Origin of the sequence: Vibrio sp. A8-1 (assembly GCF_013048685.1) — a bacterium.
GTDB lineage: Bacteria > Pseudomonadota > Gammaproteobacteria > Enterobacterales > Vibrionaceae > Vibrio > Vibrio metschnikovii.
Genome location: NZ_VHTC01000006.1, coordinates 115,343 through 170,232, shown reverse-complemented (window position 1 = coordinate 170,232; position 54,890 = coordinate 115,343). Strand labels below are relative to the sequence as shown.

The following is a 54,890-nucleotide window of genomic DNA, read 5'->3' as shown; positions in this document are numbered from 1 at the left end:
AATGTCAGTTCTGAGTGAAATCATCACGTCAGTCGTTGAGAAGAAACCGTACCCGAACGTTTTTGATCTATAAACTGCACATGCTTCTTCAGGCATGGTAAGTCAAGATACCTCGGTGAACGCTTACGATATATACCCAAACCACTTGGAGTTGCAGGTAGCCAACACCGCTGCAGCTTCAAGTCGAAAGGGTATAAACAGAGGTGATGGGAAATCCCTTCTCATCACCTCTAGTGTTGCCGGTATTGTTATTTGATTTGGAGTATCAAAAGGCACAGTAGTGAGAGGAGAGGAATGTGAGTAGTGATAACGGTGGGATCCCGCGCCCAAGTGGTAAGGTTAACCCAATTGATACGGACTATACCGTTGGCCAAGATAATGTGGTGTTATCGGTTGGGCCTTTTGGCTTAGACATTCATAACCGAGTGTTCGCCGTATCTGGGCTAGCAATCATTATTTTTGTATTTACGACTTTGATTTTCCGCGAGCAAGTAGAACCTGTCTTTTTACATATGCGTGGTTGGCTGACCTCGCATTTAGATTGGTTTTTCATGCTATCGGCCAATATCTTTGTCTTGGTGTGTTTAGGTTTGGTGGTATCGCCATTAGGCCGAGTGCGTATTGGTGGCACTGACGCGGTACCCGACTATTCTTACGCTGGTTGGCTAGCTATGCTATTTGCTGCAGGAATGGGGATTGGTTTGGTGTTCTTTGGTGTGTCAGAACCCATGTCACACTTTAGCAGTTCCTTATCAGGCGCAGCCATAGAAGATGGCTTACGTACCGATTGGGCGCCACTGGGCGGTGCAATGGGAGATACCGAAGCGGCTCGTCGATTAGGTATGGCAGCAACGATTTACCACTGGGCGCTGCACCCATGGGCAATCTATGCATTACTGGCACTAGGGTTAGCCATTTTCTCATTTAATAAGGGATTACCACTGACAATGCGTTCAATTTTTTATCCTCTCTTTGGTGAGCGGGTATGGGGTTGGACAGGGCATGTGATCGATATTTTGGCGGTGGTAGCGACCGTGTTCGGTTTAGCCACTTCCTTAGGCTACGGAGCGTCTCAAGCAGCGACTGGACTTAACTTTTTATTCGATGTCCCCTTAACTGATACTACACAAGTGGTATTGATCATTGTGATCACCGCGTTAGCATTGATCTCAGTCGTTGCAGGGCTAGATAGTGGTGTTAAACGTTTATCAGAAATCAATATGGGCCTAGCCGCCTTATTGCTGCTGTTTATCGTTGTTGTTGGTCCGACGTTAGCGATTTTAACGGGATTTTTCGATAATATTGTTGCTTATGTTACATACCTACCTGAATTAGCCATGCCATTTGGTCGCGAAGATGTGAATTATTCACAAGGTTGGACGGCGTTTTACTGGGCGTGGTGGATTTCTTGGTCACCATTTGTCGGTATGTTTATTGCGCGAGTATCGCGTGGTCGTACGGTACGCGAATTTATTGTTTGTGTGTTGTTGATCCCATCGACGGTCTGTGCATTTTGGATGACAGCCTTTGGTGGCACAGCGATTAGCCAATACGCTAATGATGGTTATCAAGCAGTGATGGGCGCTGATTTACCCGTTAAGTTATTTGCGATGCTGGATGCCATGCCGTTGGCGAGTATTACGTCGGTGATTGGCATCATTTTGGTCGTGGTCTTCTTTATCACCTCTTCAGATTCAGGGTCATTGGTGATTGATACTATCGCAGCAGGCGGAAAAGTGAATGCGCCGACGCCACAGCGTATCTTCTGGTGTACCTTTGAAGGTTTAGTCGCTATTGCATTAATGCTAGGTGGTGGGTTAGCCGCAGCGCAGGCGATGGCGGTCACAACTGGTTTCCCGTTTACCATTGTCTTACTGGTCGCGACGGTGTCACTGATTAAGGGATTAATGAGCGAACCCAGAAAAGCAAAAGCCAAATAAAGAGCCAATAACGGCATATACCGAAAGTCGAAAGAATACCGTTGCTTCTCGATAAAAAAAGCCCTAACAGAGAGTTAGGGCTTTTTGTTGTACGACTGAAAGTTAACGAATCAAAAGCAGCGGGACGTTGGATTCAATGATGATTTTTGTGGTGTTGCTACCTACAAAAAACTGACGCAGTTTTGAGTGACCATAAGCGCCCATCACAATCATTCCCAACTGATGATGCTGTTGGTAATCGAGAATCGCGCGGTGCACGTCACCGGTTAAGCTGGCTTCCACCACATTGACGCCATGAGTACGCAACTTTTCCGCTGCGTTAGCAAACGCGGTCGCTTTTTCATCTGAGTCTTCGACCATCACTAAGTGACAAGTCAGCCCTTTGAGTAGCGGAGTATTGATCGCTTTTTCAACCAGCTTTTGGCTCACTTCACTGCCATCAAACGCTAACAAATAATTTTGCGGCGCTGCAAAGTCCCCGGTCGCGACTAAAATATGACTTTTAATGGTGCGAACCACACTTTCCAATTGTGAACCAACGGCTTTAGTATTGCTTTGGTTCACCTCACCAGATTTGCCGACCACGAGGACGCGGATATCTTTTTCCATGTCCAACAAAGTTTCAAGTAAGTCACCGTGTTTTTGCAGTTTTTGTAGATCAGTAAAACCAGACTCAAGGGCTTTGGCTTCTAACTCATTGAGTAAGGCCTTTCCGTGTCTTAATGCTACTTTGGCGCGTTTTTCATCCAGCTCGACCAGCTCTTGTAGTAAGTGCTCACAACTGCCTAGTCCAATGTTTCCGGATAATTCAATGGCAATTTCTCGATCGGATTTATCGAGCACATGCAGTAGAGTGAGTGGCGCAGACAAGGTTTTCGCTGTCCAAACGCTCAGATCCGCCACGGACTGTGAATAGCTCGCTCCATCGATACAGGCAATAATATTTGTCATGCTTTGCTCCTTAGTGACCGCCCATCAGTTTTGCCACTTCTTCGGGTTTATTATGAACACCGAACTTGTCGACAATGGTGGCTGTTGCTTCATTCATGCCGATTAATGTTACTTCAGCCCCTTCACGGCGGAATTTAATCACCACTTTATCAAGGGAAGAGACGGCAGTAATATCCCAGAAATGTGCTGCAGAGAGATCGATGGTGACATGATCCAATGCTTCTTTGAAGTCGAATGAGTTGATAAATTGATCTGACGAGGCAAAAAAGACTTGCCCAACAACACGATAAGTACGCTGGCTGCCATTTTCTACTAAGTCGCTCTTGATAACCATAAAGCGGCCAATTTTATTGGCAAAGAATAGTGCAGCTAATAGCACGCCAACTCCAACACCAATCGCAAGATTGTGGGTCATGACCACCACAATCACAGTCGAAATCATGACAATATTGGTCGAAAGTGGATGCGATTTAAGATCTCTAATTGAGCTCCAAGAGAAGGTGCCGATGGAGACCATGATCATTACGGCGACTAGAGCTGCCATAGGGATCAAGCTTAACCAATCACTAAGAAAAACCACCATGATAAGTAGTAGTATACCCGCGACAAAAGTCGATAGACGGCCTCGACCACCGGATTTAACATTAATAATTGATTGACCAATCATCGCACAGCCAGCCATACCACCTAAAAAGCCAGTGGCAATGTTGGCCACACCTTGGCCTTTACATTCGCGGTTTTTATCGCTGTCGGTATCGGTAAGATCATCAACAATCGTGGCGGTCATCATCGATTCAAGCAAACCGACGACAGCAAGGCCAGCAGAGTAAGGTAAGATGATCAGTAAGGTTTCTAGGTTAAGCGGTACATCAGGCCACAAGAAAATTGGCAGTGTATCGGGTAAATCCCCCATGTCACCGACGGTACGAATATCGATGCCAAAACTAATAGCGATAATGGTTAAGGTGATAATACATACCAGCGGAGAAGGCAGCATTTTGCCAATGACGGGTACATAAGGGAAAAGATAAATAATGCCTAAGCCAGCTAAAGTCATCACATAGACATGCCAGGTGACATTGGTTAGCTCTGGAAGCTGAGCCATAAAAATTAAAATTGCTAAGGCGTTAACAAAACCGGTGACCACTGAACGCGATACAAAGCGCATTAAATTCCCCAGTTTTAGATAACCGGCGGCAATTTGTAATACTCCAGTGAGCAGTGTCGCCGCTAATAAATATTCTAGGCCGTGTTCTTTAACCAGCGTGACCATTAATAGAGCCATAGCGCCCGTTGCAGCAGAAATCATTCCCGGGCGTCCGCCAGTAAAGGCAATAACCACCGCCATACTAAAAGAGGCATATAGACCCACTTTGGGGTCAACACCAGCAATAATTGAAAAAGCAATTGCTTCTGGGATCAGTGCTAGCGCAACCACTAAACCAGCTAAAACATCCCCTCGCACGTTGGATAACCAATCGCGCTTAATATTCTGTAACATCTGTTTTCTCTATAAATAGGTAAATAAAAGGTGTGAATTGAGAGGTGGTCATTGTTCTAGGGCGGCGTAAGTGACATGCACGGAATCTCCTATTGGCCATTTAGAAATGTGATCTTAATCATTGCTGTTCTGAAGGTCAACCAAGGAAACCGTTAAGACGGTGTTTTGCTTTTTACTTTTTGCCAATGAGTAAGGAAAAAAACAGCATTGATCTTTGACTTTTTGCTTCGAAAGCCTTAACTTCAAACGCATCTGATTTTTCATATGTGTTTGTTATGTGCGATACGTTAACCTTCTATAAATCATTAGCTGAAGAGACTCGGCTTAAATCATTATTACTAATAAGTCGGCATCGAGAACTGTGCGTGTGTGATTTAATGACCGCACTCTCTCTCAGTCAACCCAAAGTCTCTCGTCATTTAGCCGAGCTACGTAAAAACGGTTTGGTGATTGATGAGCGGCGGGGTAAATGGGTCTATTACCAAATTAATCCACAATTACCGAATTGGATGCGTGAGGTATTAATGATGTCGATGGAAAACAATCGATCACTGATAGCAAAAGAGAGTCAAACCATTACTCATCAACCGTGCATCAGTTGACGAGCTTATTTCACGATATCGAAAAGACTGAGCGTTATAGATAAGCGGTAAGCTCGTCAAACACCTGAATCTGAGATAGATAAATTCTATGATTGAGTCGAGTTAATGTCGCGTCTGCGTTAAGTCGTTAAAGTAGAAACGAATCAATAATACAATGAGATTAAAATAATGAGCGAAGTATTTACTTGTGCAGAGACGCCTGCTGCTAAAAAAATGAGTTTTTTAGACCGTTATTTAACGCTGTGGATTTTCCTCGCTATGGGGTTTGGTGTCGCGGTGGGATTTTTATTTCCACAAGTTGCCCAGTGGAATGAAAGCATGTCCGTCGGTTCAACCAATATCCCTCTAGCGATAGGTTTAATTTTAATGATGTATCCGCCATTGGCGAAAGTAAATTATCGATTATTAGGTGAAGTGACGCGTGATAAGCGTGCGATTACTTTATCTTTGGTGATGAACTGGATTGTTGGGCCGGTTTTAATGTTTGCTTTAGCTCTCTTCTTTTTACGTGACTATCCCGGTTACATGGTCGGATTAATTTTAATTGGTTTAGCGCGTTGTATTGCCATGGTATTAGTGTGGAACGATATTAGTGGTGGTAATAAAGAGTATGGTGCTGCTTTGGTAGCGTTAAATAGCCTTTTCCAAATCGTTACTTATAGTTTTATGGCGTGGCTTTTCATTACTGTATTACCGCCTTATTTTGGTCTTGATAGTTTTGCTGTTGATATTACGATGTTGGATATCGCAGAAAGTGTCTTGATTTATTTAGGTATTCCATTTTTAGCGGGTTTTCTGAGCCGCAAGTGGTTGGTCGCGGCTAAAGGCGAGCGTTGGTATAATGAAGTCTTTATTCCACGTATCTCACCGATAACCTTAATTGCGCTATTAGCAACCATTGTTTTAATGTTCAGTTTAAAAGGTGAAATGATCATCCAGTTACCGATGGATGTGATTCGTATTGCTATTCCATTAGTTATCTATTTTTTGGTGATGTTTTTTGTTAGTTTTTTCGTGGGTAAAAAATTAGGTATCCCGTACGATCAAAATACTTCAATTGCTTTCACTTCATCGGGTAATAACTTTGAACTCGCTATCGCCGTTTCTATTGCTGTTTTTGGTTTAAACTCAGATCAAGCATTCGCGGGCGTGATAGGGCCATTAGTCGAAGTGCCTGTGCTGATTGCTTTAGTCAACGTCGCGCTACGGATGAAGAAAAAATATTACCCTCAAACACGCTAATCGAATAGCCCAAGGTCAATCATCAGACGTTGGGCTAATCGTCTAACGGCTAGTCCAGACCTGCTTTAATTCAGGCCACCCCCAGGTGGTTAAAGCAACATTTTTAATTAAATCGTGGAAACGTAGCACTTGTTGCTCGTGATAGAGTGGTTGCAAAACACCATGATGGATCAAAGTTGCTACCAAAGGCTCTAATACCACAAGGTACTGCTCTATACAGACGTTTGCACGTATATCCGCTAACGATTGACGTAGCCATTTACTGGCCACATCATCCAGCGCATGGTGAAGCAGCGGGTTACTGTAAAGAAACTGATAGGCACTGGTATGACGATTATCATCTAAGTTAATACTGCTCAAGATTAGGGTTTCATTGAGAGTTCCCTGTGCTGCTTTTTGTTGCAAGGTTTGATAGTCGTAACTGTGGATGATGACTTGAATACCGTGATCAGCCAACCGCTTAGCTATCGCTTCAGCACACTCAATCAATGTCACGTAGTTGTATACGGCCATCGTCATTGATGTCGGTAATGGGCACTGAGTGGCGGGGAATCGAGATAACTTGGTCCAACAAGGCAATAAATGATCCGCGGGAGTGAGGTTTGAGTGCGCTATATCGCTCAATAACCAGTTTGACTCAAGCAAGCTAAGTAACCATTGGCGTTGTTGGTCGTCGAGCGGTAGGTTAGCGTGGTGATTATTTAATAAAAAAATCGCCCCCTCTTCTTGGCGAGAGAATTGATTAATTTGTTGGTTTTCAATGTTCGGGGATTCTGCCGATACGTAATATTGGCAGCTTCGGCCAGCGTGAGGAATGGCGTCGGTTGCAGTTGTTACATCTTGGTCGAATAGCCAGATAGTAATCTGATCGCATAATGAACGGCAACCATAGTATCGATTGAAAGCATGCAGTACTAATTGCTTATCGGTATGAGTATAAACTTTGAATGCACCACTGCCGATCACGTTGGAGTTGGACTGCTGAAGCTGTTTAACCGGTTGAATAGAATAACTGACACCGCTAATCAGACCTGCAAAGCTTTGATCAGGGACGGTGAATTCAAACAGTATTTCCCGCGGATGCGGGGCACTAATGCGTTTTAAATGAGCAAGTTCATGCTGATAATTCGGTAAGGATTTTAAGTGTGAAAAGAGCTCGACAATACTTTGCGCATCGATCATTTGTCCGTCATGAAACGTTAGATCTGGGCGTAAATAAAAGCGCCACTGATAATTCTCAGCATCATAATGCCAATGGTGAGCCAGTTCCGGATGTACTTGTCCGTCAGCATCACAACGGACCAAGCAAGCGTAAATCTGTCGCACTAAAAAGCGTTCACTGTTACGTTGTGGATGATGGGGCAGCAGAGCTTGAAAGGGGCGGCGATAGGTCAATTGGATATGTAAGCGCCCTTCATGCATTGAAGCCCCGGATGTTTGCTGTAATAGCCGAGCAAAAACCTGTTCATCTTGCTCTAACAGATCCAAGGCTTTGTCATACTGTCCACGCAAAAGACAGTCACTGGCTAGATGTTCTTTGAGCCGCTCAGGATCTTGCAATAAACACAGCGTTGAGCGCTTATTTCGGCCAACCTTAGGCTGCCACGAGAGCCAGCCTTGTTGCTGCATTTGTTGTAGCAAGACACGCGTATAGCGCGGGCTACTGCATAATCGATTGGCAACCTCCTCTAACGTAGCACTGATGGGTTGTTCTATCCTATAACCATCGAAGCGTAAGTAATAACGATATAAATTAAGGATAGACAAAATAGGTTTCCTTTTTAAATTTTTGCTCCCTATTTAAGGGGGTAATGATAGATCGTTTTCCATTAAGAGCCATCTTATGGTCTATTTAAAACTTTCATGGGCTTTTTCAGTCCATTGTGTATTGACGGTGTCAATGAGTCATTCGATTTATTTTTAAATAAGGATGTAAAATAAATTATCCTGTCAGTTTTTCTTTTCCTTAAATCTAGCATACTAAAGATATCCCAAGCCAGAAGAGGATACCATAATGCCAACCACATCAGCTGTTGCTCGCTCAAGCAAACCTATTGAAACGGGGTCTGTTGTTCACCCGCAGCCATTAACAGAATACTACTTACAACGCTTAGCGGTATGCCAATCTCGTTCAGAAAAGCAAGCGCTATTCGCTTTGATCCAACTATGCCAATGGCAACAAGAGATAAACAGTAAATCTAACTGAATAACTGCATGGCACCTTATTTACGCCCGCTCCTGACCCCCATCAAGAGGCAAGTAAGGTGCCATTTTTACGTTTTCCATTCATCGATGTTTCTGCAACACTTCACTTTGCTAGCTTGATTACGACTTCAACATGTTGTGCTTGACGAGCGCAAAATAAGATATATGATTTACCATATATCTGAAAAATCGAATGTGATAGCGCTCAATTCTTAGCCTAGCAGCGCCACTCATGATTCGGATCGTTTGTTGCTAATAAGGTTAATCTACCGATGAAAATTAATCGCTTAACGGCCAAAAAGAACAGCTTACATATTTATGATCCCGCTCTGTGTTGCAGTAGCGGAGTGTGTGGCGTCGATGCTGATCAAGTGTTAATCCAGTTTTCAGCTGATCTGGATTGGTTAAAACAACAAGATGTAACGATAAAACGTTTTAATTTGGCCCATGATCCGATGGCATTTGCTACCCAGCCACAAATCAAAACCTTACTTGAGCAACAAGGGGTTGAGCATTTACCCGCGTTTATCCTTGATGAGCAATTAGTGCTATCAGGACGTTATCCGACCCGAGACGAGCTAGCACAATGGTTTGACTTAGTGATGCTCACTAGTCAAAGCGACTCAAGTAAAGGTTGTCAATCACCCGGCTGTTGTTAGGAGAAGGCGATGAAATTTCTAAATGATTTACCCCCTTATCTGTTTTTTACCGGTAAAGGTGGGGTCGGCAAAACATCAATTTCTTGTGCCACTGCGCTGCATTTAGTTGAGCAAGGTAAGCGGGTGTTGTTAGTGAGTACCGATCCCGCTTCTAATGTGGCTCAAGTCTTTAATCAAGTGATTGGTAATCAAATCACCGCGATCACACAAATTGAACACTTATCCGCCATTGAAATAGATCCACAGCAAGCGGCTGAGCAATATCGTCAGCGCATTGTCGGACCATTGCAAGGCCTATTGCCTAGTGATGCATTACGCAGTATTGAAGAGCAGCTATCTGGGGCTTGTACAACAGAAATCGCTGCTTTTGATGAATTTACCGACTTGCTGACCAATCCAGAGCTTGCGCAACGTTTTGATCACATTGTGTTTGATACCGCGCCGACAGGCCATACGATCCGTTTGCTGCAATTGCCCGGCGCGTGGAGCAGTTTTATTGAAGCTAATCCCGAGGGTGCCTCCTGTTTGGGACCGATGGCGGGGTTAGAAAAACAGCGTGAGCAATATGCTCATGCGGTGAGTATGCTTGCTGATGCCAAGCAAACGCGCTTAATTTTAGTCGCCAGAGCGCAGCGCAGTGCATTAGAAGAGGTTGCGCGTACCTACCAAGAGCTGTATTCGCTGGGTATTAAGCAGCAGTGTTTAGTGGTCAATGGGCGAATGCCGGAGTCCGCCGCGCGTCAGGATCCTCTGGCGGCATCCATCAGACAACGAGAGCAAGCGGCACTACAAGCATTGCCTGAGATTTTACAAGGTTTGAGCACAGATACCATTGATCTTAAAGCGGATAATATGGTCGGTATTAAGGCATTAGCTTCCCTGTTACAAACGGAGTCTATTCTGGAGACGATGCCCACTCAAATCAGCCAAATCAAGCTTGAGTCGCCAACTTTGGCCAATATGATTGATGATATTGCCGAGGATAAACATGGTTTAATTATGCTGATGGGGAAAGGCGGAGTGGGTAAAACTACCTTAGCCGCGTCGATTGCGGTTGGGCTAGCCAATAAAGGTTTCGATGTTCATCTCACTACCTCCGATCCGGCCGCTCACTTACAAGCGACCTTACAAGGTGAGCGACCTAATCTACAAGTCAGTCGCATTGACCCACGAGAAGAGACCGAACGTTATCGTCAGCATGTCTTAGCGACGAAAGGCAAAAACCTATCAGCCGCAGAAAAAGCCTTGTTAGAAGAAGATCTCCGTTCTCCTTGCACGGAAGAAATTGCCACGTTTCAGGCTTTTTCTCGAGCGATTCGCGATTCCGCGCAGCGCTTTGTGGTGATGGATACGGCCCCGACGGGACATACGTTATTGCTCCTCGATGCGACAGGCGCTTATCATAAAGAAATTGCCAAAAAAATGGGTGATAATCAGCGTTTCACTACTCCGTTAATGCAGTTGCAAGATCCGAAAAGAACCAAGGTATTGATTGCGACATTGGCTGAAACCACTCCCGTCTTAGAAGCCAAACATTTACAAGACGATTTAGTCAGAGCCGGCATTCATCCTTGGGGATGGATAGTCAATAATGCCTTGTCGGTCGCGACTATTCAGTCTCCACTGCTCCAGCAACGGGCGCAACAAGAATGCCAGCAAATAAAACAGGTTAAGGATTACGCCCAACGTATTGCCTTAGTACCGATGTTGGTCAATGAACCAGTCGGTATTGAAGCGCTGAGTCAAATGGCGCACTCTGCTCACCAGTGAGAATCAATACGTATTCGCGCATCATCTCAATAATGGCTAAGCCAATCACCGATGATGCGTTATTTTTAGCTATTGAAATTTTATCAATCGAAAATGTCTAGGAGAGAAAACATGGGATTATTTGAGCGCTACTTATCCGTTTGGGTGGGGCTAGCGATCATTGCTGGTATTACGCTTGGCTCAATAGCGCCGGATGTCTTTGCGATATTTGCTCGCTTTGAATATGCGCAGGTGAATATTGTTATCGCGGTGCTGATTTGGTTAATGATTTACCCAATGATGGTGCAAATTGATTTTTCTTCGATTAAAGATGTCGGCAAAAAGCCCAAAGGTCTGGTACTGACTTTGGTGATCAACTGGCTGATTAAACCGTTCACCATGGCATTTTTAGGTTGGTTGTTCTTTAAGGTATTTTTTGCGAACTGGGTCGATCCACAAACCGCCAATGAATACATTGCTGGCATGATTTTACTGGGTGTTGCACCTTGTACGGCGATGGTGTTTGTGTGGAGTCAATTAACCAAAGGTGATGCAAACTATACCTTAGTTCAGGTGTCGGTAAACAATGTGATCATGATTTTCGCTTTTGCGCCTATTGCAGGGCTTTTGCTGGGGATGACCGACATCACCGTCCCTTGGGACACGTTATTACTCTCGGTGGCACTTTATGTATTGATCCCATTATTGGCTGGGATTTATACGCGGAAAAAACTCGATAAAGGCAATGATCATTCCCGATTAAACGCTTTTACCGCAAAGATGAAACCTTGGTCGATAATTGGTTTGTTGGCAACCGTGGTGTTGTTGTTTGGTTTTCAAGCCGAGACCATTCTCTCTAAACCGTTAGCGATTGTATTAATTGCGATTCCTCTACTGATTCAAACCTATGGTATTTTTGCGTTGGCTTACTTCGCCGCTAAGAAAATCGATTTACCACATAATATTGCCGCGCCAGCATGCATGATCGGCACTTCTAATTTCTTTGAATTAGCGGTGGCGGTGGCGATTGCTCTGTTTGGGTTACATTCTGGCGCAGCGCTGGCAACGGTGGTTGGCGTGCTGGTGGAAGTACCCGTGATGCTAAGTTTAGTCTGGTTTGCTAATCGAACTCGTCATTGGTTTAATTAATCACCCGATCGATTGGTCGCTGCCGAATAGAGCAGCGTTATGGATTATTCCCTCAATAAAAAACAGCCATCTCGGTATAGAAATGGCTGTTTTTCTCAGAGCTCTCAGATTGAGTGCGTTCGTCGAGTCAGAGAGAACTAATACTTTTTAGCCAGTAGTTCAGCCATCTCTTGGTCGGTCTTATGGCGGACATCTAAACCTTTGACAAAGTAGATAGTATATTCACAAACGTTGCGTGCATGATCGCCAATTCGCTCCACGGCACGGCCTATCCAAGTGATCTCTAAGATAGTTTGGAAATGAGTACAATTAAGCAGCATGTTTTGGTTGTTTTGGCGTAAAATCTCGCTATAACTGTTATCAATATGCTTATCCAACATTGCGGCTTCTAAGGCCGCTTCGGCATTCATATCATGAAACGCATCCATGGATTTTTGTAGCATATTAATCACGTGAGCGTTGATTTGTTCGAACTCATCTTCTTGCAGTTCGATACCCTCAAAGTAATTTTTCTTTCCTGGATGCTGATCTTTTAAACGCAATACGGCGTTGGCAATGCGTTTTGATTGATCACCAATCCGCTCTAAATCCATGATTGCCTTCATGATGGAAAAAATTGCTCGTAAATCTCGCGCTGCAGGTTGACGTTTGACGAGAATATCCACACATTTTTGGTCGATATTTAGCTCGAGCAGGTTGATCTGATGATCATTTTCTATTACCTGTTTAGCGAGTCGAGTATCACCAGTCATGAAGGCATTGAGTGCGTGGCGAACCTGTTCTATCACTAAGTCGCCCATATTAACCACAGAATCGACAATCGAGCGTAATTCGCTGTTGTAACTGTGTGAGGTGTGCCCATCAATACGATGAGTTGGCATAAATCTCTCCTGAAAAGTTGTTAATTAACCAAAGCGACCCGTGATGTAATCTTCCGTGCGGCTATCACGCGGGTTGGTGAATATTTCTCGTGTATCATTAAGCTCGACGAGATTACCCATGTGGAAAAATGCGGTTTTATCGGAGACGCGCGCTGCTTGTTGCATATTGTGCGTGACCATCGCGATGGTGTAGCTGCCTTTCAGTTCATCAATCAAATCTTCAATGATTGAGGTCGCAATAGGGTCGAGTGCCGAACAAGGCTCATCCATTAAGATAACTTCAGGATTGACGGCAATCGCGCGCGCAATACAAAGGCGCTGTTGTTGACCACCAGACAGCCCTGTCCCTGGAGCAGAAAGGCGATCTTTGACTTCATTCCACAGTCCTGCACGGCGTAAACTGTTTTCAACAATTTCTTCTAAGTCGGCTTTATTATCGACTAAACCGTGCAAACGAGGCCCATAAGCAATATTTTCGTAGATTGATTTTGGGAATGGATTCGGTTTTTGAAATACCATCCCCACTTGCGCACGGAGTTGTACGACATCAAGGCTAGGGTGATAGATATCTTGCCCATCCAAGGTGACAGAGCCTTCAACGCGTGCGCTATCAATGGTGTCATTCATGCGATTTAAACAACGTAGAAAGGTCGATTTGCCACAGCCGGAAGGGCCGATAAAAGCGACGACTTCATTTTCTACAATATCCATATTGATGCCATGCAAGGCTTGTGATTCACCATAGAACACTTTGACATCACGGGCGGCCATTTTGGTACTTTTTACCGCAGTGGATGACGATGCTTTACGCACAATATCAGGGTTAATCATCGGCTGTTTATTCATTACTGCTTCACTTATCATGTTGGGTTACCACCGTGTTTCAAAGCGTCGACGTAACCAGATGGCCAACGCATTCAGACTGATCATTAATGCTAGCAATACGATGATTGCAGCAGAGGTTCTTGCTTCAAAGAAGTTACGGAGTTCATTACCTTGCCATAAGAAAATTTGTACTGGCAAAGCGGTTGACTGATCCATCGGCGTACTTGGAATACTGGCAACAAACGAGTTCATACCGATTAATAACAGCGGTGCGGTCTCGCCCAATGCTTGTGCGATACCTAAAATCGCGCCGGTTAAAATTCCTGGAAGAGCCAGCGGCAGCACGTGGTGAAATACCGCTTGAGTTTTTGATGCGCCAATACCTAGCGCTGCTTGACGGATCGATGGCGGAATCGCTTTTAAGGTTGAACGAGTTGCAATAATCACCGTTGGCAGTGTCATCAGAGTTAACACTAAACCGCCGACAAACGGTGCGGATAACGGTAGTTTAAACCATAAAATAAACACCGATGCACCGAGTAGACCAAACACAATTGAAGGAACGGCGGCGAGGTTATTAATGTTCACTTCAATAAAATCCGTCAGTTTGTTTTTCGGCGCAAACTCTTCCAAATAAATCGCGGAAGCTACCCCAATCGGTACCGCGAGCACCATGACGATCAGCATCATAAATACCGATCCCATAAATGCCCCCGCTAAGCCAGCCGACGCTAACGAGCTGCGTGAGTCGACATTCATAAATAAAGCGGTGCTAAATTTATTTTGAATCACGCCACGGTCTGCCAGTTCATCAGCCCAAGCACGCGTGCGAGCACTTAATTGCTGGCGCGAGTCGGGTAAATCGCGATCAATATTGCCTTTTAACCACACATCGACATTCGCATCGGCCAATAAATCTAAGCGTAGTGTTTTACCGACCAATGACGGGTCATTGACTAACATGTCGCGCAGTGCGAAACGTTCACCACTGGTGATTAAGCGTAATGCATCACGTTGATAGCGGGGCGCTTCCGGTATTTCTGTGGCTAAACTATTGACGATAATGCGGTTGAAATTGACCATGCCTACTTGACCTTGCCAAGCGAGTAGTCGTTGTTGAAATTCACCTGCGGATTCGCCACTGAGCTGAACGGGTTTCGGCTCAATATTGATTACCTCAGGATCGAAATAAACGTTCAAACTTACCGTCGCCTGCCAAAAAGCAGGAATGCCTTTGGAAAAAACGGAAACAAACAGGATCAATACAAAACTGAGGGCTAAGCCAACAGCTCCCATACCAAACGCTTTAAAACGACGTTCACTGGCATGGCGTTTTTTGAGTGATTTTGCAATACGCAGTTGTGTTTTCTCACGTAGCTTATTCGTATCGCTCATTGATTGAGTTGAAGTTGGCATAATACTGTCCATGAAATTACTCATATTGTTCGCGGTATTTACGTACGATGACTAACGCAATGACGTTAAGAAACAGGGTAATCACAAACAGCGTTAACCCTAAGGCAAAAGCCACCAGTGATTGCGGGCTAGAGAAATCTAAATCGCCGGTTAATTGATTGACGATTGTCACGGTCATCGTCGATACAGCTTCAAAAGGATTAGCGGTTAAGACCGGGCTATTGCCCGCAGCCAACACGACAATCATGGTTTCGCCAATCGCACGGCTGGCGGCGAGTAGTACGGCTCCGGTAATGCCCGGCAGCGCTGCGGGCAGGACGACTTTACGTATCGTTTCTGATTTTGTCGCTCCGAGACCCAGCGAGCCATCTCTTAAGGCTTTAGGAACTTGGGTGAGGATGTCATCGGAAAGAGAAGAGATGAACGGGATGATCATTAACCCCATCACGACCCCTGCAGTTAGGGCTGACGTGGCACGAATATCAATATTTAATATTTCGCCTATTCCACTCAGAAAAGGGCCGACGGTGATCAAGGCAAAGAAGCCATAGACAATGGTTGGGATCCCTGCCAGCACTTCGATAATCGGTTTTGCCACAGAGCGAACTCGACTTGGGGCATATTCGGCTAAGTAGATCGCGGCCATCAAACCGACTGGAATGGCGACGGCAAGAGCGATAAGCGCAATCATGAACGTTCCCGCTAGCAGCGGCAGCATACCAAAACCACTTTGGCCGCTGGTGCCTACGGTTGAGAAGCGTGGATTCCATGTCGTACCAAAAAAGAAATCGAGTGGGTCAACAAAGCTAAAAAAGCGAAAGGCTTCTCCCAGCATCGACAGCACAATACCAATCGTCGTCAGAATGGCTACACCAGAACAGAGAATAAGTACGATGTGCAACGCACGTTCAACTTGGTTACGAGCACGTAAATCAGGGCGAATGCGACGGGTGCTAAAGACGACGCCTGTCGCAGCTAAAGTCGCCATTAAGCTACTTAAGATAACGTGACTGGTAAATTGTACCTGCTGTAGGTACTCAGCTGCTGCGATTTGATAATCACTGAATTCACTGACTACGGCAAAGCCGCTGGCTAAGTTATTCAATTGGTTCATCAATACACGAGCGTGATCGGCGGTAGCGGGTTGAAACTCGCTGGGGATACTGCTGAGCACTAAGTTTTGAATGAAATTAGGGGAAAATGTCGTCCATAAAACAAACACTAAAAAAGCGGGTACGACAGCCCAAAGTAGGGTCAATACACCGTGATAAACTGGACGAGAATGCAAGCGTTGAGTCTGCCCGCTGCTGGTTGATGCCACTCTTTTACTGCGCACTAGCCCGAGCTGATAAGCCAGAGCCATGACTGCCAGTAGTACCACCATTAGCATCATATTATTCATAATTGTGATTACCTTTTAAAAGCAATAGTAAGAGAGACGTTAATGCCTCTCTTACTGAATTATTACTTTATTTATAAAGTCTTACGGTTGCGAATGTCGTTTGAAACTTGCGCGCGCTCAGCGTCATCCATTGGGATTAGGCCAGCTTCTTCTAATGGGCTACCCATGCCACCAATCTGCTCGTTGACGAAGAATTGAGCGTATTCAAGTAGGCCAGGGACAACACCAACGTGGGCATTTTTGATATAGAAGAATAAAGGACGAGAAACCGGATATTCACCCGTTGAAATGGTCTCTAAACTAGGAGTGACACCATCGACCGTTGCCACTTTTAGGCGGTCACGGTTTTGGTCATAGAAGCTGAGGCCAAAAACACCTAATGCGTTACGCTGTGCATCGAGACGAGCCAGTGTTTCTGTATAGTCACCAGCGACTTCCACCACGCGTCCATCGGTACGAATCGCGTTACAGAAGTTTTCTTTGGCTTTGCTATCCATGGCTTTGACTTCAGCAAACGTTGCACAACCCGGGTGGACAACTTTTTCTTCATACACTTCACGGGTGCCGTGGTTAGATCCAGGGATCACTAATAAGATATCTTGATCCGGTAGTGAAGGATCAATCTGTTTCCAGTTGGTGTAAGGGTTATTAACCATTTTACCGTTTTGAGGAATTTGCGCTGCGCCTGCTTTAAATACATGTTCAGGTTTTAGTGCAAAACTGCCACTGTCGGTGCGTGAAGCAAAGACAATACCGTCGTAACCGATTTTCACTTCGATGACTTCATTCACGCCGTTGGCTTTACAGTTTGCAAGCTCATTAGGACGGATAGCACGAGAAGAGTTAGCAATATCAATGGTGTTGACACCAACGCCTTGACAAAACTGGCGAAGGCCGCCGCCCGAACCACCTGATCCAACAATCGGTGTATTAAATTGAGCAAAAGTTTGCCCAAACTCTTCAGCAACGATTGATGAAAATGGCAGCACAGTTGATGAGCCAGCAATTTGGATAGTTTCACGAGCCATTGCAGGTGCTGAGATAGCCGTGGCGATGGTTGAGGCAAGCAATAGCGCGTTGCGTCCAAACTTCATAGTATTTCCCTCGTTCATTCACATTGTTAACCGCTATGGCATCATGCCTTCAAATTGCGGTTGTGTTTGGTTTAACTAAAACGGATTTTGGGTGGTTTGTATGACAGTAAAATGGAAGTTATATGACAATCATGTGACAGAGGGGAGCGGTGGGGGTGTGGCATAACCCGGTTTCTCGGTCAGTCAGCGCAGATTAGCACTGGGGGATGACGCTCTGATGACATCAACAAGATGATCTTTTTGAATATGAAAATTTCATGACAACGGCTGGATTACCATTGACAGCGATTAGAACGCAGTTAAGATATGCGAATATCCATATAAGGTAATAGACTTATGCTACCTCATCAATTTTTTAAACTGTTGGCTGATGAAACCCGAGTGCGTTGTTTATTAATGATCGCTCGTGAACAGAACCTCTGCGTTGCGGAGTTAACCGCGGCATTAGAAGAGAGCCAACCCAAAATATCGCGCCATCTTGCTTTATTAAGGGCGAGTGGCGTTGTCGTCGATGCCCGTCAAGGTCAGTGGGTATTTTATCACTTATCTGATCAGCTACCTGGCTGGATGAGAAAACAGATCCAAGGCTTAGTCGACTCTCAGTGTTTACGAACTGAATATCAGCTTGATATTGCGCGATTGGCGGCGATGAAATCTCGGCCAACATGTTGTGCTTAATTATTCCGTGTGACTTGAAGGGCTTTCAAGTCACACGGATGAACGGATCATTATTAAGGAAATAAATCATGACGATTAAAGTAGGAATTAACGGATTTGGCCGAATTGGCCGCTTGGCATTGCGCGCGGCTTATGATTGGCCAGAGCTGGAATTTGTGCAGATCAATGATGTAGCTGGCGATGCGGCAACGTTGGCACACTTATTGGAGTTTGACTCTGTGCAAGGTCGTTGGCATCACCCTGTCTTGGCAGATGGCGACAGCATCATGATTGGTCAACATAAGATTCAAACCTCTCAACAAAAAGCCATTGATGCCGTAGATTGGTCAGGTTGTGATGTGGTGATTGAAGCGACGGGTAAACATCGTAAAACGGAGTTACTTAATCTGTATCTTGCTCAAGGTGTTAAGCGAGTCGTCGTTTCCGCTCCAGTAAAAGAGCCGGGTGTAGCGAACATCGTCGTCGGTGTTAACGATCATATTTTTAACCCAGATCAACACCGAATTGTTACGGCGGCATCGTGCACGACCAACTGCATTGCACCGATTGTTAAAGTGATCCATGAAAAATTAGGCATCGAGCAATCCTCATTTACGACCATTCACGATTTAACCAATACGCAAACCATTTTAGATGCGCCGCATAAAGATCTGCGCCGTGCTCGTGCGTGTGGGATGAGCCTTATCCCAACAACGACTGGTTCGGCAACCGCGATTGTCGAAATATTCCCTGATCTGAAAGACAAAATTAATGGTCATGCGGTACGAGTACCACTGGCTAATGCGTCACTGACCGATATTATTTTTGATGTTAAACGTGATACCACCGCTGATGAGGTTAATGCTTTGCTTAAAGCGGCATCAGAGAATGAACTGCAAGGTATTTTAGGCTTTGAAACACGTCCATTGGTATCGATTGACTATAAAGGCGATCAGCGTTCAACGATTGTTGATGCGCTATCAACCATGGTAGTGGGTAAACGTATGGTGAAAATTTACGCTTGGTACGATAACGAAATGGGCTACGCAACGCGTACCGCTGAACTGGTGCGTAACGTTGGCTCAGTATAAGGAAAAGACAATGACACATCCAACTTGGGAACTGCCGATTACCGATCAAGCGGGGCTGATCCTCACGCCTTGTCCGGGCACAAAACAAACGGCGCTGACCGAAAGTATCGCACAATTAAAGGCGCAAGGAGTCACGGTTGTGGTGACCGCGCTGAGCCAACAAGAGATGCAAGAACATGGCGTTGGCCAATTGCCAGAAGAGGTAGAGAAAGCCGGGCTACTTTGGTTACATGCCCCAATCGCTGATGATTGTGCACCGGATGAAGCGTTCCATGTTCGCTGGCAACACATTGCGCCTTTAGTACATAAAGCCTTAGGTCATGGTGATAAAGTGGCGTTGCACTGTATGGGGGGCTCGGGTCGTACGGGATTATTAGCCGCTCATGTTTTGCTTGAGAAGGGCTGGCCACTGGAAACGATCATTGCCAAGGTGCAGGCTTTGCGTCCAGGTGCTTTCACTAAAGCGGATCAGGTCGATTATATTCATCAGTTTGTCGGTCAATAACCCCCTAGTAAGAGCTGCATTGATGCAGCTCTTTTTCAAAAAGAGTGATCATCCATGTTGTCCCAATTCAATCATAATGTTCGTCAATATATGCTGGTGACGTTCAATTACTGGAATTTTACCATTACCGATGGCGCATTGCGCATGTTGGTGGTGCTGTATTTTTATGATTTAGGTTATTCGACGTTAGCGATCGCTTCGTTATTTTTGTTTTATGAATTTTTTGGCGTGGTGACCAACTTAATTGGTGGCTGGCTTGGTGCAAGGCTTGGCTTAAATCGCACCATGAATATTGGATTAGGGATGCAAATCGTCGCTTTATTAATGTTAGCCGTACCTGCCGCGTGGTTGACGATCCCGTCAGTGATGGCAGCACAAGCGCTCTCTGGTATTGCCAAAGATCTCAATAAAATGAGCGCAAAAAGTGCCATTAAAACGTTGCTGCCAGATGATGCACAAGGGGCGTTATATAAATGGATAGCTATTCTGACTGGGTCAAAAAATGCGTTGAAAGGCGCTGGTTTTTTCCTTGGTGGTGTCTTGCTCTCGCTGATCGGTTTTCAATATGCAGTGCTGGCGATGGCTGGCGTATTATTGGCCGTCTTTGTTGGCAGCATCGTTAGTCTACAAGCCGATATTGGCAAAGCCAAAAATAAACCCAAATTTTCAGAAATTTTTTCCAAATCACGTAGCGTGAATATTTTATCGGCGGCGCGGATGTTCTTATTCGGAGCCCGTGATGTCTGGTTTGTGATCGCTTTACCGATTTATCTTGGTAGTGTATTTGGCTGGGATCACAGTGCCGTGGGTGGATTTTTAGCCTTGTGGGTCATTGGCTATGGTGTTATCCAAGGGTTTGCGCCGAAAATCACCGGTAGTGCTTCTGGTCAAGTGCCGGATGGACGTTCCGCCATGGGGTGGGCCGCCTTATTGGCTTTAGTGACCGGAGTGATTGCTTACAGTATTCACGTTCAATGGCATCCGCAAATGGTCATCATCGGTGGATTATTACTGTTTGGTGCGATTTTCGCGGTTAACTCATCCTTGCATTCTTATTTAATTGTCAGTTATGCCAAGGGAGATGGCGTGTCATTGGATGTTGGTTTTTACTACATGGCCAATGCGATGGGGCGCTTGATTGGCACCATTTTATCTGGTTGGGTATTTCAAGAGTGGGGATTAGCCGCGTGCTTGTGGGTTTCTTTTGCTTTCTTGTTACTGACCACCTTGATTTCGATCGGGTTACCGAAAGCCAAACCACAGGATAGATTAGCGACCTAAATTGAGGGGCATGAGCTTGTCCGTTGAGGCTGCAGTTAGATGGGTAACCGTTGGTATGCTACCCCATCAAACTGCAGCTTCTACTTTTTTGCTTTCACAGTATCTCTGTCGGCGGCAGACGTTTTCTCGTTCTATCCTTTATTCCCCACACAAACGCTGATAACGAGGCAACATACTTTCATTACCTAACAACCCGCCTTGGTGAATATAGATCAATGAACATGGTTGCTGATTAGGTAGCCAATCAAGTAAACAGCGCCACATCAATGGGTCGTACAGCAAATCAAACTCAACATGAGTTTGCTCATAGAGCTGCTGCCAAATTTGATAATCCTCGCGATATAAATGGCCAAAGTGATGTTTACGCGAAGGTTCGATAATCGTTGGATAAAGGGTATCTGCGAGTTGTTGCCACTGTTGGCGTAAATAGTCCGCACCACCGACACAAGGGCAAGTAATCACTTGGATATCATGAGGTTGCAGTGCCTTTTGTAGGTAGAGCGAGGTCGCTCCGGTGCCTGATGGCAAAGCGATAATCCAGTGCTGTTTTGGCTGCTGTTGAATCCATTCAAGTAATTCAAGTGCTAACTGTTTGACGCCATATTCTGCTAAAGGTGATCGACCACCTTCTTCAATAAATAGACAATCTTGATCCGGTTTACGTTGTTGAACGATGTAATCATAGGGATGTGAGATAGCTGGATCTTCAGTGCTGATAACTTGCGCACCCAGTTCGAGCGCGGCCCGATAGTTACCGATTGGCCGTTGTTGCAGCCACTTAGGGATCCGATGAACATAATATTCTAATTTCCAACCACGAATCGCTGCGAGTCCTGCCAGTGAATACAAAGAATTGGCTTGCACGGATCCATAGCTAATTAAAGTGGTGATCGCCGGCGCTTCCAATTCGAGTAGACCAAGAAATTTACGCGCTTTATTGCCGCAAAATTGTGGATGCAATTTATCATCACGTTTTAAATAGAAATCCACACCTTGAAAGCGATGCTGGGTGATTGGGCTATGAGAGAGCTTCATGAATTCATGGGGTATTAACAAGTCAGCAGAGCATTATACGCTTTCTTAGCCATTAGCGGTATGAGGTGCAAAAAAAAGCCCAGAACAAAATGAACTGGGCGGATACAAACATAGGAGTTAATAAGGAAAAAGCAGCATTTACCTTGCCACTTGAAGCATCGACGGGATTCGCTCAACCTTCAAGTCGTATCGGTATCGTGTAGTTGCCAGTGACCAAGAAAGTTCGACGGCCGTAAAACTCTGAATGCTCTACCAACTACACTAAGTCAGACTGGATGAATAACAAAGAGTTCCCAAATAATAGAAAAATGTTCAAAAAAATGGTTATTTCTTTTTGTTTTCCTTTAAGAGCCTAAGAGTGCGGGATGATGTGGATGACAGATTGATTTTATTTCGTGTCGAAAACATCTGGTCCGACCATGTTTTAAAAGTGTGATGTTAATTGCTTGTTAATCTCGTGTTTCAAAGGTATATTTCAAACAGTTGTTTGATACGGATGATTGAAATGGCCCCTAAGAGCAGTACCAAAGAAAAAATACTCGATGTAGCAGAAGGGCTATTTGCTGAGCATGGTTTTAATGATACCTCTCTTCGTACCATTACTAGTAAAGCTAACGTCAATCTGGCGTCGGTGAATTATCACTTTGGTGATAAAAAAACGCTGGTACGAGCGGTACTAAATCGTTACTTAGAAGCATTTATGCCAGCTGTTAAACAGTCATTAATGGCGTTGAATGAGCAAGAAAGTTACAGCATGGAAGAAGTCTTTGAATCGTTACGTGGTCCCTTAAAAGCGTTGAGTCAAATACGCCCAAGCGGTACCAGTCGCTTCATGCTGTTGATTGGCCGAGGTTATACCGATGTACAAGGTCATTTACGTTGGTTTATCACCACTCGTTATGACGACGTTCTCAGCTTATTTACTCAGTCAGTGATGAAGGCAAACCCCAATTTAACTCGCGAGACGCTGTTTTGGCGGCTGCATTTTACCCTTGGGACCTGTGTTTTTACCATGGCATCCAGCCAAGCTTTAGCGCAAATTGCTGAAAATGATTTTGCGGCTAAAGTTGACGCTAACTCCATGATTGACCAGATTATTCCTTATTTGGCTGCTGGAGTGGCGGCCAAATAATTGAACCAAACAAAACTATAATAAGTATAAATCTTAACCAGTGAACAAAAGGATCGGAATTATGAGCTCTCTAAGAAGAAAATGGATTAGTGACCCTGCTTTCAAACTCTTTAAGCAAGTGTTGCCTCCGCTGTCTGCAACCGAAAAAGAAGCCATGGAAGCCGGAAGTGTATGGTGGGATGGGGAGTTGTTCTCTGGTAAGCCTAACTTTACAACGCTACATCATTATCCTAAGCCAACTCTCACGGCGGAAGAGCAATCATTCATGGATAATGAGCTTGAAACGCTACTCGGTATGATTGATGACCATAAAATCATCAAACACGATCGTGACCTACCCAAAGAGGTATGGGATTATCTGCGTAAAGAGCGCTTCTTCTCATTAATTATTTCTAAAGAATATGGTGGCCGTGAATTCTCGGCATTGGCCAATTCAACCATCGTATCGCGTATTGCGACGCGCAGTATCAGTGCTGCCGTTACCGTCATGGTGCCTAACTCTCTAGGCCCTGGTGAACTGCTTTCTCATTATGGTACTCAAGAGCAGAAAGATTATTGGTTACCACGTTTAGCTGATGGTACGGATATTCCTTGTTTTGCATTAACGGGTCCAGAAGCAGGCTCCGATGCTGGCGGCATTCCTGATCAAGGTATCGTGTGCTACGGCAAGCATGAAGGTAAAGAAGTCTTAGGTATTCGTTTAACGTGGAACAAACGTTATATTACGCTTGCCCCGGTTGCTACCGTTCTTGGTTTAGCGTTTAAATTGAACGATCCGGATGGACTGCTCGCTGATAAAAAAGAGCTCGGTATTACTTGTGCCTTAATTCCAGCCAACCATACCGGTGTGGAAATTGGTGAGCGTCATGATCCGCTCGGTTTAGCGTTTATGAACGGACCAACTCGTGGTAATGATGTCTTTATTCCGATGGAATGGCTGATTGGTGGCGTGGACTATGCTGGTAAAGGCTGGCGTATGCTGGTTGAATGTCTTTCTGCTGGGCGGGGTATTTCTTTACCGGCTCTCGGTACGGCGATTGGTCACCTCACTTCTCGTACTACAGGAGCTTATGCTTATGTTCGTAAGCAGTTTGGTATGTCGATCGGTAAGTTTGAAGGCGTTGCAGAAGCGCTCGGTCGAATTGGTGGTTTGACTTACCTACTCGAAGCGACACGCACCTTGACAACAACCTCTCTCGATATGAAAGAGCGTCCAGGAATCATTACCGCGATTGCTAAATACCATATGACAGAAATGGCGCGAACTATCTTAAATGATTCCATGGATATTCATTCAGGGCGTGCAATTCAAGATGGGCCTATGAATTATCTATCGACCCATTACCTCGGTGTTCCCGTTGCGATTACGGTGGAAGGGGCCAATATCCTGACCCGTAACCTGATGATCTTTGGTCAAGGTGCGACGCGTTGTCACCCTTATGTTCTTAAAGAGATGGAAGCGGCTGCTAACCCAGATAGCGAACAAGCCGCGAAAGATTTTGATAAGTTATTGTTTAAACACATTGGTCACGCAGTCAAAAATACCTTTGGTGCTTTTGGTGCTGCTCTGACGGGTTCACGATTCATCAAAGCGGAGATGAGTGGGCCGACCCAAGGGTATTATAAAGAAATGACTCGTTTAAGCCGTGCCTTAGCGGTTAGCGCCGACTTTGCCATGTTGACTCTGGGTGGTGAGTTGAAACGTAAAGAGATGATCTCTGCGCGTTTGGGGGATGCACTGAGCTTCCTCTATATGGGGTCAGCGGTTCTAAAGCGTTACGAAGATGAAGGCCGTCAACAAGCGGATCTCGATTACGTGCACTACGCGATGCAACACTGTTTACATCATGCTGCCAAAGCCCTGAGTGATACTTATCGTAATTATCCGATTAAAGCGGTCGGTGGATTATTAAAAGGACTGATATTCCCACTAGGTAATCACTATCAAGCGCCTAGCGATACACTTACCGTCAAGATTGCCGAAAGTTTAATGACGCCGGGAGCGCATCGTGATCGCTTAACCCATTTGTGTTACATCGGCAAAGATGAAGATGATAGCGTCGGCTTAATGGAAAAAGCTTTCCTTGCTATGTATAGCGTTAAAGGATTAGAGCGACAAATGAATAAAGCGGTGAAAGAAGGTAAAGTGGCTCGTAAAGGACCTTTGACGGAGCGCCTTACTCAAGCGAAAGCGGCTGGTGTCTTGACTGAAAATGAAGTTGAAGCGATTTTAGCCGCAGACAAACTGCGTTCGAAAGCGATTCAAGTGGACCATTTCAGCCACGATTTAAGCGAAGTGCGCACTCACAACGTTAATCCACCAAAACTAAATAATGTGGCATAACTCATCCTATTCAATTTGCTAATGTCTTAAGGCCTCTTTTGAGGCCTTATTTTTTTGCTGTTAGTGGTACAGTAGCGCTGATTTTTTGTGATTGGTCTTGTCTTGCGTGTTTAAGATAGGATGTTCCTGAACCATTTAGGTTAAGAACAGCTCCAACCACTCAGTAAAAAAGTGCTTTTGGGCAGAAATAAGATGCGAAGTGGCGCTGAAACTTTTATCCTAACCGAGATTTTTGAAGGAAGTTGAATATGATCATCAAACCTAAAATTCGTGGATTCATTTGCACAACCACTCATCCAGTGGGCTGTGAAGCGAACGTAAAAGAACAAATTGCTTATACTAAAGCACAAGGCTGGATTAAGAATGCACCCAAACGTGTGTTGGTCGTTGGCTCCTCTAGTGGCTACGGCTTATCTTCACGTATTGCTGCCGCCTTTGCTGGTGGTGCTGCAACGATTGGCGTCTTTTTTGAAAAACCGGGTACGGAAAAGAAAACCGGAACCGCTGGGTTTTACAATGCGGCCGCGTTTGATAAGTTAGCTCACCAAGAAGGTTTATATGCCAAGAGCCTCAATGGTGACGCCTTTTCTGATCAAGCTAAGCAAAAAGCCATTGAGTTGATCAAACAAGACCTAGGTCAAATTGATTTAGTGGTTTATTCATTGGCCTCTCCGGTACGTAAGATGCCAGATAGCGGTGAAGTGGTTCGCTCGGCCCTGAAACCAATCGGTGAAACCTACACCGCTACTGCGGTTGATACCAATAAAGACATCATTATCGAAGCCAGCGTTGAACCTGCCACTGAACAAGAAATCAACGACACCATCACCGTGATGGGCGGTCAAGATTGGGAGTTGTGGATGCAAGCGCTCGATGATGCGGGCGTTTTAGCGGACGGTTGTAAAACCGTCGCTTATAGCTACATCGGTACTGAGCTGACTTGGCCAATTTATTGGGACGGTGCATTGGGTCGTGCGAAGATGGATTTAGATCGCGCAGCGCAAGCATTAAATGAAAAATTAGCCGCTAAGCAAGGTAGCGCTAATGTGGCCGTGTTAAAGTCGGTTGTCACTCAAGCCAGCTCGGCGATTCCTGTCATGCCGTTATACATCGCAATGGTCTTTAAGAAAATGCGTGAAGAAGGCATCCACGAAGGATGTATGGAGCAAATCTATCGTTTGTTCAGCCAGCGTTTGTATAAAAACGATGGTTCAGCACCAGAAACGGACGATCATAACCGTCTGCGTCTCGATGATTGGGAGTTGCGTGAAGATATTCAGCAGCACTGCCGTGAGTTATGGCCGCAAATCACGACTGAAAACCTAAAGACGTTAACAGACTATGAGCTTTATAAAGAAGAGTTCCTTAAGCTGTTTGGCTTTGGTGTTGAGGGTGTTGATTACGATGCCGATGTCAGTCCAGAAGTTGAGTTTGATGTGATCGATATCTAATCGATATCCGTTCTGATAGTAAAGATAGTAAAAAAGGCGCTTTATGCGCCTTTTTTGTTTAGCTTTTATTCCTTTTAACGATACTCATTGATTGAACCGTTTTAGCTGAGAATGATCAAAATGGTACCAGCAAGCGTCATCAAAATATTGGCAATCGCGTAAGTGCCTGCATAGCCAAGCGCTGGAATGGTCGATTTTGCATAATCATTGACGATATCCATCGCCGGTGCGCAGGTACGAGCGCCAATGATCGCTCCAAAAAGTAAAGCGCGATTCATTTTTAATAGGTAAGCCCCGACCAGATAAGCAAAGACCACAGGAACAACACTCACGATAAACGCTAAGCCAATCACTTGCGGACCAACTTCGGTTAAGTGTTCAAACATCCGTCCGCCAGCGCTTAAGCCGATACCCACCATAAATATCATCAGTCCTAGATCTTTGACCATGTTTAATGCACCTTGCGGGACATAACCAAAGGTTGGATGGTTGGCTCGTAAAAAACCAAGCGAGATACCGGACAAAAGCAGGCCGACGGCATTGCCTAGGCTAAAGGAGACTTGGCCAAAGGTCATGGTAATTAAGCCAAAGAGAATTCCTAAAATGAAAAAGCTACAAAAAGCCATGAGATCGGCCATCTGACTATGAATGGAGATAAAGCCGATTCGTTCGGCTAGCCCTTTAACGCGACTTTTTTCTCCACTGACCTGAAGTACATCGCCTTTCGCCAGCACAATATCGAGATCCATCGGCATTTCAATTTGTGCGCGCACCACGCGGTTCAAGAAACAGCCATATTCCGAGAGGTTTAAATCAGACAACCTTTTTCCGGCAATACTGTCACTTTTGACGACAATTTCTTCTTCAGTGATCCGTAGGTCAAGTAAATTTCTATCAAACACTTCTTTACCATTACGAAAGCTCGGATCAAGGCGCGCATGACTGTCAGGAAAACCGACTAAGGCAATTTCATCGCCTTCTTGCAAAATGGCATCACCATCAGGGTGGGCAAGAATACCATTACGACGAATACGCTCGATATAGCATCCAGTTTGACGATAGATACCAAGCTCTCGTAAATTTCTGCCATCAATCCAATTGGTTAGCTCAGGGCCAACCCGATAAGCACGAATGATCGGCAAATAGACCTTACGTTGTCCGCTGCCGCCAATTCCCCGTTCTTGAGCAATTTGTTGCGCTGAATCAGAGAGATTTTGTTTTTGTAATTTGGGTAGTAACTTCGCAAACATGATCATACTGATCAGACCAATCAGATACGCCATCGCATAGCCGACCGAGACATTTTCTAAAATCAAGGTCAGATCCATATTACGAGGAATATTGGCGAGACCAGAGTTCAGGGCATCCTGTGCGCCAACCAAGACTGGAGTCGACGTTAACGCTCCGGCCATCATCCCCGCGGCTAAGCCGTAATCGAGATTAAAAAAATGGCTGGCGGAATAGGTTAAACTGGTGGCAGTGACTAACACCACTAAACTTAAAATTAAGTAGTGTTTACCATCACGAAAGAAGATACCAAAGAAGTTTGGTCCCGCTTCAATCCCCACACAATAAATAAACAACATGAAACCAATCGTTAATGCTTCGGCATTAAACGAGAAGCCCAGATGCCCCATCACTAAAGACGTGATCAACACGCCGATGGAGTTGCCTAATTGCAAACTGCCAAAGCGAATTTTGCCAAAGGCCAAGCCAATGGCGAGGACAACGAAGATCAATAAGATGGGATTTTGTTCTAACAACAGTACGACGTCGATATTCACAATTTAGCTCAATGTTGGCATGCAAGGGGAGGATGATTAAATTGTGACGATTGTATCGTAAATAGGCAAAAAGATAAGTGAAATTTTTCAGGGCAAGGTCATTTTTTAATAAATAATCCATTAAAAAACCCGCTAAACATCAGCGGGTTGACTAAGATTAGAAATGGTGTATCGAAAGCTTATTCGTCAAATAGACCTAAATGCTCTTTTGCATAGGCTTCAAATTCAGTGCAGCCGCCAATATGCTCTTGATCAATAAAAATTTGTGGCACCGTTTCAACCGGTTTACCCACGGTTTTTTCTAGATCGGCTTTAGTAATACCTTCTTCATGAATATCAACATAGCGGTAGTTGAAGTCATCACGTTTCGCTTTTAAGGTTTCTGCGTGCTCTTTTGCACGGACACAATATGGGCAAGCCGGGCGGCCAAAAATCACTACGAACATCACTTTCTCCTCTGTTTCGTTTGCGCCACTATGCCCGATTCGAATTAGGAAATAAAGTGTCATTTACCAGTTGTTTTAATAGGTAAAATTGATTGGATAATTTATGCCCAAGTTAAATAAAGCAGCGACAGTCATGCCATCTATTGTGATGTCGTGCATAGTCTGAGATGAAGTTTGAGTTATTTAGCAACAGGTTGCACTGAGTCAAAAATTTTTTTTACAAAGGAAAGCAGACTGAATGCTATCAAAGTGATTGGGGGAGGGCACATGTTTCAGTTTATGACATCGAATCGAATTGTATTCGGTGCGGGTGCACTGCAACACTCGCTATCGCTGATCAATCAATACGGTTACAGCGTTCTATTGGTCTCAGGTAAAAACGTGCAACGCGCTCAAATGATCAGTGATTACTTGCAACAGCAAAAGATGCCGTATCAACATGTCGCGATCTATGGCGAGCCCAATATTACTATGGTAGAAGAAGCGGCAATTGTCGGACGACGTTTTCGACCACAAGTAGTGATTGCTATCGGTGGTGGTAGCGTTTTAGATATGGGCAAAGCTTTAGCGGCGATTATTCCTAATCAAGGAAATGTGTATGATTATGTTGAAGTTGTTGGTCGTAATGTGCCACTCAAAGCAAAGCCACTGCCGTTTATTGCGATTCCAACCACCGCCAGTACCGGTTCTGAAGTCACGAAAAACGCAGTGTTAAAATCTGGACAAGATAAAGTTAAAGTGAGTTTACGTAGCCCAGAGATGCTGGCAGTCATGGCGATTATCGATCCGAGTTTAACCTATGGCACCGATCGTTATACGTCTGGTCGTGGTGCAATGAAGGCTTTTACTCATCTCATGGAGGCTTACGTTTGTGGTGATCCCAATCCTTTAACGGATATGATCTGTGAAGAGGGATTACGCCGTTTATCACGTTCAACGCTTGCTGCGTGTTGTCTAGATGATAAACCTGCTCGTGAGGATTTATCTTTTGCTGCGATGTTGGGCGGGATGGCAATCACTAACGCTAAGCTAGGTGCTGCGTATGGATTGGCCTCTGCGTTGGGAGGTAAGCTCGACGCGCCACACAGCGTGATCGCCGCTCGTCTTGCCCCTTACGTTATGAGAGAGAATATTCATGCGGCGAAAAAGGCTCAGCGAGCGGATGTTTTACAGCGTTATTACCGAATCGCTCAATTATTAACGAAGCGTAAAAATGTCAATATTGATGACAGTATTCTTTGGGTACAAATGATGCTCGACAAATTACTATTACCGACGTTGAGTCAATTTGGCGTGTGTTCGACTTCTTTCGAGCAAGTTGCGACGGATGCTCTGCGCTCACAAGCGATCAAAGGCAATCCACTACCGTTAACTCATGAGAGGTTAGTGTATATTTTACGTCAAGTTTGTTCATGTTCTAAATCAGAAACGCAGAACATTATCCCGCCTTTGGTTACCGAGAAAAGATTGCAGTGGATTTATAATTCTCGCCTTGTCGAAGGAAGTGAACAAGGAAGCTAAAAAGTAGAAAGAGAATGGAGCTATTCATCTTATGACCATGAATAGCTCCATTCTCTTTTTAGGTTGGGGGAGAAAAAAGAATTAAAACTGCGATAATTTATCGTAGCGAGAGTCTTTTAACACGTCTTTGACGCGTTTGAGGTTTTCTCTAAAACCAGAACCTCGGCGTAAAGTAAAACCGGTCGCCAACACATCTATCACCGTCATCTGCACAACTCGACTCGCCATCGGCATGTAAACATCAGTATCTTCAGGGACATCAAGACAAATCGATAAAGAACTCGCTTTATCTAATGGCGAGTCTTTTGCGGTAATTGCAATAACCGTTGCGCCATTTTCTCGTGCAAGATTAGCAATTTCGACTTGGCTTTTTGTCCGTCCTGTATGAGAAATAAGGACGATCACATCATTATCAGTACAGTTAATACAGCTCATCCGCTGCATAACAATATCTTCAAAACAAGAGATTGGAATATTAAAACGAATGAATTTGTTTTGTGCATCACGCGCAACGGAGGATGAAGCGCCTAAACCAAAAAACGAAATGCGCTTCGCTTGCGTTAATAGGTCAACGGCTCGGTTAATTTGCATTGGGTCGAGACTATTTTTGGCAACATCCAAACACGCCATGGTCGATTCAAAGATCTTATGGGTATAAGCATCAGGTCCATCGTCTTCTTCCACATTGCGATTCACGTAAGGCGTACCATTTGCCAAACTTTGCGCTAAATGTAACTTGAAATCAGGGAAACCTTTGGTATCGAGTCGACGACAAAAGCGATTCACCGTTGGTTCACTAACATCGGCCATTTTGGCCAGCGTCGCAATACTGGAATGGATCGCGGTTTGCGGGGAAGCCATGATCACTTCAGCTACCTTACGTTCCGATTTGCTGAAATTTTCTAGATTTTTTTGTATTTTTTCTAATGTATTCATAGTGTTCACGCGGGCCTAGAGAACAACTCATTGGGATTTTTAGGTGTCTTATCATCATAAAAATGAATTATTTCGACAAGGGACACATTTACCAACGCCATGACGCGAGTATAAACCCAAGCGGTCATAAATCATAAAGTAAACACACTATCAAATAGTGAGAATATGACAAGCCTCAAACTAAATTTCATGAAAACTACACTTTTAATTGGCGAAAAGAGCTAAAAGCGTCGTTTATCGATGGATTATGATGGGCGAGTTACAATAAAAAGAAAGAAATTTTCATTTATTTCTTTCTTTTTATTCGTCGTTATTGTTTTGCAAATTTGCCCGAGTTTTTAAGCCTGTGAGCTAATAATGCTTTGACTCGACTGATTTATCTGGGCAAGTAATTGAGTGGCTGTTTGGGCTATGTCCCTTTGCTCTTGCAAGACCGAGTGTAAAATTGACCTAGTCGTGAGCGGGTTCGCCAATACGACACGAAAGACTAAGGTATCTAAACCTTGCCAACGTGCCGGATTGAGTTGTGTGCGAGAAACAAACGATTTACCTGTTTCACGCTGTTTCTTCTGAATGTATTTAGTTAATTCATTCAGCAAATGATTCAGTGCGATTCTCTCTTTTTCATCAGCGATTGTCAGTGCTTTTATAGCGTTATCAGGAGCATAACGATAAGTGAGCAGGCAAAGTTCAGGTTCTGAAACGAGTTCAAAATCTGTTTGTGATTGAATCAGATCAGCAAAATAACGCGCTTTCTCAATGCTTTGATCAATTAATAGTTGATAACCTGCACGACTAATAATATGCATGCTCGCATAGACAAGCATCGCCATCCCAGAACGAGATCCTTCTAAGGTATGACTGCCTAAATCTTTAGAACCTTTGCGTAAAATATATTGCGCATGATGTTCTATCGCATTCATTGCATGAGGGTCTTTAAATAACACCATTCCGGCACCCATTGGGATATACATTTGCTTATGGGCATCAATGGTTACAGAATCGGCCAGTTCAATACCATCCAACAAGTGGCGATAGGTACTCGACATTAGGGTGGCACCACCCCAAGCGGCATCGACATGAAAATGACATTGCTCTTTTTGGCAAATTTCACCGATGGTTCTTAGTGGGTCGACATTTCCCGTCTCAGTTGTACCTGCAACACCGACAACGGCAAAGGGATGAATATTTTGTGATTTGAGTTGGTTAATCTTCAACTGCAGATCATCGGGACAAAGACGATTATTATTATCAGTACGAACAGTGACTAAGCCTTGTTGGCCAATGCCCAAAATATCAGCAGCTTTTTTTAGTGAATAGTGGCCGCGCTCAGAGACTAAAATCGCTAATCCTTGATAACCATAGTGGAGCATGGCTTTGAATAAGCCGTCTTTTTCTACGCCACCAAAACCCTCTCTCGCTTGCAGTGCATTATTACGTGCGACCCAGAGCGCGGTAATGTTAGCAATGGTGCCCCCTGAACAAAATGCGCCAAGAGAATGGGCGGCACTGTGCATCCATTGTTGGTAAAACTCGTCTTGTTGAGCATAGATAAGACGGTGCAACATGCCTAATACTTGACGTTCAAGTGGCGTAAACGCTTTCGAGGTTTCAATTTTTACTAAGTTTTGATTCAAAGCAATCATGATTTTTGACAGCGGCATTAAAAAATAAGGCAATGCTGAAGTCATATGGCCAATGAAACTGGGCGATGCCGTATGCACTGATTGAGCCACTAACGTATCCATTAAATGTTGAGTATGCTCTGAGACAAACTCTGGCGCTTCAGGAATGTGCGGATTGGAAAAGTCTTTTTCTATCTCTTTAAGCGGCTTTTCTTCTGCCACAATATGCTCACGTAAGAATTGGTTTAAATTACGTGACAATTCTTCTTCAATACGAGTTAGGGTTGAATCTGGTCCTTCTGGTACGGTGAATATACGTAAAAGGCTCTCAAAGCTTGCATCCGCTATTTTATGTTCTGATACCATAGTTATATCGTTATTGTTGAGACTGGTTAATGTCAGCTAGGCAATCTAAACCAAAACAAAAAACTTGTCCTGCAGTAATTTATATAGCCTTGGCGGTTCGTTCTTTGTTCGATTGGCGCGCTTTACTCAGTCACTTAATTGGGTTACGCATATTGATGAAATGTTGATGCATTGTAAAGTGCGCTATAACGGTTTCTTGAGCGTTAACCTGCAAGAGAGACAAATAACAACATTAAAAACGGCACTAACAGACTCAAGATAAAGCCACTGACAATCGCAATGGGAACACAGCGTACTCCCCCTGTCGTCTGGATCACTGGCAGGGTGAAATCCATGGCGGTTGCTCCGGCGTAGCCAATAGAAGTGCAGGGCTTGCGACCAATAAACATCGGTATTAAGGCCAGTGCCACTAACTCACGCATCAGCTCAATCAAAAAAGAAGCGCCACCATAGACTGGGCCAAAAGCATCGCCCATCAGAATTCCAGACAATGAGTACCAGCCAAACCCAGAGGCCATGGCTAATGCTCGATAGATTGGGATATCGAGAATGAAGGCCGCTAGGATCCCACCTATCCAGCAGGTAATAATGACGACTGAGGCGATGATCATGCCATGCTTATTCAATAAGATCTGTTTCAATGTTAAGCCACTGTTTCTTAATTGAACGCCAATAAAAAACAGTAAAATAAATAAAATCCATTCACTGGCACTTTCTACCCAAGATAAATCAAAACCAAGAATCAAGCCAAGCAGCAGACCTGCGCCCACGACAAAAATCAGCTTAATTGATTCTAACGCCATGCTTGATAAGGGTAATTTGGTTTGTGTCGCTTGGCTATCAATGGGAAACCATTTATCAATCCAGGGAAGAGCTAACAAGTTACAGCCCCCCATCGCAAGAAAAAACACGCCTGCAATACGCAAAATTGCTTGTAGATTAGCGCTTAAATTATCTAATGCAGCAAGGCTAAGCCCCATCAGGAAAAGGATGACATAAACCAGAGAAACCGTTGCTTTGTTGAGTAAGGTTAATTTTGCTGGCTGAGAAATAGAAAAAAGATACCCGATAACGAGTGGGGCAAAAATAAATAGCATCCCTAAAAACATAGATTCCTCAATAGGTAACCCCAGCTCGTATTGACGATGATTGGGGAAGGGGGTCAAAAACCACTGGCGTTAATCACGCCATGTAACTGAGAACGAAATTCAACGTCCGTCATGTTACTTAAATGGTAAAGCACTTCCGCGCCCGTGGTGTTAATTTCCACTTCATGCTCGTCTAAAGCGTCATCTTGTTTACGAAATAATAACAAATGATTTGCGATGCGAGCGATATCAAGATAACTGACTTCTTGGCGATGCTCAATGAATGGTTGGTTACTCGCCACTTCGAGAAAATCGTTATCAAATCCCCAATGTTTTAAAACTAGCTGACTGGTTGCCGAACAGTTCGATTGGAAAATCTGCAGTGCAATGTCTTGATCAAGGTAGTGTCCATTTTCCAAGTAAAGATGGTACTCATTCACTAAGCAAAACAGACCGATATCGGCCAATAGACCAACCAACAAAGCTTTCTCTTGTTCTAAATGTTGATAGTGCTGCGGTTCTAAACGCTTAAACCATTGAGTAACTAGAACCATACTGGCACCAAATTCACGTGATATGGCTGCACTATTGGTCAGGACTTTATTGCACGCGGTACTTAGATTAATCGAATGCTTGAGTTGCTCAATAGCTTGAGCGGTGACAATATCACGTACGCGTATAATACCTAAGCGGGAAACCGCGGTGCTTAAGTCCAGACAGGTAATATTTCGGCGATTAAAAACCACCGAGTTTGCGACTCGAATAACCACCGCTGCGAGACTTGGATCGTCGGTTAGACAGGCGGCCACATCAGCGATCGTGGTGGATTCAATACTGCATAATTGTTGAATTTTCAACACCACATCCGGGATAGGGGGAAGCGCAATCTTGCCTGTACTGATTGAAAATTTAACCAGTTGAGCAAACTCACTTTCCAATCCTTGGATAAGGAGGTGTTTATTTTCGGGAAGCCAGTAAAAAGATAAATGGTTCATCGTATCCGGTCAAAAGCGGGAAGACGCCCCATTTTACCGATTGCTAATAAAGAGATGCAACCATTAAACAGGTCTTAATGGTTTTATCGTGTAATATAAAGCATTAAATGAATAACGACTGATATGCAACATTAAGTTTTTGTGAAGTCAGTAGCTTTTTAACACGCTTTTCAAGTGATGGATGTGAGTTAAGTCCAGACTTATTTTATGGAATTAACTATCATGTACATAAATCAATACGCAGGCACGTAGTCAAAATAAGCTTGCGATGTATACCTAATTTATTCGCTATAACTTGCTGCTATCTGGTGATCTTTGTGACTCGGGGACGACGATTAAAGGATCTATCAAGATGAGTGAGACAACATTTTTTGATTATGTAATTAAGTTTGGGGACTACCAAAAACGCTCAATGTTCGGTGGTATTGGCTTATTTCAACAAGAAGCCATGTACGCATTGTTAACTGAGGGGGCGATTTTCCTTCGTGGTAGTGAAGAACTCGATGAATTATTAATCCAGTTAGGCTGTGAAAAATTCCGTCATGTGAAAAAGCAGACCACAGCAACCGTTAATTACTATGACATTACGCAACTTTTTGAGCAAGGTTATCCACAATTAGACGATATTATTCAACGTTCTATCTTTTATTCTATTTCGCAACGTAGTTTTCAAAAATCGCAGGCGAGCCGTCGGTTAAGAGACTTGCCTAATATGCAATTGACTCTTGAGCGAATGGTAAAAAAAGCCGGCGTCAGCGATGTGGAAACTTTTGTAAAACTTGGCGCTCCTGCTGTATTTAGTAAGGTTCGCAAAATTTATGGCAGTGATGTTGATGTTAAGCTGCTGTGGAAGTTTGCTGGAGCGATTGAAGGTGTGCATTGGAAGCTACTCCAAGAGCCACAAAAACGTCAGTTATTAGAATATTGCCAAGCTCGTTGAGCAATAATAAACAAGCCGAGGTCAGAGACGTCGGCTTGTTTTATGAAACGCACAGAGTACTTAAACTGAGTGGTATATCCAAACTACTTGAAGTTGCAGCCAACACCGCTGCTTCTTCAAGTAAGAAGGGTATAAAATTAGTATTTAAATCGAGCCGTAAGCATCAGTTGGTCACCATACGCATCATTGAAACGGGCTTCTGCGCCGAGTGAGAATAATTCCGTTGAGTGGAAACGAGCGTAAACAGAACCTATCCAATCGTCGCGATCATCAATAGAGACATAACCTGCTTTTCCACCGACTTCAAGTTGTGGCCCTAACCACTGACGAACACCTAAATTCAGTTCCATTCCCGAATCTGCACTGCCGTAGCTTTTCTTATCTTGTAAACGGAATAACATTTCTCCCGTTAAATCTGCCCAATTATTAATCGGTGCGTGAAAGCCAAAACCTGCGGCGAGATCGTAATCACTTTCAAACTCAGAATCGATACGGGCAATCATATGAGCATTAGGATGAATCGATTTACTGATTGCTGCACCGAAGGTAGCAGGGCTAGCGCCGAAACGAGCTTCGATATATTCGTAGTTAAAATTACTCATCACAGTTGGACTGTTTGGATCCGTTTGAGCCAAAGCGTGTGCCGACGTTAGAAGTAAAGCGGTTGCCATGATTGTTTTGCGCATAGTCACAATAAACCTATCTGTTTATGATTAATTCCATAGTATACCCAAGCGACATTAAGATGCAGTATTGAAAACGTTGCAACTGATTTCAAATCCAATGCATACGGCTTATAGAACGGGCGGCTTGGGTACACACTAAATCAATTACTATTTCGAGTGTGATAACATCATAATTGATTGATAGAGATGAACTCTACCAAAAAATGTCAAGATTGGGTTACCTTGATAAAAAAATAGCTAAATCAATATGATATTGTTTAGAATGCGACCATCTTTTTATCTGTTAAGCTCGATATTGTTCACGTTTAAAGATCATTCACCATAACTGGAGCGGTTTGCAGCCAGTGCGTTTAGAATTAACTCAGTATCAAGAATTGGCATCCAAGCCATTAAATCGGGCTCGTTTTCGATCACGTAATGAGTTAACTGCTCTTTCACGGTATGACGTAATTGCTCTGCTTGCCAAGGTTTCGTGATAAAGAAATGCAAGCTCGAGTGATTAATTGCTTCGACGGTATCGTCTAATCCAGCTTGCCCGGTTAACAATACCTTACGTGTTGGCTGAGTCGCTTCAGATTGGTTAAGTTCGATAAGAAAATGAATGCCGGTTTCTTGAGGCATAATGTGGTCACACAAAATAAGTGCCAGCGGGATTGCTTGCTGCTGGTAATCGGTAATGACTTCTTTGGCTTCTGCGACAGACTCCGCGGCTTCAAGAATAAAATGTTCTTCGAAGACGCTCAGATCTTGCATAACGCTATTCAGTACTTCACGTTCATCATCGACACATAAAATCATCAGTTTTTGCATTTATTTCTCCCTAAATAGGTTCTCGGTTGACGGGTAACCAAACCTGCATCGTAGTGTATTGACCAACTTCACTGTCTACGTTGATCCATCCTTGGTGTTGACGAACAATTTGTTGGCAAACAGATAAACCAATCCCTAACCCAAAATCGCCTTCTCGTTTGGTGGTATAATTAAGCGTAAAAATCTCGTCTTGTCGCTCTTTAGGAATGCCACAACCATTATCGGTAAAACTGATCACCGCATAAGCGTGATTACCTTGTTGGCGTAGCTCACTGGTAATGATTAATACGCCATGCTCTGGAAACGCTTCAACCGCATTAGAGATAAGGTTAGTCCAAACTTGTTGCAGGGCAATAGGGAGACAAGAGATAGCGGGGAGTTTGGCATAATGCTTTTCAACCTGGTGTCTTTTGAGGCGATTTTCGAAAATAACTAAAGTGTCCTCTAGTCCTTCATGGATATCGACAGTATGAAACGTTTCGTCATCTGCGCGCGCATACCCTTTGAGACTTTTGACCATATCGGAAATTCGCTGCGCACAAACCTGAATCGAACGAAGATTACTCCCTGCTAAGAAATACACTTCTAATTGTTCAATGTCGAGCAATGCTTGTTGTGGTTGAGACTGAGCTAAATTGAGTAGATGTTGGTCGTGCTCTAGGCCGAGTTTGACGATTTTTTTTGCTAATAGCGGATGATGAATTTGTTCGGCGATTTGCTTGGCTTTTGCCCGCTCTTCAGCCGTGGACATAGGTTTAGATTGTAAGGCTTGGGCCAGTAGTTGTGCGCCAGTATGTTCCAAAGAGTGGGGTGGAGCATGACCGACGAGTTGAGCAATATGAGTTCGTAGAGTATCACTGCCACGTAGAATCGCCGCAACAGGATTGTTTAATTCATGAGCGACGCCGGCAACCAACTGACCCAGCATGGCCATTTTTTCACTTTCCATCAGTTGCTTATGCGCTGATTCGAGCGAGTCGAGCGTTTTTTGTAATTGTAATTTGGTATTAATGCTGCGCTGTAGCCGTCGATTAAAATGACGCAGTAATAAGTTAGTAAATAGGGGCAGTAAACTGGTATCGCTATGCATCACTTTAGCAAAGATATCGCGATCTAATTTAATGACATCAGTACGAGTTAACGTTAACGCGGTCGAGAAAGAGGGCTCTCCGGTTACAAAAGACATCCCTCCGACGATATTGCCCTTATTGTGGCGCACGACTTCTCTTTGTTGGCCGAGCTCATCTCGTTTATACAGCGCCACTTCACCTGAGGTAATAAACCATAAGAAATGATTGTCTTCACCTTCAACGGTGAGTAAGTGCTCCGCAGAGTAAGTTCGACAGGCGCGTGTTTCATCATTACCGTCAAAAAACTCATACAAGGCACCGATAACTTGCTCAGCGAGTTGTTGATCGGACATTCGGTGATAATCGCTGATAAAACCTTCACGATAGATACGCATTTTCTGATCAATATGCGCGCGTAAAATTCGGGTTTGATCTAATAAGGTGCTGTAAGTAAGAATATTGTCTTTATCATTATCAAGAACATACGTGGTTAACTCTTGGAGAACCGTCTTACATAACACGTTATCTTGTAATGGTTTGGTTAAACAATAATCTAAACGTCCTTCATTAACCGCGTTTAAAATGGCTTGAATATCTTGACCGCTGCTGATCAATATTTTGCGTGCGTGTTTCGTCTCAGGGCTTTTATCTAATTGAACTAAAAATTCGGCGCCATTAAAGCCTTCATGATGACTGGCAATCACTAACGCAGCAGTTTGTTGGTTTTCTTGGATGAACTCGAGTGCCTGCTGAGCCTCTACGATAGAATCAGCGGTATAGAGATCAAACTTGGCGGAAAAAACACTTAATTCATGACGCCATTGTTCAATACTAATGGGATTATTATCTAAGCACAGCAGAGCATATCGATTCACAGTGGTCCCTATCATTATTTTTTAGCCAGACTACTGTAACAAGCTTTGCAAAAAAGATTTGAGAGCTGAGTTTAAGAATCTTAACCTCGTCAGTATTTGAGTTCGCTTATGGTAATGAGGCGCCACTTGAGCTCGATCAATCATCTGCGTTACACTGCTTGAAATAATAAGCAATCGAGTCATTTATGCAAAATATCAAACGAATAGGGGCTATCGGTGGAGCGGTAGTTTTAGTCTTGTGTTGGCCTTTAGCGGTTGGGCAAATAGGTCAGAAAGCGATTACTCACGGTTTAGAAAATTTAACGAATGAACAAATAAGCGCAGAGCTAATTCATTATGACCGTGGCTATCTTTCTTCTCACGTTTCAGCTCGATTTACGGTGCTCGATGAGCGAGTTCGGCAACAGTTGATCAGTGAAGGTTTACCAACACAGTGGATAGTGGACAGCGATATTCAACATCAATTATTCAGTTTGTCGGCGCAATCAAGGCTGCCAGAATACCCGGAATTACCATTAACCATGACCACGGTTACCCAATTAAATGGCAATACGGATTATCATATTCAGCTAGATAGCTGGCATTACCAACCGTTGGACAATGAAGCCTTAGGGATATCGTTAACGCCGGCTCAGCTTACTGGCACAGTCACTACCTTAGGGGAAGTGACTTATGATCTAACTTTGCCTTCGGTAATGGTTGATTTTATCGACGGTCAAAAAATGCAATTGTCTAAACTTGAAGCAAAAGGTCATGGCAAACAAGAAAATGGCTTTTGGCTGGGTAAGCAAGCGTTGTCGATTGGTGAACTTGAGATTAACGACAGTGACCATCAATCCCTTTTGCTTGTTCGTCAGGGTAGTTATGAATTCACTTCATCGATGGATGCCCATAAAAAACGTTTTACTAGCCAACATAAATTGACGGTTGATCAAGTGATTAGCGATGAAGGTGAAGTGCATGATGCTACGTTTGACTTTACGTTAGCGGATGTTGATAGCCAAGCTTTTGAGCAATTGTCCGCGCTATATCAAACCTACTCAACCATGCCAGCACAGGCTTTAAATCAAGCACTACCATTGATCGAAACACTGTTTTCTCAAGGTTTTAGTCTGAGCCTAAACCAACTCGCTGTTAAAGTGGGTGACGGTGATTTTTCGGCCAATTGGATGCTGACGATTCCTGAAGGTACAAATAATATTTTGCAAGACCCCAGCGTGATTTTACCGGCTTTAACGGGTCATCTTGATAATTTTGTCTCTCAACAATTTGCCCAAGATTACCCTTTTATTCAGCAAGGAATGGATGAACTGGTGATGATGGAGATGGCTACACAAGATGAACAAGGGTATCGAGTTCATGCGCAAATCAATCAAGGCAATGTCTCATTTGATAATGGTAAACAAGTGCCTTTGATCAATTTGATGATGCCCTTATTGATGCGTTAATAAAGAGGGTCTTCATTTTTTAATTAAGCCGCCTCTTAAGGGGGCGGTTCTGAAAGTCATGCGGATAAGTTGATGGAAAAATAATTAACCGCTGATCTTCAGTAAGTTCAAGCTGTTTCTTCTTATAAAAAAGTGGTATACCGAAAACACTCAGCATGGGCTCTTTCAGAGAGAGATGGTGAGTACAGTTACATTTTTGACATCATTTCCCCATTTTCGATAGCAGGAGCAAGCAATACATGGAGCCGAATACGGACACTATTTATAATTTTAGTGCGGGTCCCGCCGCCTTACCTAAAGCCGTCATGGATAAAGCGCAAGCTGAGTTAGTGAACTGGAATGGCCTTGGCGTCTCGGTGATGGAAATTAGCCACCGTAGTAAGCCCTTTATTCAAGTGGCGCAGCAGGCTGAACAAGATTTACGTGATTTGCTCAACGTTCCTGATAATTACAAGGTGCTTTTCTGTCATGGCGGCGCTCGGGCTCAATTCGCGGCGGTCCCCCTAAACTTATTGGGTACGGCGAATACCGCTACCTATATTGACGCAGGATACTGGGCAGCGAGTGCGGTCAAAGAAGCTCAAAAATATTGTCGTGTCGATGTCTTTGACGCCAAAATCAATAAGCAAGGCAAAACGGCGGTACGGCCAGCCAGTGAATGGGCGATTGATCCAGACTCGGCTTACGTGCATTTCTGTCCTAATGAAACGATTGATGGCATTGAAATTAATGATTTACCGATCACCGATAAACCGATTGTGGCCGATATGTCCTCGACGATTTTATCACGAGAGATCGATGTCTCTCGTTATGGGGTGATTTATGCTGGCGCGCAGAAGAACATTGGGCCTGCTGGGATCTGCATTGTGATTGTGCGTGATGATTTACTCGGTTTAGCGAATGAGGTATTACCGAGTATTCTTAACTATCAATTGTTGGCCGAACAAGAATCGATGTTTAACACGCCACCGACCTTTGCATGGTATCTGTCAGGGTTAGTATTTCAATGGCTCAAACAGCAAGGTGGTGTTCAAGCGATAGAGAAGATTAATCGAGCCAAAGGTGCGTTATTGTACGACTACATTGACTCGTCAGATTTTTATCGTAACACCATTCATCCAGATAATCGTTCATTAATGAATGTGCCTTTCCAATTAGCCAAACCTGAGTTAGATGAGACCTTTTTATCGTTGGCCGAAACTCGAGGCTTAGTTTCGCTAAAAGGCCATCGAGTATCTGGTGGAATGCGCGCATCGATTTACAACGCAATGCCATTAGAGGGAGTGCAAGCTCTGGTCGATTTTATGCAAGAGTTTGCTGAGCAATACGCCTAACTCGCTTTATTTCTCTCGATCAAACCGCAGTCAGGAGTGTCGTATCCTGACTGCGGTTTTTTATTCTTGATAAATTTGATAATAATCGATGTTTTGTTCAGCACAATGACAGATCTTGGTTCATACTTAGTGCATAAAAAAATGGAGTTGGTTTGGTGTAAATGGCTTAGCAAACCTTAGTGAGTTGGAGTAAATCGATCCTAGTAACGTTATGTTGCTGTCATCCCTTTGTCTGACCCAAACAATTAAGGACGTGAGCATGCACAACCATGCATGAAAATAGTTTGCTTTGAGGGATAAACCATGAAATTCAGTCATAAAGTAGTCGCAGCGTCATCCGTGATGCTACTTTTGACGCTGACACTTTTGTCGACGCAACAGTATTTTACTATGCGCTCTGAGATTGAAACTCAAGTGAATAGCAGCGTTGATGAAATTGTTAGCGGGGTACGCAATACGGTGAGTAAAGATCTCAGTGGTAGTAAAGCGTTAGCACAGTATGTTACAGAGCTGGTTCAGGTTGATATTGATCCTCGAAGTGTCGCCGATGTGCTTCGCCAGAGGGCTTTAGCGAAAAGCTTTATTTTGGTCGGGTTTGGCTATGATAAAGATGGTTCTTATGTCGGTAGTGACCCAAGTTGGAACCCGGGAGCAACTTGGGATCCAAGAGTTCGGCCTTGGTATCGTGATGCCAAAAATGCGGGGCAATTAACCATTACCGCGCCCTATGCAGATTCAGCTACGGGAGAAATATGCCACACCAGTTAATTACCGTGGGCAATTTTCAGGGGCAATATTTTTTGATGTTAGTCTTGTGTCTCTTGCCGAACTGGTTAACCAAGTTTCTCTATTTGATGCGGGTTATCTATTTATCGTTTCTGATGATGGTACTACCGTTGCTCACCCTGAAGCGCGTTTTAATGGTGAACCGATGTCGGCTTTCTTACCGAATGTACGTATCAGTCGTGATGTACAAGAAGTGAGGATTAATAATCAAGATTATCAATTACGTTTTGTACCAATCCCCGGTGAAACTTGGTCAGTTGGGGTTTTACTGGATGAGAGTATTGCCTTTGCTGCGGTTGATGATTTACGGCGTAGTGCGTTAATTTACTCGTTACTCGCTTTAGTGGTCAGCACCTTAATTCTTTCTTTCGTGATCCGTATTTTAATGCGCCCATTAGATACTCTCAATGATGCGATTCAAGATGTTGCTTCTGGACAGGGAGACTTGACTAAGCGACTTGATACCAATACCGATTATGAGTTTGCTCGATTAGCCAGCGGCTTTAACCGTTTTACTGAAACTTTACAGCAGTTGATTAAAGAGTCTAAGCAAATTGGTCAACAGATCATGCACAGTACCGAATCTACCGCTCACGGTTTACAAGCGTCGACCGAAGCAATGCAAAGTCAAATGCATGAGGTGGAGCAGTTGGCAACGGCAATGAATGAAATGGCCGCGACAGCAATGAATGTGGCTGGTAATGCGCAAGGCGCAGCTTCAGCTGCGCAAGAAGCAGATAACGCCACGGAGCAAGGCTCTGAAGTGGTATCACACACCACAGAAGCGATTAATTCCCTAGCGTTACGTATCGATCAAGCAGTAGAAGAGGTCAAGCAATTAGAAAGTGCGACCTCAAACATCGAGACTATTTTAAAAGTCATTAATGATATTGCCGATCAAACTAACCTATTGGCCTTGAATGCCGCGATTGAAGCAGCGCGAGCCGGAGAATCAGGTCGTGGTTTTGCGGTTGTGGCCGATGAAGTGCGTACACTTGCCCAACGAACGCAACAATCGACCACTGAGATTCGCAGTATGATCGAACAACTGCAAGTGGGATCAAGCTCAGTCGCTGGAGCGATGAGACAAAGTAAAGACACGGCAACAGAAACTGTCGCCAAGGCGAGCGAAGCCAATGATGCTTTATTGCGTATCCGTCAGGCGATTCAGCAAATTAGTGATATGAATATGCAAATCGCGTCCGCGGCTGAAGAGCAAAGCTTGGTGGCTGAAGAAATTAATACGAATACGGTGAAAATTAAAGACTTATCGGTACAAGTATCGGATACCGCTAGCCAATCAAACCAACAGATGCAAGAGCAGCTTGAAGATGTTCGTCGTCAAGAGGCAGTGATGAACAAGTTTATTGTTTAATTCTCTCTCCTTTAATAAAAAACTCAGGCGGTTTGCCTGAGTTTTTTATATCCAATATAAGCTAAGCGATTAAGGGCGAGCGGATTTAGCGGTTGGTTTGGTGGTGTGGCTTTTCCCTTTAGGCGATGATGTTTTTTTAGCCGTATGAGGTTTGGTATTGCTGCGCAGTGCATCAAATCCAGGTTGGGTATTGGTATGCTTGGTGGCAAACCTATTGGCACCGTGGCGTCCCGACTTACGTCGTTGCGCAGGAGTGCGAGCGTCAACATCATCAGCGGGTACTAAACAGGTTGCTTTGTCTCCGATTAAATGTTTCTTGCCCATGTTAATCAGAGCTTCACGGATCAAAGGCCAGTTAAGCGGATCATGGTAACGTAGTAATGCTTTATGCAATCGACGTTGGCGCTCACCTTTAGCGATAGTAACCTCTTCCCGTTTTTTGTATTTGACTCGTTTTAATGGGTTGGTTTCTGAGTAATACATTGCTGTCGCGTTACACATCGGTGATGGGTAGAAGTTTTGTACCTGATCACATTGATAGTTATTAGACTTTAACCACAGCGCAAGGTTGAGCATGTCCTCATCCTCGGTACCTGGATGAGCAGAAATAAAGTAAGGGATTAAATACTGTTTTTTACCCGCTTCCGCACTGTATTTCTCAAACATCTCTTTAAAACGGTTATAGGTGCCCATACCCGGTTTCATCATTAGATCGAGTGGGTTCTTTTCGGTATGTTCAGGAGCAATTTTTAGATAACCGCCAACGTGGTGAGTGACCAGTTCACGGACATACTCTGGAGATTCAATTGCTAAATCATAGCGTACACCAGAAGCAATCATCACTTTTTTGATGCCCTTTACCTTGCGCGCTTCACGATAAAGATCAATGGTATGTTTATGATCAGTATTGAGTTTATGGCAAATACCCGGAAAAACACACGATGGACGACGACAGTTCATTTCTGCTTTAGGATCGCTACAACCCAAACGGTACATGTTGGCGGTTGGACCTCCTAAATCGGAGATCGTCCCAGTAAATCCTGGCACTTTATCGCGAATTTCTTCCATCTCATTGAGGATTGACTCTTTTGAGCGGTTTTGAATAATTCGTCCTTCATGTTCAGTAATCGAGCAAAATGAACAACCCCCAAAGCAGCCACGCATGATATTTACTGAGGTCTTGATCATGTCGTAAGCGGGGATTTTTGCTTGACCGTATTGAGGATGAGGCACTCGGGCGTAATTTAATCCAAATACGTAATCCATCTCTTCGGTGGTGAGTGGGATTGGGGCTTGGTTGACCCACAATTCACGATCACCATGGCGCTGAATTAATGCACGTCCCGAATAGGGATTGGTTTCTAAATGCAATACGCGGCTCGCATGGGCGTATAATATCCGGTCATTATTCAGTTTTTCGAAGGCTGGTAAGCGCACGGCTGTCGTCGCTGCATCGTGACGAGAAGGGCGAATGGTGATTGGCTTGGCTTCGGCTTCTTTTTCCTGATTAGTCTCACACTGGGTTTCTACTGCATAAGGGTTTATCGGTACAAACGCTTTACCCGGTTTTTCAATCCGTGAAGAGTCAATGATCGTGTAATGTTCGGGTGCTGCAGGAAGGATAACCGCCGTGCCGCGGATATTGGTCATCTCAGTGATAGCGTCGCCATTAGCCAAACGATGGGCGACTTCGACTAAAGCACGCTCGGCGTTACCAAACAACAAAATATCTGCTTTGGAATCGAACAGCACCGAGCGACGAACTTTATCAGACCAATAATCATAATGAGCAACGCGGCGTAAGCTCGCTTCAATACCACCTAAGACTAATGGGACATCTTTATAAGCTTCTCGGCAGCGTTGAGAATAGACTAACGTGGCGCGATCAGGACGCTTACCACCTTCATTATTTGGCGTATAGGCATCATCATGGCGCAGCTTTTTATCAGAGGTGTAGCGGTTAATCATCGAGTCCATATTGCCTGCGGTGATGCCAAAAAAGAGATTTGGCTTACCGAGGGCCATAAAAGCCTCTTTATTATGCCATTCAGGCTGTGCAATGATACCAACCCGAAAACCTTGCGCTTCTAGTAAGCGGCCAATGATCGCCATCCCAAAACTGGGATGATCAACATACGCATCGCCAGTGACAATAATAATATCGCAGCTATCCCATCCTAGCGCATCCATCTCTTGCTTACTGGTAGGAAGAAAGGGTGCCGTTCCAAAACATTCAGCCCAGTATTTTTTGTAGTGATGGATAGGAGTGATCTTGCTGTGCATATTTTAACCTCTGATTGATAAGCCGCGCATTATAACGACTTGTATCAGTAGTATCTAGGGGAAGCTGCTCAGTTATATGTGGACTATTTTTTAATGAAACATGAACGTCAATTTATTGGCTAAAAAGTTAAAAGGCTTTTTAAATCGAATTAAGAGATTTTTTTGGTCATTTTGTGTGACATAGTCTACATTAATTGGTAAGCAAGTGGTTTTTATTCGTGCAAGTTTATTGCCTCATGGTGAGTATGGCTTGTTCATGACCGTCAGTTAGGTTCAAGGCTGGGATAATTATGACACAAGCAGATTCTCAAGAATGCTTGCAGAAAAAGTCCTCACAACATCCTACTAATGTGGGATATGGCGCTATTGTGTGGTCGTTAAACATTGAAACTCACGAGTTTATCTGTGATCAAGCAATGCTTAATCGCTTACTTTCTATGCAACACTCTACGACTAATATTAAAGATATTTTACGTTACATGACGCCGAGTAAGGCCGCTGAGATGAAGCGTTGTTTCAAATATGTGATTGAAACAGGCGAGAGCCATCATTTTAACTGCAGCTTGGTTATTGCTGAACAAACCCTGGTTTATGTCGAATTTTTTATTGAGCGGATTTCTGCCGTTTTACTGAAAGGAACCATACAACCATTAATAAAACTCGGGTCGGTAAGAGCATTAGCTAAGTTATTTGAAGACCTCTTTGATAACACACATCATGGATTTATGCTGACTGATCAGGATACGAGAATCCTAGCGTGTAACCGTTATTTTGAACAATATTCGGGTTTTAAACAAAGCGAATTACTCGGTTTAAAGGCGAGTATTTTTAATAGTCAAAAGCACTCAGCCGACTTTTATCAATCTATGTGGCATGACATTAATCATTATGGTAGTTGGAGCGGGGTGATTTTAAATCGATTAGCATCAGGAAAAATCTCTCCACAAGAGTTGACCATTCAGAAAATTACTTTACAGGATGGTCGGGTCTTTTTTTTAGGGATGACTTTGGATTTGTCAGAAAACCTTTATCGGGTAGCCGATACCCCATTAGGCGAAATTGATCTGCTCACCCAATTGCCAACAGAAGAGAAATTTAAAGATTTACTGAGTATCTACCAGAAAGAAAATCAAGACGATACCACATTAATTGTGCTTGTTTTTCAGCCTCAATTTTCGACAGATCATCATCATGCTGAGATGGTCATGTTATCTAATTTCTTGGTTAATAGTGAAGAAGTAAAATTGGCAGGTTACGTTGGTAAAGACATTTATGCTGTGTGTTTAGCGTGTACTAAGTGTCAAAAAACGACGGACTTTCGACAAATTCAGCATGCTATTCGACGTTTTATGCAAGATTTGAAAAAAGAATCTGAAATATACGCGACGGTGATCGGTGGTCGTATTGGTGTTTCGGTTTTAGAGTTAGACGCTAAAACTCCTGCTAGAATGGTCACTCATGCCATGCAGGCGATGCTTGAGCAACATGCTGGTGAATCAAAGACGATTAGCTTCTATCACAGTGAGATACATCAACAAGTTAAGCGTCGAAAATCTTTAGAGGATTTAGTGAGCAAAGCGATCTCTGAAAGGGATCTCGAGGTACATTATCAGCCGATTGTCGATACCAAAACCTGGGAAATAGCGAAGTTTGAAGCGTTATGCCGTTTTAAACCGACTAAGGATAATGCATTCACGACTCAAGAAATGATCAGTATTGCTGAGGATCTTAACTTGATCAGCGAGTTAGATAGAACGGTCGGTATTCTCTCTTTACAAGCTTTACCTAAGATTAAGATGTTATTTGGGCAACATATCGGATTAACCATTAATCGCTCTTTTAATAGCAAAATGGATGCGGTGCAAATATTAACCAATACCTTAGAAATGATAGAAAATTACACCGATAGCCCACAATCAATTACGATAGAATTAACAGAAAGTGCTTATTTTGATAGCCAGTCACAACAAGCTAACGCATTAAAATCACTACGTGAACAAGGTGTGACCGTTGCGATTGATGATTTTGGTACTGGATACTCTTCGTTTACTTATTTAAGTGATTGTCATTTTGATTATTTAAAAATCGATCGTGAGTTTGTTACTGATATTCAGCTTGGTAGTAATAAATGCAAAATAGTAAATATGATCATTGGATTATGTCATAGTCTAGGGATTAAGGTTGTTGCAGAAGGGGTCGAAACTGAACAAGAAGTGATGGTATTAAAGTCATTGGGCGTCGATTATATGCAAGGCTATTTCTTTTCTAAACCATTGCCTTTTACATCATTACATCAAGCGAAAAATTATCGTCGAAATTTAGTTACAATCGATACTGAACCTGATCAACAACAAAAGAAAACCAGCTTAATCCATTTATTTAAAGGTAAACCGCATCTTGATCCGAGTGAGCCCCTCTCTTTAGTCGACAAGTATTTTAAAGTGACACAAACTGACGCACTACCGGTTATCAATAAAGGGGTGTGTGTTGGAATTGTGCTAAGAGAGACGTTAAATTTGCACTTAACCCCAACGATGGGGACTGAGCTGGAAACGATGCGTGAAGCCGCGATTTGGCGACGACCTGTTAATCAGTTAATGCAAATCCATTTTACCCAACTCAAGGCGGATACCAAACAAGATAAAATCTCGGAATTAATCAGTAATGAAACCCCCTTTCCTTGGGTTTTGGTGGATGGTGAGAAGTATAAAGGTTTACTAACACAAGCGGATGTCTTGCTGCATTTAGCAGAAAGACAACCGTGTTTGTGATTAGTTATGGCGTTATGGCTCATTTTTCCCCCTAAAATACCCATAATCGACTTGAGTGCTTTAGTACGTCGTTTGGGTATCTCGGTTTAGAGCAGCTTTGCCTTAGAGCAATAGATTAACCGCTCTGTTTAGGTGTCATTATGCTGATTTGCTTGATACTTGTATCACCAAACATTTGCTTTGCTCGATGCTGCATCTCTTCAGCACGAATGCTATTCGCCGTATCTTCGATATTCATTAGAGCTTCAATACCATAACCATGAATAAGGTAACGGCTAAGCATTGATGCCATTTGTTCTGGTCTATCTTGTAATGGTTTTAAATCTACGATGAGTTGTTTCGCGACAGTTTGTACTTCTTCTTGGCTGATATACTGCGTTAAACTCTCGATAACTTCCTGAACAGCTTGTTGTGTTTGCTCAACATAAGCCGAATCAATGGTGGTAATAAATGACCAATCAGAACTCGGTTCACTATCCTTATTGAGTGGGATAACCTCAGGGGTATAATCCAACCCTTTATTTTCTCTAATGTTGGCTAATAATCTTTGTGTCGCTAAGCGATAGAGCATGTCTTCTAGGAACACGGTTTTTGCGCTTTTGACTGAGGAATCAGCAGCAATATAACGATGAACAATCAGAGTGTGGTTGTCTGTATTTATCGGTAATTCTAATTGTGAACTAATGGAGGTTGAATAGTCCGCAGTAAGTCTAAGTGGTTGCGATGGCGCTAGTGGAATATTAGCAATATATTGACGTAATAAGGGAGTGATGGTCGAGGGTGTCACATCGCCAACGATAACCAAAGTAAAGTTACCTTGCTGAAAGAGTTGTTGATGCACTTGCATGACTTGATCTGCCGTCGGAATCGGTTGATCTTGAGTATCCCTAAACCAATGGGCACTGCTCGGATTATAAGAATCATGGCTAACGGTTTTAATGAGTTGGCCAAGGGGCGTCGCCACAAATTGACTTAAGTTAGCTCTGTGTTGCTGATTGGTCGTATCCAGTTTTATGAGATCAAGATTTGGCCGTGTAGAGAACTGGTGAATCATCGCGAACCCTTCATCTAAATCCTTTTGATTCATTTCCAATCTTAACCAGTGTGAGGTGGTATCAATAAAGGTCGCCATCGACATGTTTTTGCGTTTCAAGTAGCTGTCCGTTTGTGCTCCATTCATGTCACCCAAACCCGATTGCATCAGAACGGTCGGTGAAATATCGGTTGCATAAAATAGGTCATTGGGTAAAGCAGCGTAGCCACCTAAGCTAGAGTAAAAAAGTTGCAGCTTTTTTTTCCCACTATATGTTCTTAATAAATAAGCATCTACACCATTTTCTAATTGCCAATGAACAATATCAGGGTCGGTGTGGATAGACTGTGAGCTAATAATCTCTCCTTGTTGTATCGGTTGATACAATGCAGGATTAATGTCGGCTATTTCAGTTTTTATCCCACGGCGTTGCTTGGTTTTTTGTATATGATCTCGTTGATTGGTGAGTTTGGATAAAGTTTCTTGTCGATCAGCACCAATAATGATGGTGGCATCACTACGCAGTAACTGTTTTAAGTGACGATTGACCTCTTCAACAGAAGCTTTGCTGAGTAACTGTTTTAGACCATACTGAAAATCGAGGTCACTTTGTAGTACCTCTTGGTTAGAGATAGCCCAAACTCGATCATTCGCATGTTCAGGGGGTAACCGATTATGCTTGTTTTGAGTCGCATACAGGAGGTCATCTTGGTACGAATGAAGTACCGCCTGTAGCTCTTGCTCGCTGACGCCAAAATCACGGAGTGACGACAATGTCGATAAGGTAAGGTCGGTGACCATGCCTCTTTGTTGGTAAGGAAAAGCTACACTGATCAGAGAATAGCGTTGATCAAGTATACGATAACTGATCGTATGTAATTGAGTATGAACTTGTGCGGCTTGATTAAACTCGGCAGCAAGTCGATAAGAGATGAGTTGTTCAGCAATATTATCTAGACGATGATTAATTAACTGTTCGTGATTGGTAATACGATGTTCTCCACGATCGATTAACAGAGAAAAACTTGGGTGTTCACCAGTCGCGACGTAATCAATAAAATCTTGTGTATCCAATTTTGTTTGACTTGGAAGAACTGGGCGACGTGTTTCACCAGCCTGCCAGTCAGCAAAGTACTCTTGTATCCATTTTTCACCTTGTTCGAGAGTGACATTACCCGTAATGACAATTTCTGTTAATTGAGGTTGATACCACGTTTGATAAAAGGTTTTTAGGCGTTCAGGAGTCGCTTGTTGAACACTATCTCGCGTTCCTAATACGTCATGTTGAGCATAAATCGTTTTTGCGATTAATTGCTCATAAAATTTTTGTTCAAATGGTTTATCGTCACTTATTCGATAACGAAATTCACCCATGATCACGCCTTTTTCTTTTTCAACTTCTTGCGGCGTAAAATGTAGACCGTCGGCAATATCTCTAAACCAGAGTAATGCTTTGTCTATCGCTAGGTTATCCGGCAAATCGAGGCTATAGACGGTTTCTTTGTAGCTAGTAAATGCATTCAGGTCGGCCCCAAAACTGGCTCCGGTCTGCTGCACCATCTTAATCACATCATTATGTTGGTAATGGATACTGCCATTAAAAGCCATATGTTCGACGAAATGCGCGTAGCCGGATTGTTCAGGACTTTCTTGTAGCGACCCTGCATGGACATAAAAACGAATGGAAACGGGTTGATGATGATCAGGGTACAGATGATAGGTTAAGCCATTATCTAATTGACCCGTTACCCATCGCTGATCGGCTTGTAAAGGTGTAGTAGGGTGGTGAGAGACACAACCCAGTAAAGAAAGGGAAACTAACCCAGCCATTATTCGTGTGTTCATAGTGACCTCTTGATTTTTTCCGTACTATAAACAAGAAGTCGTTCATGATGGTGCTAGATATTTATGATCCTCGATGAGAATAACGAATCGAATCAATAAGAATGATATGACTGTCAATATTAAAATCGAGGTAGGCAGAGGTGTGACGCTTTTGTTATCATCCCCATCCGTTTTTCATTATGTAACGAAGAATTTATGCTTTATTCCCTATTGAGTGTGATGGCTCCTATGTTATTGGGCGCACAAGTGTTGTTGACCCTCGTGTTGGTCAAAGGCGATATTTGTCCTGGGCAACGGGGGCGAATACATAAAGTGCTGCCTGTGCTGGCTATTTTATGGGTTGCGGTTGCGTCATTAAAAGTTGAGGCATTTTTAGTCGTATTTGCTTTGCTTTATTTTTACTCGCAAGTGCAAACTAAAAAAACACGTCAAGAAGGGCCCTTATGGGTGATGTATCTGGCTGATGGTTTAGCATTAGCCTTCGTCGCTATTTTGATCACTGAAACGGTTAATTGGTCTGCAAGCTTATCTCTGCTCAGCCTGATATTTTTATTAGGCGCGTTATTAGGGCACCTGTTATTAACTATTGCTCGTACGCGTTTACAAGCTTTTCATCGTCTATTGCCAGTGATGGGAATTTTGTCGGCGATGATCGCCACACTCTGTATTGTTCCTTATTCCTATCAACTTGATACGCAATCTCTCTCCGCATTGACTCAACCTTTATTGATAAGTTTTTCATTACTAGTGATAGGTATTGTGGTTTGGTGTTGGCATTTATTATTGGTTAAGCCTGTGAGCAAAGGACAATTGATCCTTGCCCAAACGTTGATTTTGGCTGCGGCTACGGGTTTTCATCATCTTTACCTGTGATTGACTGTGTTTCGAGAGACGGCTCACTTTCCATTCGACTAATTACGACTAAGCTTATTAATAGGGCGTATGGCGATAGAGGAGCATGATGATGGATTTAAGCAATGTGAGCCGTCTTGATGATGCCATTTTACTCGGTATTGTAAATGAGAAGCTGCGGCTTGAATGTGATAGCTTGGGTGAATTGGTCTCAATGTATGAGATGAATGAAGAACATGTGGTTGGTAAGCTGCAAAACTTAGGTTTTAGGTACGACCCTCTCACCAACCAGTTTAAAGCGGTCTAACTTTACGAGGCCTATTGATTTTTAAGCCATCTTGATCCCCTCAAGGTGGCTTTTGCATTGTTGGCGAGCAATAGCGAAGAAGGCTTGTAAGTAATGTTTGTTTTTTTCACTATTACGAGTTGCCGCAAATAGCCTGCGCCACAAGCCATCGCCTAGCGGCTTACTGGTGATCAACCCTTGACGTGAAAACTCACTGATCGCCCAATTTGGCAATGTTGCTACTCCTAATCCTGCAGAGACCATCTGCACCAACATCAGAGTGTTATCGGCTTGTTTCCATTTTGCGGGTTCAATACCTGCCGGTTGTAAAAAGTGCTTTACGACATCCAAGCGCTGTTTTTGTACCGGATAGCTCAGCATGGTTTGGTCGGCTAAATCGTGCGCACTAATCGAGGTTTTCTCTGCTAATGGATGAGTGGTTGCTGTGATCAAGCGCATTTCAAAATCAAACAGCGGCTCATAATGCACTTCAGAGCGAGGCAGAATATCTGATGTGATCACTAAATCAAGCTCTCCAGCCAGCAATGCAGGGAGGGGCTCAAAGCCAAAACCAGAAGAAAAATCGAGAGTAACGCTCGGCCAAGCAACTTGGTATTCACGTA

At 43.7% G+C, this 54,890-nt stretch carries 41 protein-coding genes and 2 pseudogenes (1 of these 43 cut by a window edge); 22 read left to right on the top strand and 21 right to left on the bottom strand.

Translation table 11 applies throughout. The annotated features are described in order from the left end of the window. Positions 1-296 precede the first annotated feature (296 nt). The gene (locus FKN93_RS05270) at positions 297-1,940 is read left to right on the top strand and encodes a BCCT family transporter (RefSeq protein WP_004395012.1); all 1,644 of its coding nucleotides are present in this window, start codon (positions 297-299) and stop codon (positions 1,938-1,940) included. Positions 1,941-2,042: 102 nt separating this feature from the next. Here FKN93_RS05270 and FKN93_RS05265 read toward each other — a convergent pair whose 3' ends face one another. Both FKN93_RS05265 and FKN93_RS05260 read right to left on the bottom strand, forming a co-directional pair. Further along, the gene (locus tag FKN93_RS05265; RefSeq protein ID WP_170904625.1) at positions 2,043-2,891 is read right to left on the bottom strand and encodes a universal stress protein; all 849 of its coding nucleotides are present in this window, start codon (positions 2,889-2,891) and stop codon (positions 2,043-2,045) included. 10 nt (positions 2,892-2,901) lie between these two features. Next, positions 2,902-4,392: a SulP family inorganic anion transporter gene (locus FKN93_RS05260; RefSeq protein ID WP_004395014.1), complete on the bottom strand. Its 1,491-nt coding sequence runs from the start codon at positions 4,390-4,392 to the stop codon at positions 2,902-2,904. Between the two features lie 275 nt (positions 4,393-4,667). Here FKN93_RS05260 and FKN93_RS05255 point away from each other — a divergent pair, with 275 nt between their 5' ends. Beyond that, a complete protein-coding gene (locus tag FKN93_RS05255) occupies positions 4,668-4,994 on the top strand; it encodes a metalloregulator ArsR/SmtB family transcription factor (RefSeq protein WP_040904224.1) in 327 nt (108 codons plus the stop codon). Between the two features lie 168 nt (positions 4,995-5,162). Then, entirely contained in the window at positions 5,163-6,236 is a 1,074-nt protein-coding gene (arsB, locus tag FKN93_RS05250; RefSeq protein ID WP_004395015.1) for an ACR3 family arsenite efflux transporter, read from the top strand. A gap of 42 nt (positions 6,237-6,278) precedes the next feature. Here arsB (FKN93_RS05250) and FKN93_RS05245 read toward each other — a convergent pair whose 3' ends face one another. After that, complete coding sequence (locus FKN93_RS05245) at positions 6,279-8,003, bottom strand: SgrR family transcriptional regulator (protein WP_004395016.1); 1,725 nt, start codon at positions 8,001-8,003, stop codon at positions 6,279-6,281. A 247-nt stretch (positions 8,004-8,250) separates the two neighbouring features. Between FKN93_RS05245 and FKN93_RS05240 the strand changes: the two genes are divergently transcribed. The 4 genes from FKN93_RS05240 to arsB (FKN93_RS05225) all read left to right on the top strand — a co-directional run bounded on the left by FKN93_RS05240 (position 8,251) and on the right by arsB (FKN93_RS05225) (position 11,998). Beyond that, positions 8,251-8,442 carry a hypothetical protein gene (locus tag FKN93_RS05240; RefSeq protein ID WP_004395017.1) on the top strand — a complete coding sequence of 64 codons (192 nt, stop codon included), beginning with the start codon at positions 8,251-8,253 and terminating at the stop codon, positions 8,440-8,442. Positions 8,443-8,713: 271 nt separating this feature from the next. Beyond that, complete coding sequence (arsD, locus tag FKN93_RS05235) at positions 8,714-9,100, top strand: arsenite efflux transporter metallochaperone ArsD (RefSeq protein ID WP_040904225.1); 387 nt, start codon at positions 8,714-8,716, stop codon at positions 9,098-9,100. Between the two features lie 9 nt (positions 9,101-9,109). Further along, positions 9,110-10,870, top strand: a complete 1,761-nt coding sequence (gene arsA, locus FKN93_RS05230; protein WP_004395018.1) for an arsenical pump-driving ATPase — start codon at positions 9,110-9,112, stop codon at positions 10,868-10,870. Between the two features lie 111 nt (positions 10,871-10,981). Next, the gene (gene arsB, locus FKN93_RS05225) at positions 10,982-11,998 is read left to right on the top strand and encodes an ACR3 family arsenite efflux transporter (protein ID WP_004395019.1); all 1,017 of its coding nucleotides are present in this window, start codon (positions 10,982-10,984) and stop codon (positions 11,996-11,998) included. Positions 11,999-12,135: 137 nt separating this feature from the next. Here the strand turns inward: arsB (FKN93_RS05225) and phoU are convergent, their stop codons facing one another. The 5 genes from phoU to FKN93_RS05200 form a co-directional block, all read right to left on the bottom strand. Further along, a complete protein-coding gene (gene phoU, locus FKN93_RS05220; RefSeq protein ID WP_040904226.1) occupies positions 12,136-12,879 on the bottom strand; it encodes a phosphate signaling complex protein PhoU in 744 nt (247 codons plus the stop codon). A 24-nt stretch (positions 12,880-12,903) separates the two neighbouring features. Then, positions 12,904-13,725, bottom strand: coding sequence for a phosphate ABC transporter ATP-binding protein PstB (gene pstB, locus FKN93_RS05215; protein WP_208855678.1), 822 nt, complete (start codon positions 13,723-13,725; stop codon positions 12,904-12,906). Positions 13,726-13,749: 24 nt separating this feature from the next. Further along, complete coding sequence (pstA, locus tag FKN93_RS05210; protein ID WP_170904624.1) at positions 13,750-15,120, bottom strand: phosphate ABC transporter permease PstA; 1,371 nt, start codon at positions 15,118-15,120, stop codon at positions 13,750-13,752. Positions 15,121-15,136: 16 nt separating this feature from the next. After that, positions 15,137-16,522, bottom strand: a complete 1,386-nt coding sequence (gene pstC, locus FKN93_RS05205; RefSeq protein WP_170904623.1) for a phosphate ABC transporter permease subunit PstC — start codon at positions 16,520-16,522, stop codon at positions 15,137-15,139. A 71-nt stretch (positions 16,523-16,593) separates the two neighbouring features. Then, on the bottom strand, positions 16,594-17,616 hold the full coding sequence (locus FKN93_RS05200) for a substrate-binding domain-containing protein (protein WP_072669632.1): 1,023 nt from the start codon (positions 17,614-17,616) through the stop codon (positions 16,594-16,596). 336 nt (positions 17,617-17,952) lie between these two features. Between FKN93_RS05200 and FKN93_RS05195 the strand changes: the two genes are divergently transcribed. From FKN93_RS05195 to arsJ, 4 genes are all read left to right on the top strand, one after another. Further along, positions 17,953-18,294, top strand: coding sequence for a metalloregulator ArsR/SmtB family transcription factor (locus FKN93_RS05195; protein ID WP_161425230.1), 342 nt, complete (start codon positions 17,953-17,955; stop codon positions 18,292-18,294). A 68-nt stretch (positions 18,295-18,362) separates the two neighbouring features. Continuing rightward, complete coding sequence (locus FKN93_RS05190; RefSeq protein ID WP_158138584.1) at positions 18,363-19,364, top strand: ArsJ-associated glyceraldehyde-3-phosphate dehydrogenase; 1,002 nt, start codon at positions 18,363-18,365, stop codon at positions 19,362-19,364. 10 nt (positions 19,365-19,374) lie between these two features. Then, positions 19,375-19,869, top strand: a complete 495-nt coding sequence (locus tag FKN93_RS05185) for a cyclin-dependent kinase inhibitor 3 family protein (protein WP_154167841.1) — start codon at positions 19,375-19,377, stop codon at positions 19,867-19,869. A 54-nt stretch (positions 19,870-19,923) separates the two neighbouring features. Beyond that, positions 19,924-21,150: an organoarsenical effux MFS transporter ArsJ gene (gene arsJ, locus FKN93_RS05180; RefSeq protein ID WP_170904622.1), complete on the top strand. Its 1,227-nt coding sequence runs from the start codon at positions 19,924-19,926 to the stop codon at positions 21,148-21,150. Positions 21,151-21,288: 138 nt separating this feature from the next. Here the strand turns inward: arsJ and FKN93_RS05175 are convergent, their stop codons facing one another. Then, positions 21,289-22,185: a 1-aminocyclopropane-1-carboxylate deaminase/D-cysteine desulfhydrase gene (locus tag FKN93_RS05175; protein WP_170904621.1), complete on the bottom strand. Its 897-nt coding sequence runs from the start codon at positions 22,183-22,185 to the stop codon at positions 21,289-21,291. A 505-nt stretch (positions 22,186-22,690) separates the two neighbouring features. Between FKN93_RS05175 and FKN93_RS05170 the strand changes: the two genes are divergently transcribed. The 3 genes from FKN93_RS05170 to fabV all read left to right on the top strand — a co-directional run bounded on the left by FKN93_RS05170 (position 22,691) and on the right by fabV (position 27,112). Continuing rightward, positions 22,691-23,317, top strand: a complete 627-nt coding sequence (locus tag FKN93_RS05170) for a TetR/AcrR family transcriptional regulator (protein WP_004395030.1) — start codon at positions 22,691-22,693, stop codon at positions 23,315-23,317. Positions 23,318-23,378: 61 nt separating this feature from the next. Further along, positions 23,379-25,661, top strand: coding sequence for an acyl-CoA dehydrogenase (locus tag FKN93_RS05165; RefSeq protein ID WP_170904620.1), 2,283 nt, complete (start codon positions 23,379-23,381; stop codon positions 25,659-25,661). Between the two features lie 248 nt (positions 25,662-25,909). Further along, positions 25,910-27,112: an enoyl-ACP reductase FabV gene (gene fabV / locus FKN93_RS05160; RefSeq protein WP_170904619.1), complete on the top strand. Its 1,203-nt coding sequence runs from the start codon at positions 25,910-25,912 to the stop codon at positions 27,110-27,112. A gap of 101 nt (positions 27,113-27,213) precedes the next feature. On the opposite strand, the gene FKN93_RS05155 is transcribed toward fabV, so the two are convergent. Then, positions 27,214-28,896, bottom strand: a complete 1,683-nt coding sequence (locus tag FKN93_RS05155) for an aspartate:alanine antiporter (RefSeq protein WP_004395033.1) — start codon at positions 28,894-28,896, stop codon at positions 27,214-27,216. Positions 28,897-29,075: 179 nt separating this feature from the next. After that, positions 29,076-29,342, bottom strand: coding sequence for a GrxA family glutaredoxin (locus FKN93_RS05150; protein ID WP_004395034.1), 267 nt, complete (start codon positions 29,340-29,342; stop codon positions 29,076-29,078). A 267-nt stretch (positions 29,343-29,609) separates the two neighbouring features. Here FKN93_RS05150 and FKN93_RS05145 point away from each other — a divergent pair, with 267 nt between their 5' ends. Continuing rightward, positions 29,610-30,863: an iron-containing alcohol dehydrogenase gene (locus tag FKN93_RS05145; protein ID WP_170904618.1), complete on the top strand. Its 1,254-nt coding sequence runs from the start codon at positions 29,610-29,612 to the stop codon at positions 30,861-30,863. Between the two features lie 81 nt (positions 30,864-30,944). Here FKN93_RS05145 and FKN93_RS05140 read toward each other — a convergent pair whose 3' ends face one another. From FKN93_RS05140 to FKN93_RS05125, 4 genes are all read right to left on the bottom strand, one after another. Next, entirely contained in the window at positions 30,945-31,799 is an 855-nt protein-coding gene (locus tag FKN93_RS05140; protein WP_004395036.1) for a MurR/RpiR family transcriptional regulator, read from the bottom strand. Between the two features lie 338 nt (positions 31,800-32,137). Then, entirely contained in the window at positions 32,138-33,790 is a 1,653-nt protein-coding gene (panP, locus tag FKN93_RS05135) for a pyridoxal-dependent aspartate 1-decarboxylase PanP (RefSeq protein WP_170904617.1), read from the bottom strand. 203 nt (positions 33,791-33,993) lie between these two features. Then, positions 33,994-34,899 carry a lysine exporter LysO family protein gene (locus FKN93_RS05130; protein ID WP_170904616.1) on the bottom strand — a complete coding sequence of 302 codons (906 nt, stop codon included), beginning with the start codon at positions 34,897-34,899 and terminating at the stop codon, positions 33,994-33,996. Positions 34,900-34,952: 53 nt separating this feature from the next. Continuing rightward, positions 34,953-35,873, bottom strand: coding sequence for an HDOD domain-containing protein (locus FKN93_RS05125; RefSeq protein WP_154167864.1), 921 nt, complete (start codon positions 35,871-35,873; stop codon positions 34,953-34,955). Between the two features lie 352 nt (positions 35,874-36,225). Between FKN93_RS05125 and FKN93_RS05120 the strand changes: the two genes are divergently transcribed. Further along, on the top strand, positions 36,226-36,813 hold the full coding sequence (locus tag FKN93_RS05120; RefSeq protein ID WP_154167867.1) for a TfoX/Sxy family DNA transformation protein: 588 nt from the start codon (positions 36,226-36,228) through the stop codon (positions 36,811-36,813). Positions 36,814-36,950: 137 nt separating this feature from the next. Here FKN93_RS05120 and FKN93_RS05115 read toward each other — a convergent pair whose 3' ends face one another. The 3 genes from FKN93_RS05115 to FKN93_RS05105 all read right to left on the bottom strand — a co-directional run bounded on the left by FKN93_RS05115 (position 36,951) and on the right by FKN93_RS05105 (position 40,254). Beyond that, on the bottom strand, positions 36,951-37,499 hold the full coding sequence (locus FKN93_RS05115) for a hypothetical protein (protein ID WP_158138576.1): 549 nt from the start codon (positions 37,497-37,499) through the stop codon (positions 36,951-36,953). A 312-nt stretch (positions 37,500-37,811) separates the two neighbouring features. Further along, a complete protein-coding gene (locus FKN93_RS05110) occupies positions 37,812-38,309 on the bottom strand; it encodes a response regulator (RefSeq protein ID WP_154167871.1) in 498 nt (165 codons plus the stop codon). Between the two features lie 10 nt (positions 38,310-38,319). Continuing rightward, complete coding sequence (locus FKN93_RS05105) at positions 38,320-40,254, bottom strand: ATP-binding protein (RefSeq protein WP_170904615.1); 1,935 nt, start codon at positions 40,252-40,254, stop codon at positions 38,320-38,322. A gap of 185 nt (positions 40,255-40,439) precedes the next feature. Between FKN93_RS05105 and FKN93_RS05100 the strand changes: the two genes are divergently transcribed. The 3 genes and pseudogenes from FKN93_RS05100 (at position 40,440) to FKN93_RS05090 (ending at position 45,197) form a co-directional block, all read left to right on the top strand. Beyond that, positions 40,440-41,702, top strand: a complete 1,263-nt coding sequence (locus FKN93_RS05100; RefSeq protein WP_004395044.1) for a DUF945 family protein — start codon at positions 40,440-40,442, stop codon at positions 41,700-41,702. Positions 41,703-41,941: 239 nt separating this feature from the next. Beyond that, a complete protein-coding gene (gene serC / locus FKN93_RS05095; RefSeq protein ID WP_004395045.1) occupies positions 41,942-43,036 on the top strand; it encodes a 3-phosphoserine/phosphohydroxythreonine transaminase in 1,095 nt (364 codons plus the stop codon). Between the two features lie 303 nt (positions 43,037-43,339). Next, a pseudogene (locus FKN93_RS05090) lies at positions 43,340-45,197 on the top strand (methyl-accepting chemotaxis protein). A gap of 114 nt (positions 45,198-45,311) precedes the next feature. On the opposite strand, the pseudogene FKN93_RS05085 reads toward FKN93_RS05090, so the two are convergent. Then, positions 45,312-47,480, bottom strand: a pseudogene (locus tag FKN93_RS05085) (YgiQ family radical SAM protein); the annotation flags it as partial. 290 nt (positions 47,481-47,770) lie between these two features. Between FKN93_RS05085 and FKN93_RS05080 the strand changes: the two are divergent. Further along, positions 47,771-50,251, top strand: coding sequence for an EAL domain-containing protein (locus FKN93_RS05080; protein WP_170904613.1), 2,481 nt, complete (start codon positions 47,771-47,773; stop codon positions 50,249-50,251). Positions 50,252-50,366: 115 nt separating this feature from the next. On the opposite strand, the gene FKN93_RS05075 is transcribed toward FKN93_RS05080, so the two are convergent. After that, positions 50,367-53,129, bottom strand: coding sequence for an insulinase family protein (locus FKN93_RS05075; protein ID WP_170904612.1), 2,763 nt, complete (start codon positions 53,127-53,129; stop codon positions 50,367-50,369). A gap of 195 nt (positions 53,130-53,324) precedes the next feature. On the opposite strand from FKN93_RS05075, the gene FKN93_RS05070 reads away from it, so the two are divergent. Together FKN93_RS05070 and FKN93_RS05065 are read left to right on the top strand one after the other, a co-directional pair. Further along, entirely contained in the window at positions 53,325-54,002 is a 678-nt protein-coding gene (locus FKN93_RS05070) for a hypothetical protein (RefSeq protein WP_161426537.1), read from the top strand. A gap of 91 nt (positions 54,003-54,093) precedes the next feature. Further along, positions 54,094-54,288 carry a DUF4250 domain-containing protein gene (locus FKN93_RS05065; protein ID WP_040904231.1) on the top strand — a complete coding sequence of 65 codons (195 nt, stop codon included), beginning with the start codon at positions 54,094-54,096 and terminating at the stop codon, positions 54,286-54,288. A gap of 21 nt (positions 54,289-54,309) precedes the next feature. Here the strand turns inward: FKN93_RS05065 and metR are convergent, their stop codons facing one another. Continuing rightward, positions 54,310-54,890 carry the 3' portion of an HTH-type transcriptional regulator MetR gene (metR, locus tag FKN93_RS05060; protein ID WP_154167889.1) on the bottom strand. It continues 331 nt past the right edge of the window, so the window shows 581 of its 912 coding nt (coding positions 332-912); the start codon falls outside the window, past its right edge — the gene reads right to left on this strand; it ends in the stop codon at positions 54,310-54,312.

Bases quoted from the DNA above. Each gene is read 5' to 3' on its own strand.
- FKN93_RS05265 (WP_170904625.1), bottom strand. From the start codon at position 2,891: ATGACAAATATTATTGCCTGTATCGATGGAGCGAGCTATTCACAGTCC.
- FKN93_RS05260 (WP_004395014.1), bottom strand. From the start codon at position 4,392: ATGTTACAGAATATTAAGCGCGATTGGTTATCCAACGTGCGAGGGGAT.
- FKN93_RS05255 (WP_040904224.1), top strand. From the start codon at position 4,668: ATGTGCGATACGTTAACCTTCTATAAATCATTAGCTGAAGAGACTCGG.
- arsB (WP_004395015.1), top strand. From the start codon at position 5,163: ATGAGCGAAGTATTTACTTGTGCAGAGACGCCTGCTGCTAAAAAAATG.
- FKN93_RS05240 (WP_004395017.1), top strand. From the start codon at position 8,251: ATGCCAACCACATCAGCTGTTGCTCGCTCAAGCAAACCTATTGAAACG.
- arsD (WP_040904225.1), top strand. From the start codon at position 8,714: ATGAAAATTAATCGCTTAACGGCCAAAAAGAACAGCTTACATATTTAT.
- arsA (WP_004395018.1), top strand. From the start codon at position 9,110: ATGAAATTTCTAAATGATTTACCCCCTTATCTGTTTTTTACCGGTAAA.
- arsB (WP_004395019.1), top strand. From the start codon at position 10,982: ATGGGATTATTTGAGCGCTACTTATCCGTTTGGGTGGGGCTAGCGATC.
- phoU (WP_040904226.1), bottom strand. From the start codon at position 12,879: ATGCCAACTCATCGTATTGATGGGCACACCTCACACAGTTACAACAGC.
- pstB (WP_208855678.1), bottom strand. From the start codon at position 13,725: ATGAATAAACAGCCGATGATTAACCCTGATATTGTGCGTAAAGCATCG.
- pstA (WP_170904624.1), bottom strand. From the start codon at position 15,120: ATGCCAACTTCAACTCAATCAATGAGCGATACGAATAAGCTACGTGAG.
- pstC (WP_170904623.1), bottom strand. From the start codon at position 16,522: ATGAATAATATGATGCTAATGGTGGTACTACTGGCAGTCATGGCTCTG.
- FKN93_RS05200 (WP_072669632.1), bottom strand. From the start codon at position 17,616: ATGAAGTTTGGACGCAACGCGCTATTGCTTGCCTCAACCATCGCCACG.
- FKN93_RS05195 (WP_161425230.1), top strand. From the start codon at position 17,953: ATGCTACCTCATCAATTTTTTAAACTGTTGGCTGATGAAACCCGAGTG.
- FKN93_RS05190 (WP_158138584.1), top strand. From the start codon at position 18,363: ATGACGATTAAAGTAGGAATTAACGGATTTGGCCGAATTGGCCGCTTG.
- FKN93_RS05185 (WP_154167841.1), top strand. From the start codon at position 19,375: ATGACACATCCAACTTGGGAACTGCCGATTACCGATCAAGCGGGGCTG.
- arsJ (WP_170904622.1), top strand. From the start codon at position 19,924: ATGTTGTCCCAATTCAATCATAATGTTCGTCAATATATGCTGGTGACG.
- FKN93_RS05175 (WP_170904621.1), bottom strand. From the start codon at position 22,185: ATGAAGCTCTCTCATAGCCCAATCACCCAGCATCGCTTTCAAGGTGTG.
- FKN93_RS05170 (WP_004395030.1), top strand. From the start codon at position 22,691: ATGGCCCCTAAGAGCAGTACCAAAGAAAAAATACTCGATGTAGCAGAA.
- FKN93_RS05165 (WP_170904620.1), top strand. From the start codon at position 23,379: ATGAGCTCTCTAAGAAGAAAATGGATTAGTGACCCTGCTTTCAAACTC.
- fabV (WP_170904619.1), top strand. From the start codon at position 25,910: ATGATCATCAAACCTAAAATTCGTGGATTCATTTGCACAACCACTCAT.
- FKN93_RS05150 (WP_004395034.1), bottom strand. From the start codon at position 29,342: ATGTTCGTAGTGATTTTTGGCCGCCCGGCTTGCCCATATTGTGTCCGT.
- FKN93_RS05145 (WP_170904618.1), top strand. From the start codon at position 29,610: ATGTTTCAGTTTATGACATCGAATCGAATTGTATTCGGTGCGGGTGCA.
- FKN93_RS05140 (WP_004395036.1), bottom strand. From the start codon at position 31,799: ATGAATACATTAGAAAAAATACAAAAAAATCTAGAAAATTTCAGCAAA.
- panP (WP_170904617.1), bottom strand. From the start codon at position 33,790: ATGGTATCAGAACATAAAATAGCGGATGCAAGCTTTGAGAGCCTTTTA.
- FKN93_RS05130 (WP_170904616.1), bottom strand. From the start codon at position 34,899: ATGTTTTTAGGGATGCTATTTATTTTTGCCCCACTCGTTATCGGGTAT.
- FKN93_RS05125 (WP_154167864.1), bottom strand. From the start codon at position 35,873: ATGAACCATTTATCTTTTTACTGGCTTCCCGAAAATAAACACCTCCTT.
- FKN93_RS05120 (WP_154167867.1), top strand. From the start codon at position 36,226: ATGAGTGAGACAACATTTTTTGATTATGTAATTAAGTTTGGGGACTAC.
- FKN93_RS05115 (WP_158138576.1), bottom strand. From the start codon at position 37,499: ATGCGCAAAACAATCATGGCAACCGCTTTACTTCTAACGTCGGCACAC.
- FKN93_RS05110 (WP_154167871.1), bottom strand. From the start codon at position 38,309: ATGCAAAAACTGATGATTTTATGTGTCGATGATGAACGTGAAGTACTG.
- FKN93_RS05100 (WP_004395044.1), top strand. From the start codon at position 40,440: ATGCAAAATATCAAACGAATAGGGGCTATCGGTGGAGCGGTAGTTTTA.
- serC (WP_004395045.1), top strand. From the start codon at position 41,942: ATGGAGCCGAATACGGACACTATTTATAATTTTAGTGCGGGTCCCGCC.
- FKN93_RS05080 (WP_170904613.1), top strand. From the start codon at position 47,771: ATGACACAAGCAGATTCTCAAGAATGCTTGCAGAAAAAGTCCTCACAA.
- FKN93_RS05075 (WP_170904612.1), bottom strand. From the start codon at position 53,129: ATGAACACACGAATAATGGCTGGGTTAGTTTCCCTTTCTTTACTGGGT.
- FKN93_RS05070 (WP_161426537.1), top strand. From the start codon at position 53,325: ATGCTTTATTCCCTATTGAGTGTGATGGCTCCTATGTTATTGGGCGCA.
- FKN93_RS05065 (WP_040904231.1), top strand. From the start codon at position 54,094: ATGGATTTAAGCAATGTGAGCCGTCTTGATGATGCCATTTTACTCGGT.